Source organism: Tepidanaerobacter sp. EBM-49 (genome assembly GCF_001896645.1).
Taxonomy (GTDB): Bacteria; Bacillota; Thermosediminibacteria; order Thermosediminibacterales; family Tepidanaerobacteraceae; genus Tepidanaerobacter; species Tepidanaerobacter syntrophicus.
This window is the reverse complement of record NZ_MPPE01000003.1, coordinates 1-57,065: the sequence shown is the minus strand read 5'-3', so window position 1 is coordinate 57,065 and position 57,065 is coordinate 1. Positions and strand designations below refer to the sequence as shown.

The following is a 57,065-nucleotide window of genomic DNA, read 5'->3' as shown; positions in this document are numbered from 1 at the left end:
TCATCGCCGGAAAACTGCTGGTAGAGCCAGTCGGCTACGGCATTAATAGAAGCAGCAGCGGTGCGGAGCACTTCGATGGTTTGTGCCATTTCTGCCATCTTTGACATTTTCTTTTCCTCCTTCCTCGGATTGGCTTGCGGCAAGTACCCGGAGGTTCCTTGCCAGTCTGGCGGATACGTGACTGATGGAATTCAGGAGCTTGATCTCTTCGTTTACGTTGCCGCCGGTGTCTGCGTAACTGCGGTACATCATGTTCACCTCGCTTTCTGAAGGCTGTGTTCTCTTGCCTTCACCTTCCACTGGAGATGAACTGACGATTTGAGCGGAGGATTTTATAAAAAATTTCCGACCACCATCCGAAAGAGGGACAGTGGCCGGAAAGGGTGTGGTTCGTGGTCTTGATATTACTTTTCGCCGGTAATCCTGCGCAGGTCGGTGCGATACTTCTTCATCTGATCCGCGAAGGTCTTCTGTGGGCGACCGAGTTCTCTTGCAATAGCACGGTCTGAAATGCCCTCCGGGTGATCCTTCCAAAGTTGGATGATGGTATCGGCTTCCGGGTCAAGCTCACGCAGTCTGGTAAAGAGCTGCTCCAGCAGCATGCGGTCGGCGATGACTTCTTCCATCGGCTTACTGCGGTCAGGAATATAGTCACCGAGGGTGCCGTTGCCATCAGGGAGTGGCTGATCCAGAGAAGTAATGTCACCTGCTGCGTGGTATTCGCAGCCGATACAGTCACCGTCGCACTTCCAGATGAAGCGGTAGGGACACATGCACCTGCCGTGATCCTGTTCCTTGTGGCGAATACGGTCGGCTTCCTTATAGAAAGAGTCGTGCTGTTCCTTGGTGACCGGTACTTTCTCGCCAGTGCTGCGAACGTAGATAAAATAGGTCTTCTGATTGTCATTGTTTTGCATAATGAAAGCCCTCCTTCGGCTTTTGCCGAAATGGAGAGCTCCAGACATGCAAAACCAGACCACAGGCGTGAGAGCATACCGAAGGATTACTCCATTTCGGCTGCACCTCACTTCCGGTGATCGGTACAGTATTTGATTGTCATCGGTAGTCACGTGGAACCGGAAACACCCTGCGCAGATGGCTCCCACGTGCTAAAGCAAGTATGCCATTTTTAGGGATCGGAACCTCAGACACAGGCATGTCCGTTTTTGCGGTGCTGATAGGCAGAAACGAGAAGGCCAAGATGAGCTTTATATTGAAAAACGGGCAAAAAAGCCCGGACATAGTTGTGTCCGGCAGGGAATTTTAAGAACGCACAAATAAAAAATAATATCAACAAATAACAGCAAACTCTTGAAAAATTCACATTTATGGTGTATACTAAAATAGTTGAGCTGTATTCAGATTCAAATCACGAGGTGAGAGCATGGAAGAAATCATGAATGACAAATGGATAAGCATAGATGAAGCTGCGGAATATTTAGGAATCAAAACAGTTACTCTTCGCAGCTGGATCAGAAATGGTAAAGAAGGTTTGCCTGCTCAAAAAATCGGAAAACAGTGGAAGTTTAAAATTTCCGAACTCGATGAATGGGTTAAGAGCGGTAAAAGCGCTGACTGATTCAAGGGGAAAATCGAAGAAAATCATTAGACAAGGAGCAGACAAAGATGGCTGTCAAGAAAACGCAATTATATGCATCGCTGTGGGCGAGCTGTGACAAACTTCGCGGAGGCATGGATTCCTCAGAGTATAAGGACTATATCCTGACTCTTTTGTTCATGAAGTATGTCACCGATAAATTTAAGAATAAAGGAGCCTATGAAGACATTAAGGTCTTTGATAAGGCACATGATAAAGATCCCGATCCGGAGAAACGGACGGGCTGTTCCTTTGATGACTTTATTGCTCTGAAGGGAAAGAAAAACATCGGCGAAGGTATGGATAAAATCATAGCACGCCTTGCTGACGAGAATACTGACCTGAAGGGTGTTATTGATATTGCTCATTTTAATGATGAGAAGAAGCTGGGAAGCGGTAAGGAAATGGTCGATAAGTTGACCGATCTCATATCCATCTTCCAGCGCCCGGAACTCGACTTCTCCCGGAATAAGGCTGAAGGTGATGACATCATCGGAGACGCCTACGAATATTTGATGCGAAAATTCGCTACAGAAAGCGGAAAGAGCAAGGGACAATTCTATACACCTGCAGAGGTTTCCAGAATCCTCGCCAATGTCGTGGGAATCAGCCGTTGCACGGACACCAGCGCCACGGTATGCGATCCGGCATGTGGAAGTGGCAGCCTATTAATTCGAGCCATTGATGCAGCTCCTATCCCGATCATGGGGTATGGGCAAGAAAAGGAAAGCACGACAGCTGGTCTGGCGAAGATGAATGCCGTCCTGCATCGTAAGGCCGAGATTACCATAAAGAGCGGTAACACATTCTCAAATCCGCAGTATCTTGATAAATCCGATAATTCCATACTTGAACGTTTCGATTACATAGTGGCAAATCCGCCCTTCTCTATGAAGAATTGGCGCGACGGTATTGCCGGTAAAGAATATGGTCGCTTCGAGGGCTATGGGGACACGCCACCGGAAAAGAACGGCGACTATGCTTGGCTCATGCATATCCTTAAGGCATTGAAGTCAAATGGCAAGGCTGCGGTTATTCTCCCTCATGGTGTTCTGTTCCGTGGAAATGCCGAAGCGACTATTAGAGAAGCAATTATAAAGAAGCACTGGATCAAGGGTATTATCAGCCTTCCGGCAAACTTGTTTTACGGCACCGGCATAGCCGCCTGCGTGCTCGTGATTGATAAAGAAGGAGCTGCAAACCGACAAGGCATCTTTATGATTGATGCCAGCCGTGGGTACGTTAAGGACGGAAATAAAAACCGTCTGCGTGAACGTGATATTTACAGAATCATCACAACATTCAATGAGCAGATAACAACCGATCCCAAGTATGCTCGTTTCGTACCAAACGATGAAATTGAAAAGAAGAACGGGTATAACCTGAACATCACTCGCTATATTGACTCCACAGATCCGGAGGATATTCAGGATATCTATGCGCATATTCATGGTGGCATTCCAGCGGTTGATATTGACAGTCTGTCTAAGTATTGGGATGTGTTCCCTTCGCTGAAGGCTGAGTTGCTGAAGGCGATTAGCGATAAGTATTACAGCCTGAATGTGGAGCATGAGAATATCCGTCAGACGATATATAAAAACGCCGAGTTCTCAGAATACGGTGAAAAACTTGATGAGGCTTTTGCAGCTTGGAAGGCCAAGGAATATCCTACACTATCTTCCCTTGATGAAGATGTATCCGCGAGAGAGTTAATCATTAGTCTTGCGGAGGATATCCTTGCTGAATTCGAACACCTGACGCTGATTGATAAATACGACGTGTATCAAGTGATGTTGGCCTACTGGAATGAGGTCATGAACGATGATGTGTCGCTTATCATAAGCGAACCGGATGGCTATGCCAATGCCAGAGCGACGGATAATATCGAAGAGGAAATTACACAGGGTAAGAATAAAGGCGAGATGAAGGTTACCGGCTGGGAAGGCCGACTGATTCCAAAGGCCATCGTGATAGACACCTTTTTCCGTGAGGAGAAGAATGCCATAGAGGAAGCCGAGAACGTTGTCGCAGAAACAGAATCCTTGCTTTCTGATCTGGTTGAGAGCGCCGATGAAGAATCTGCTCTTGCCGATGTAGCTGAAAACGGAAAGGTCAAGGCGAAGGATTTAGAAGCCAAGATTGAGGAACTCACTCAGCATGTAGAGACGGAGGAAACCATAGAGCTGGAGCTCCTGATGGATCAACTTCCTATGCAGAAGAAGCGCCTTCAGGCATATCTGGTGGGACACCCGCTTTGCGAAAGCGCTGTAACAGAAAAAGGAACTGTTACAAAGTCTTCTATCATGCTGCGCCTATTTATTATTCGTACAGTAGAGAGCGTACCGGAAAGCCTGCAGGATGATGTAAATCAACTCAGACAGGCTTTAGACCTTTGTGGCAAAGTGTCTGACTACAACAAGATTGTAAAGGATCTGAACAAGGCGCTTGATGAGAAGTGCAGGGCAAGGTATGACAGCCTGACAGATGAGGAGATACTGGATCTGTTGGTGAACAAGAAGTGGTTTGATAGCATCTTTGCAGGGATTGCTGATTTGTACGCTGCTATTTCCCACCATCTGACAAATAGGATCATTGAGCTGGCAGAGCGCTACGAGAGCACACTTCCGCAACTTGAGTCTGACACAACGGAGTATGAGGCAAAGGTAAAGTCTCATCTGGAAAGGATGGGATTCAAATGGTAAATGATGAACTGAATATGGTGGTACCAGAAGATTGGAACATCAAGCACTTAGATGATTTTGGATATATTGTTAGTGGAGGGACACCTTCGACATCTGTGCCGTCATATTGGAATGGAATGATCCCTTGGTGTACGCCTACTGATATTACAGGAACTGAGGGCATCATTATTTCAAAGACTGAAAAATGTATAACTGAGGATGGATTAAAGAATAGTTCAGCTGATGTATTACCATCAGGGTCTTTGTTGCTGTGCACACGAGCAACGATTGGTGATTCTAAAATTAATAGCATCCCTATGGCGACAAATCAAGGCTTCAAAAATGTAGTACCTTTTAAGGATACATGTATCAAGTATCTCTATTATTTGCTGCAAACAAAGAAAAGAGAAATGCTTGAAAAAGCTACAGCATCTACATTTGCGGAAATCTCCAAATCTGCTCTTTGCGAAATACCTCTACAAGCACCGGAGAAACAAGAACAGGAACAGATTGCACAAGTACTGTTTGACATCGATGCACTTATCACCGACCTGCAGAAACTCATCCAGAAAAAGAAGAATATCCGTCAGGGCACGATGCAGATGCTGGTTACGGGCAAGAAACGGCTGGATGGGTTTTCGGGAGAATGGGTAAAAATCAATCTGGCTAAAAATTCAAGGCTTAAAGCTCGTATAGGCTGGCAGGGTTTAACGACAGCTGAGTATTTAGATGAGGGCTATTCCTATTTGATTACTGGAACAGATTTTAAGGATGGTCGAATCGAATGGAATGGTTGTCATTATGTGGATTATGACAGGTATGCGCAAGATCCAAATATTCAGGTCTCCAATGGTGATCTTCTTTTGACAAAGGATGGCACTATTGGAAAGGTAGCATTTGTAACCGACTTGAAGCGACCGGCGACTTTGAATAGTGGCGTTTTCCTTGTGAAGCCTATAACTGATGCGTATACTGCACACTTTATGTTTTATGTGCTGGAATCCTCAGTGTTTAAGGATTTCCTCCAGCAGTTATCAGCCGGATCAACGATTAACCACTTGTATCAAAAGGATCTTGTGAAGTTCGATTTGTTTGTTCCTCCAACGAAGGAAGAACAAGAAGCTATTGCTGGCATTCTCTTCGATATGGATTGCGACATTCATAAGCTCGAAGAAAAACTGTCGAAATATCAGAAGGTAAAGCAAGGTATGATGGAAGAATTACTGACCGGCAAGGTCAGATTAGTATAAGGAGGTGCCTGTCAGATGAGTATTGGCGATGCCGAAATTAAAACTCAGGAAAGGGTGATTCGGTTCTTCAAAGATCCGGAAATCTTGGGCTATCAGTATATCGGTAACCTGTCGGATTATCAGAATAAGAACATCAAGGAAGATCGTCTGCGCCAGTATCTTCGACTGAAGGGCTATGCAGATAAACTGATTGATGCTGCCGTTATGCAGCTTCAGCAGGAAGCAGGTAATCTTTCACGTGGAGTCTATGATGCCAATAAGACTGTGTATTCGCGGTTGAAGTATGGCATCCCGGTCAGCGAGAGCCCGGAAAAGCCTCCGGTTACGGTGGAGTTGATCGATGAGGCCAATCCGCTGAATAATGACTTTGCAATCGCCGAGGAAGTAACAGTTGTCGAGCAGCAGGAAAAGAGGCCCGATCTCGTTATCTACCTGAACGGTATCGCCGTGGCTGTCATTGAATTGAAGCGAAGCAGCATCTCTGTGTCTGAGGGCATCCGGCAGAATCTCACAAACCAGAAGGACTCTTTCATTCGAGGTTTCTTTACTACCATGCAGTTCTGCATGGCCGGGAATGAGTCGGAAGGCCTGCGCTACGGTACACTCCTGACCGGCGAGAAGTTCTACATGGAGTGGAAAGACGACGGCTTCAAGGAGCACGAGGACGAGCGTGATCCGGTTGATGTCCGTATCAGCGAAACCTGTGCAGGGATTGAGAACAAGCTCCTGCAGCAGATATATGCCATGTTCGACAAGGAGCGCTTCATCGACCTTATCATGAACTTTGTTGTTTTTGATAAAGGCATCAAAAAAGTGTGCCGGTACAATCAGTATTTTGGCATCAAGCGCACTCAGCAGAGGCTTAATAATCTGAGGACGGAGCTTCACAATCCGAACAGAGATCCGGATAAACCGATGGGCGGTATTCTTTGGCATACGCAGGGTTCCGGCAAAACGCTGACAATGGTATGGCTTGCCAAGTGGATTCTGACACATTGGGCGGAACTTAATGCCCGTGTCCTTATTGTGACAGACAGAGATGAGCTTGATGAGCAGATAGAAAAAACATTCACTGGCGTGGATGAGAATATTGCTCGTACCAAGAGCGGTAAGGATTTGCTGAATCGCCTGAATGTATATGATGATTCGTTGATCTGCTCTCTGGTGCATAAGTTTGGCCGTCGTGGCGGAGAAGCGACAGAAAATGACTACGATAAGTATATTGAAGAGCTGAAAGCCTCCCTCCCTGCTGATTTCGAGGCAAAGGGAAATCTTGTGGTATTTGTTGACGAATGCCACAGAACACAGTCCGGTAAGCTCCATACGGCGATGAAGACAATCATGCCGAATGCTGTATTTATCGGCTTTACGGGTACTCCGTTGCTGAAAAAGGATAAAAAGATCAGCATTGAAGTGTTCGGTACATATATCCATGCCTATAAATACAATGAGGGCGTGGCCGACGGTGTCGTGCTGGATTTACGTTATGAATACCGTGATGTTCCGCAGGATTTGTCGTCACAGGATCGAGTTGACCAGTGGTTTGATGTAAAGACCAGAGGCCTCTCTTCTCGCGCTAAGGCAAAGCTCAAAGAGAAGTGGGGCACGATGCAGAAGGTATATAGCTCCCGCTCTCGTCTTGAAAAGGTGGCGTGGGACATCATTCAGGACTTTAATATGAAGCCGCGTCTGATGGATGGAAACGGTAATGCGATTCTTGTAGCTGATGGTATTCCTACGGCTTGTAAGTATTACGAAATCTTCCAACAGATGGGCTTTAAGAAGTGCGCCATCATATCTTCCTATACACCGAACAAGAGCGAACTGCGCACTGATACCGTCAGCGATGAGGATGATACTGAAACCTTCCTCAAATACGAGACATATTTGAAGATGCTGGGGCTTGATCCTTCTGACCTTCCGAATGCGGGCTCGGTTCAGGCCAAGGTGGAGGAATTTGAAAAGGAAGCAAAGCGGAAGTTTGTAGAGGAGCCTGCAAACATGAAGCTCCTTATTGTCGTGGACAAGCTGCTCACTGGATTTGATGCGCCTCCTTGTACCTACCTTTACATCGACAAGAGGATGCAGGATCACGGCCTGTTTCAGGCAATTTGCCGCGTCAACCGTCTTGATGATGATAGTAAGGATTTCGGCTATATCGTGGATTACAAGCAGCTGTTTGGACAGCTCCAGACCGCAATGAAGGACTATACTTCCGGCGCTTTTGAAGGATATGAGCCGGAGGATGTAAAAGGACTTGTTAAGGATCGCCATGATGCTACGGTATCCTATTTTGAGGAAGTGTATGATGCAGTCGAAGAACTCTGCGAAGGCGTCGAGGAACCTCGTGGGGAGATCCAGTACATCCATTATTTCTGTGGTGTTTCTGGTCAGTCGGAGGAGAGCGACGAGATTTACGCACGCCTAAGAGAAAAACTCTATCGTTTGGTGAGCAGTCTTGTCAGAGCTTTCGCGGAAGCAAAACCATATCTGGTTGATGACATCTCATCTGGCAAACTGAATGAATATGACAAGAAGGTCACTTTCTACATTGAGTTGAAGAAAACCATCGGTACGGCCAGTGGTGACTTCCTCGATTTGAAGGCCTATGAGCCTGATATGAGAAAGATGATTGATAACTATATAACGGCAGCGGATGCTGAGAAGATTGGCGATTTTGATGATCTTACCCTATTGGATTTCGTAGCAAAACAGGGTGAAACGCTTACCGGTGAAGGTGATAGCGGCCACAAAGAAGGTGCAGCAGAGGCCATCGAGAATAACATCCGTAAGAAGGTTATCGAAAAGGTTACCGTCAATCCGCGCTATTACGCAAAGATGTCAGAAATCCTTGATAAGCTCATCGAAGAGCGTAAGCAGGGAGTTCTTGACTACGCTGAGATGCTTGAGAAATATATAAAGCTGGCCAAGGATGTTGATTGTCCGGAGGATAACGATAAATATCCGGAAAGCATCCGTAAGAGTAAGGCGCTCATGGCCATTTATGACAACACCGGCGAGGACGAGAAACTTGCTCTTCGAATTCACAAGGCCGTGAAAAAGCAAGCACTGTCTGGTTTCAGGGATAATCAGGTGGTTGTCAGGAGAATAAAAAAGGCTCTCTTTGAGATTCTGGGTGATGACTCCGAGGTGGAACGCATCTATAAGATCATCGAGAAGCAGGAGGAGTATTAATGCGCATTGTCATTTCCGGAATTCGGATTGATGTGCAAAAAAAGAATATAAAGAATATGCACCTTCAGGTGAAGCCGCCGGATGGACATGTGGTAATTTCTGCGCCTTTATCCGTGGACGATAAAGCTATAGAGGCTTATGCCAGAACTCAGCTGGGCTTTATCAAGAGGGCTATTGCGCAGTTTCAGGATCAGCCAAGGGCATCGAAGCGGCAGTATGTTTCTGGTGAGACGATGTATATCTGGGGAAAGCAGTACTTCCTTGTCTTTAAGCCGGACAATCAGAAGAACAGCTTCGAGATTCAGAACCAGAATATTATTCTTTCCATGAGTGCCAAAAGCACGGTAAAGCAGCGGGATGCTTATGTCAAAGAGGAATATCGAAAGATTCTGAAAGAAGAGATAGAAAAACGCCTGCCCAAGTGGGAAGCACAGACAGGCCTTAAGTGCGATTCTTGGCAAACAAAATATATGGTCACAAAATGGGGTGCCTGCAGCACGGATAAAAAGAAGCTATGGTTTAATCTGCAGCTTGCTCAGAAACCCTATGCCTGCCTTGATTATATTATTTTGCACGAGCTTACACATTTAATCACAAGAAAGCATGATGCTACATTCATCGCACACATGGATAGGTACATGCCTAATTGGCGTGAAATTCGTAAAGAGCTCAACGACAGCAGACTGGACTACTATGAAGCGCAGGATGAAAGCCCACTACAGAAACTGATCGACCAATCTCGTTATGATGACATCCGGGATGCGGCCATAGCTTATATTCAAGAGGAGCATTCTGGTGACGCGAAAAGACTGTCGGTCATTGATATGGAAATCGAGAATGTTATCCATATTGAGCAGCTTGAGGATGGTGTGATTGCTTTCGATGTAATTGCATCATGCGATGTCGAAATGCCGTCCGCATCTCGCAAGGGTTATTTTAATGAGCGCTGGCTGAAGATTCATTGTCAGGTTACTCTTGGCATCGATATGAGTGGGTTCCGAATCATGTCTGTTGGTAATTGCGAGCCGCAAGAGGAATCTGATAATGACCGCCTGTCCGGAGAGCTTGTACCTATTATTTCCCGCGAACAGTTTGAAGACGAGGCGGAGAAGTTCCTAACAAGGTATTGTCCTGAAGCGTTGGAAAAACCTATGAGGGTTCCAATCGAGACAATAGCCAGCGATATGAAACTACAGGTTATCGAAGATACCCCTCTGTCAGATGATCTTACTTACTTTGGGACTATCATATTTGATAACGGAAATGTTCTCGATAAGCACCGGAAGATTACAATTCGCAATGCCAAACGAGGAACCGTATATCTTGATCCGCGTGTTTCCTATGAGAGGTCTGTAGGAACAAAGCGCACTACACTGGCACATGAGTGTTTTCATTGGCATCGTCATCAGCCATACCACGTGCTGATGAAAATGATAGGTGCCGATGATAATCTGGGAAAAGCAATTCAATGTCAAATAGCCGCTAATTCCATGGATTCAGATAAATGGAAGGCTGTAGACTGGATGGAGTGGCAAGCCAAGGGCGTCGCTCCGAGAATCTTGATGCCTGCGAAATCGACGCGCTTGAAGGCAGATCAGCTTCTTGCAGTTTATGGCGGGGCTGATGATGCGAGCATTGCAGCCTACGAGAATGTCATTGATGAACTTGCGGAGCTGTTCGATGTGTCGAGACAGGCCGCCAAGGTTCGCCTGATGGATCTGGGATATTCCAAAGCCGAGGGCGCATATCCATTTGTGGATGGTCAGTATGTTCGCGGATATTCATTTGAAGCAGGTGCCTTGGATAAGAATCAGACGTTCACTATTCCATATGCCGATTTGTTTAAGGCGTACTGCTTTGATCGTGAGTTTAAGAAGCTGATTGACAGCGGACAGTTTATTTTTGCAGATCGTCATCTCGTTCTCAATAACGAGAAATACATAGCGAGAGATCAGTCTGGGAGTGCTACGCTGTCAGAATATGCTCTCTCGCACATGGATGAGTGCTGCGTCGTCTTCTCGAAGGGATATAGCTATCAATCGAAATATCAAGGGGCAAGGTATTACACGCAGTTTATGCGGAATGCCGCACCGGTTGAAAATCAGGTTGAATATTCCTTTGAACTTAATGCGCACAACAAGACACTTCTTGAGCAAATCAAGAACGCAAAGCGCCGTTCAGAGGCCATGCGTAGATATCCCGGTTCTTTTGCTGAGACGCTGGTTGCGCTTCAGAAGGAAAGGAAGCTCTCAAATAAGCAGTTGGCTGACCGCTCACTTGTGGGAGAAAAAACCATTCAGCGTTTGAGAAACGATGAAGAGTATCCGACTTCAGTTCAGACAGTTCTTGCATTATGCGTAGGTCTGAAGCTGCCTTTGCCAGAGGCTGAGATGTTTCTCGGTAAAACAGACTTTAAATTAAATTCAATGAAGGGTGAAGGATACGTTTATCAATGCGTATTAGGAGCCTGTGCTGAGAATTCAATTTATGAAATAAATGAAATGCTCAAAGAAAACGGAATTACTCCTCTGGGGAGCGATCCCGATCTTCAGTGAGTCAAGGAGGAGGACTAACCATGGCAGTGCCAAAATACGATGAATTAATGAAGCCTTTACTGGCAGCAGTAAAAGACGGTGAGGTCTATAAAATTAAGGACGTTACTGCCGTGTTAGCTCAACAGCTAAATTTATCAGCAGAAGACCTCGCAGAAATGCTTCCGAGCGGTAGGCAAACCGTGTTTAAAAACAGGGTCGGATGGGCGAAGACTTATCTGAAAAAAGCTGGACTCCTTGATAGTCCTGCCCGCGCCACTATCGTCATTACGGAAGCTGGAAAGAAAGTAGTTGCAGAAAATCCAGAGAAAATAGACTCCAAATATCTGGAACAGTTTCCCTCGTTTGTAGATTTTGCATCCGCCTCTGATCCTGTAAATGGAGATGATTCGGTGTCTACGATTTCAAAGCCGACGGATCTTACGCCCGATGACCAACTTGAAGACGCATATAAGCAGATTAATGCAAGCCTTGCATCTGATTTGTTGAGTGAGGTTCTGAAAATCTCGCCATACACCTTTGAAAAGCTCGTTGTTGATCTTCTTTCAAAGATGGGTTATGGAACTGTGGCTTACGGAAGTCATGCAACAGTCGCTTCCGGTGATGATGGAATTGATGGAGTCATCATGGAGGACAAGCTCGGATTCTCTTTGATTTATATGCAGGCTAAGGAATGGGCACCAGATAGAGTTGTTGGCCAGCCGGACATTCAGAGCTTTGTTGGTGCGATTGCCGGGAAGCACGGCGATGGACTTTTCGTTACGACAGCTAAGTTCTCACAGAAGGCTAAGGATTACGCAAATACTCATCACATTATTCTGATTGATGGTGAGAGACTTGCTAATCTGATGATTGAGTATAACTTCTGTGTGTCAACACGGAAAACGTTTGAAATTAAGGCAATCGATACGGATGCTTTGGCTGAATATCAGGATGAATAATTTGCTTGCGAAAAAGCAGGAAGTTGGAGGGAATACATTATGGCAAATGAGCTGCAGCCATTGTCGCTGCTCTTTCAAAATAGATTATTCCGGATACCGGACTATCAGCGTGGCTATGCGTGGTTGCAGCAACAGTTGGTGGATTTTTGGGATGACCTTGTAAATCTTCAGGCTGACCGTTATCACTATACAGGTCTCCTGTCCCTTAAGCCTCTAAAAAGCAAGGAGACCGTCAGCTGGGGCGAGGACTTGTGGCTGGTCGAGAACGGATATAAGCCTTGTCATATCGTTGATGGCCAGCAGCGCATCACCACGTTTGTCATTCTCTTGAACGAGATCGTGGGATTTGTGCGTGGCTTAGATGAGAACAAGGGTAAGTCTGATAAAGAAATCACGCTGGGGTATGAAACGGTCGAAGAGATTGTCTCAAAATACATCTGCCGAAAAAGACCGCCAAACGGAGTAGTAACAACATACCTTTTTGGCTATGAGGTCGACAATCCCAGCGCAGAATACATGAAATATAAGGTGTTCGATGAGCCGTATTCCGGCGCAGTGAATGAGACATACTATACGAAGAATCTAAAGTTTGCAAAGAACTTTTTTGCAGAGAACATTAGGAAACTATATGATGAGTCCGGAGAAGGCGGCCTTGAGGCAGTAAATACGCTGTATAAAAAACTCACACAGCGCCTGATGTTTAATCTCCATGAAATCGACGATGATTACGATGTGTTTGTAGCTTTCGAGACCATGAACAATCGTGGTAAGAAGCTGACGAATCTTGAATTGTTGAAAAACAGACTGATCTATTTGACCACGCTTTATGATGATGAGGTATTTGACGAGAAGGACAAGTCTGCCCTCCGTAAGAAGATAAATGACGCTTGGAAGGAAGTCTACTATCAGCTTGGTAGGAATAAGAGTGTTCCGCTTTCTGATGATGATTTTTTGCGTGCGCATTGGATTATCTACTTCAGGTATTCCCGTAAACGTGGCGATGACTACATTAAATTCCTGCTAAGCAAGTTCTCGTCAAAGGGCATATTTGAAAAGGCACCAGTTCTGGTTGAGACAGAGGCCGAGTCGGTTATCAGCGATGATGTTACTGATGCAGACGACACGGAAGTTACTGAAACAGAAGAACAGGAAATCATAGAGGTATCCAAACTCCAGCCAAAAGAAATCGAGGACTATGTCAACAGCCTCAAAGATATGGCGAAGTACTGGTATGACACCTATTTCCCATTTGAAAGTGCTAATCTTACTCCTGAAGAGCAAAAACGAGTCGATAGGCTTAACCGTATCGGCATCGGACATTTCAGGCCGCTGGTTACTGCGGTCATCAGTCGGCGGGATATTTCTGCGAACAGCAGAGTTAAAATCTTTGAAGCAGTTGAGCGCTTTATCTTTGTTGCATTTCGCTTGGGTAATTTTAATGCATCCTATGGCAGCAGTGATTATTATCGAGCTGCACGTCAGGTGTATGTGAAAGAAACGGATGTTGATGAGCTCTGTAAAGAAATATATGACAGGACAACGAACGATATCGATTTTGCCACGCAGAACTTTGTCACCAGAATTGAGAAATATTTTTCTACAGGGAATGGCTACTACGACTGGAACAGTCTGCGATACTTCTTTTATGAATATGAGGCTAAGCTGGCAGAGAAAAATAATATAGATCGTTTCTGCACGTGGTCAATGTTTACAAAGTCCGAGAAGGATAAAGTGTCTATCGAGCATATTCTCCCTCAGACACCGACGAAGTATTACTGGCGTAATATGTACCGGCAGTTTAAGGATTCGGAAATGAAGATGCTTTCTGGAGCACTTGGGAACCTTCTGCCGTTGTCTCAGAGCGTAAACTCGGCTTTGCAGAATGACAGTTTTGAGGATAAGAAGCATTCCAAAACCACAGGACGTCGCGGATACGAGAATGGATCTCACTCAGAGATAGAGGTATCCAAGCTGCAGGATTGGACTGCATTTGAGATATACAGCAGAACTGAAAAGCTTCTCGTTTTCATGCAGGAACGCTGGAACCTGCAATTCGACGAAGAACAGTTGGAAAAGCTGATCGGCATTTCGTTCGTCAAAGATGGACGAGAAATCCCGGAGGAGTTGGAGGAAGTATCGGCAAACGTACCGGAATCCGAGGAAAGTGCAGAAGGCTCCGGAGATGATCAAAAACTGCAATTCTGGACAGCATTCGTAAACTATGCTAATGAGCACGGCAGATCAAGCAATATAGCAAAACAGAAAGCTGCTGGCCGAACATATTACGATGTGCACATAGGCGCGAACGGCTATCACTTATTCTTTTCCATTCCCTATGGTAAACGAATCAAGATGGGCATCTACACCTATAATGTGGATACCTATAACCGTCTGAAAGAATTGAAAGATCAGATTGAGACCGAATTTGGTGAGAACCTAAATTGGGAATACTCAAAATCGACAGGTACAACACGTTCCATCGTTATTGAGGAGAAGGCTGATGTATTCAATCCAGCAGAGCAGCAGAAAATATTTGATTGGATCATCGACCATTTTGACCGGATCACGACAGCATTATCTATGGCCGGAGAACGTCTCAATATAAGCGGTGATTCCTCTGAAACGAGGTTTGAGATTAGAAAACGCTACTGGACGTATGCCTTAGCCAAAATCCATGAGGCACATGGTAATCCCGGCTCTTTCAGCAATGTGAATCCGAGTACGGACAACTGGATAAACGGATTCTTTGGCATTGGAGGTTTCTACCTCTGCTGTGTTGCGAATTTTGACTCTGCTCGTTCAGAGGTCGTATTTGCCAGAGCGGAGAGATCAGAGAATAAAGCTGCGTTTGATGCTCTTTACCAGCATAAAAGCGAGATTGAATCGAAGCTGGGAACGGAGCTTCAGTGGAACCGTGGAGATGATATCAAATCCTCGAAGGTATTTATTCAGCTTGATAACGTGAGCATTGAAAACGAGGATGACTGGCCGCAGATGGCAAAGTTCCATGCAGAATGGTCAAAGAAGTTCTACGATTTGATTGTGCCGTATATAACGGTAGATTGGCAATAGTCCACTCAGGACGAGGTGCACTGATGGCAAATTTAAATTCTGAGAATCCGCACGTCGGACGCAAGTTCCAAGAATTTGTGCAAACGATTCTCAAAGAAAAATATAATACATATTTTGAGCAAGAAGCAGCAATCCCCATCGGCAGACCGCCAAAGGAGCACAAGTTTGATCTTGCCAATGCTGACAGGTCTATCGTGGCTGAATGCAAATGTTATACGTGGACTGATTCCGGGAATGTTCCGAGCGCAAAGTTGATGGGCTTGGACGAGGCTGTATTTTACTTTGGCTTTCTGCCTTCTGGGACAAAGAAGCTGCTTTGTATGAAAAAAGCAGTGTTTCGTGGCAAGCAGGAAACACTGGCTGAGTATTATGTTCGAGCACATGGGCATTTGCTTGAAGATGTCTCTGTAATAGAAATTTCTGATGATGGAACAATCAAGATTGTCAGAGATGGATCATCGATCCCAGCAGAGGCATATTAGGGCTACGACGATGAAATCCCATGCACTTGTGGAGCCGTCAAAGGTTGAGGCGATTTAATGCTTGATAATATGAATGGAGAAAATGCATGGTTTTTAATACATTTATAAAATGTCAGGTTTGCGGAAGTATTACCAGAGTCCGATTACAGGTTGGATGGCAAGAAGAACATCCTATTGTTGTGGCTTGCGGTAAATGTGGTACTTCCTTATCTGGCAGCGTTAAGATAGGACAAAACCGACCGGGGCTAAAGTTTTCTTTTGACAATGCGGATGAAATCCCGGATGCTGAAGCTGATTACATGGTTGAATGCTCTGGTGAATTCCCGACCGTGAAACAAGGCAAAGCAGCGGAGTTGGAAGAAGTCGTCATTACTCCGTTTATCCGCTATATGAATCGTATGAAGACGGATGATTCATATGAGCAGTTCGGAAAAGCGGTATCACAGCTTAATGCAACAGAAAAGAAATGGAAGAGCTATAAAAGAATCATTGACCTCTTCAGAAATAATAGTGAATACCTTGTTCAGGAGATACAAAAGGAATTCTCCGGACAATACTTTCAGTGCAGAGATGAGTCTGAGGTATTGAGAGCTATTCATATGATTGAGGTTCATGGGTTTTATTCTGCACTCAAAAAAGACATCTTGGATAATCTCTCTTTTAGTGCAGGAATTATGAAACTGGACTCTGTTCAGCTGAAGAGCTTAGTAGACTTCTTAAATTCACATGATGGTTATCATCTTGAGGAGCTACAGGATTTGATATATAAGGTCTATGATGATTTTATAAAAATATACCAGCGCCTCATTCCTGCTCTCGCTTTACAGTATTGCAAAGATGATTCTTTTGATTTCGAAGTTGAAGGCTCGACAACAAGTAGCTTTGATAGTGTAAAACAGTTCTATTTGGATGTTTATGAAGCCCTTGGTAATTTGCTTGTTATCCCGGTCGCTCTTAATAACATAAAATACAGGGCTGACGCGAATTCAATGAATCCTTTGGAAAAGAATGTATCTTCTTTAGAGGATTATATAAAGCTCACAAAGGCATCAAGGTATCATTTTTGCTTGAACACAGAAGTCTATACCGATTTCTTGGATGTTGTAGTAAATGCAAAACTGAGAAATGCGATTGGACACAATGATGTTGAATATGACGCGGTGAGTCAGGTTATTACTTACATTCCAAATCCAAAAGACAGAACCGTAAAGAAAACGGAATACCTTCTCGAATTTGAAAATGAAGCGATGCACATGTTTCAGGCCTTATTGGGTGTTTCAGAATACCTGTATCGACTAAGAGAGCTTTCTCTTATGTATGATGGCAAAATACCACTTATGGTTCAGGAAAGAGCAAACTGGCCAAAGAAGATAGGACGTAATGATCCATGTCCATGCGGAAGCGGAAAAAAGTACAAATTCTGTCACGGGAAGAATTAATGTTGAGGCGATGGGATTTCAGACTTGTTCCCTCAGAGCGAAGTCTTGAAGCGGTCGGCGAATCTGTGCGTTTGCATATTATAAGTAGGAGCAAGGTCTTTGACCTGTTTCCGAGAACGTACAAGGGCAAAAATAGGTGTGTTTCGAGACGAAAACACGCTTTGATAAATTCCCGCGAACGACCGCTAAAATCTGACATCAATCTGGAGCAATCGAGCCATATCGTTATTACTGATTGCAAAAGTAATAAGCTAAATAGCTTTACTTATTATTTAAATAAAGAGGTTCCTGTGATCGATCAACTTATACAACAGTTGCAGAGGGCTGCTGAAAGTTGCGTAAATTTGCTTGGCATTGGTATAGGTCTTTCGGCTGAAATCAAACATGAAGAGCAAATTGTTAAAAGCTGTGCATTTTATGATTGGCATAATGTGAATTTAAAGGAAATTATCGAACGCCAGTTCATGGTATTTACATATATCGATCACAGAGCTAATGGCATAGCCGTCCGCGAAAACCTTATGGGACATGGTAAGCACTTAAACAATATTTTATGTTTACATGAATCTGCAATAGATAAAGCTGTTCTTATCCTTTCGGGTAAAATCTGTCGTGGTGAATTAAATTGCAATGGGACTATAGATCCCAAATTTTTACTAAAGAATCTAAGCACTATCAAACAGTTTGTAGACGTATCTCATATCTTAATTGGATATTGTACAGAAGCGCTTGAAATAGAAACAAGGCAACTGGTGCGATTACTAAGAAATCAGATAATCTGCTATCCAGAAGCAGAAAACTGTATTGAACTAGGCATGGCTACAGTTGCTGAAATTGAATGGTTTGAATCTATCTATTTCATGCTCTGATGTAAATATTAAAACAATATTGTAAGGGGGATTATTATGACAACGGCATTACTTATTATTATCTTTATTGCTATAAGCGCATTAATGTATACAAAAAAATTGTCAGCCCTTTATGCGCTTCCTTTAATGGCATTTTTAATGGCTTTAGTTTCGGGCATTCCTTTTGTTGATGGTGTTGAAGGTGAACCTGGTATTCTAACTCTTATGTTTGTCGAAGGCCCTGTACGCTTAGCATCTGCTATAATGACACTAATTTTTGGTGCAATCCTTGCACAATATGTTAGAAATACTGGTATTGCTGAAGCTGTTATACGAAAAGTATCTGAGTTAGCCGGAGACCGACCACTAGTATTAGGTATATCATTTTTTGTAGTGCTTAGTTTACTTTTTACAACTCTAGGTGGGCTCGGATCAGTTATCATGATTGGAAGTATTGTATTACCCATTATGACTTCAGTAGGAATAATGCCACTTGATGCTGGTTGTATACTTCTTTTTTCCCTCAGCACAGGAGGAATCTTTAATCTTGCAAATTGGGGTTTATATATCGATGCTATGGGGCTTACTGTTGAACAAATTCGCAGCTTTGCATTCCCTTTAGGGGCAATTTTCTTTGTACTCGGCATCTTATTCGTTTATATTAATGTTCAGCACGGAGGTAAACTATTTAGTAAAAAGAAAATAGCATGGCCAACTCCAGAAATTTCGCAAAATACTGATTCTGCTCCAAATAATGTTAATGTCCTTGCTATGTTAACTCCTATAGTTCCTCTTATTATGGTAATTGGTCTTCATGTGGATATTATAACTGGGTTCGTAACTGCTATCATTTACTGTATGATTACTACTGCTAACAAAGACACATTTAACCAACTTACAAAATCTATAACAGATGGAATTTCAACTTCTGCAGGTGCTATTTTTCTCATTATTGGAATCGGTATGTTGCTTAAAGTAGTTATGGATCCGCGAGTTACCCAGCACATTGGTCCTCAGCTGGCAAGAATTTTACCAACAACAGGTATTGGATATGTAATTTTCTTTGCAATTTTAGCGCCATTAGCACTTTATCGCGGGCCACTGAATGTTTGGGGACTTGGTTTGGGTATAGGTGCTACTATGATGGCGACCGGGAAAATACCTGCTATGGCTTTAATGGCTGCCCTTATGTCTACTGGACAGCTTCAAGGCATATGTGATCCTACAAACACCCATAATGTTTGGACTGCAACTGCAACTGGAACCGATGTAAATGACATTCTCAGAAAAACCTTGCCCTATGCCTGGGTCGGTGCAATAATGGGGTTAATTATAGCAGGCATTTTGTATTTCTGAGACAAAAACCAGACAAAGCTTAGTGCTGAGACAGCCTCTTAGTCGAAGCAGATTAAAGGCAGCTCAATTAAAAATGGGTTGCCTTATCACATATATTGGAGGATCATAGAAAGATGAGTAAGCAATTCATACGCATTGGCATAGATGTTGGTGGCACTTTTACACATGCAGTAGCTATTCAAGCCCCCGAAAATCTTGTTGTAGCGCACGCTGTTACTCCTACAACACATACATCAGAAAATTCTATATCAGATGGGATTATTAAGGTATTTAAAGATGTCATGGAGAAAACCGGAGCAAAACCAGAGGATGTCTCTTTTGTAGCCCATAGCACTACTCAGGCAACCAATGCATTGCTAGAAGGAGATGTTGCCAAGGTTGGTATTGTAGGCATGGGAAAAGGATTAGAAGCGTTCAAGGCAAAAACCGACACACACATAAAAGATATCGTGCTTAGTCCCGGAAAAATACTTCATACAAGTCATGTCTTTATCAATTCGAGTGAAAAAAATTTTAATTTATCTAAGATCGAACAAGCAATTGAAACATTAATAGAAGAAGGTTGCGAGGTTATTGTAGCTAGTGAAGCTTTTAGTGTAGACGATCCTAGTAATGAGCAGCTTGTCCTCGAGATAGCTTATAAAAAAGGTTTGCCTGCAACAGCTAGCCATGAAATTTCTCAACTATACGGACTTAAGGTACGCACTCGCACAGCAGTTATAAATGCCAGTATCCTGCCAAAGATGACATCTACAGCAGAGCTAACTGATAAAAGCATTAAGGAAAGCGGCATAACTGCCCCTCTGATGATTATGAGAAGCGATGGAGGGGTTATGGATCTTGAACAAATGAAAAAGCGACCAATTCTTACGATGCTGTCAGGACCTGCAGCAGGCATTGCAGCAGCTATTATGTATACCAAGATTTCTGATGGAGTATTCCTTGAAGTTGGAGGAACAAGCACTGACATAGCAGCCATCAAAAACGGCAAAGCCATGATCAAAAGCGCTAATATAGGTGGACATTTAACTTATTTAAAAACTCTTGATTCTAGAACTGTCGGTATAGGCGGAGGTTCTATGGTACGCATTCGAGATAGGGTAGTTACTGAAGTTGGACCTCGAAGTGCGCATATCGCTGGTTTGAGCTACCTTGCTTTTTGTGATGAGAAAGAGATTGCACAGGTAACTCCTGCATTTATTAGACCAATGGAGTCTGATCCTGACGATTATCTTGTTGCAGTTAATCCACAAGGTAAACGATTTGCTGTAACACTTACTGATGCATCTATTGTGGCAGGTATGACAAAACCTGGTGATTATGCTTATGGCAATGAAGCAGCTGTGCGCAATGCTTTTGATCAATTAGGTAAAAGTCTAGGGATAAATGGCCAAGAATTAGCCTGTAGTATTTTGAATAAGGCTATATCTAAAGTGCGTCCAATAGTAGAAGATCTTTTAGATGAATATAAATTGGATAAAGAACTTGTATCTTTGGTCGGCGGTGGAGGAGGAGCAACAACAGTTGTACCGTGGCTTAGCAAAAATATGGAGATGAAGTATCTTATTGCTGAGAATGCTGAAATAATTTCTGCCATTGGCGTGGCATTAGCTATGTTACGTGATAGCGTGGAACGCACAGTCGTCAATCCTACCGAGCATGATGTTATTTCAATACGTAAAGAAGCGATTGGACGCTTGGAATCTATGGGAGCGGCTCCGGAAACAATTGAGGTGCAAATAGAAATAGATAATTCAAAAAATATACTCAGAGCTACAGCAACTGGTGCCTTTCATATGGATACAAGCGCTACGAATTTAAAACCACTTAGCAAAAGCGAAATTGCCCAGAAAGCAGCCGAATCATTTAAAACAGATGCAAATGAGATTAAACTCATAGCAGCAACTGATGGCTTGCTAGTTTATCAGCATTGTGAAACAGTAAAAGGCTTGTTTGGCATTTTCACCCGACAACGCTGCCATTATCGCGTCATAGACAACTTTGGCATCATTAAACTGCAGTGTTCAGGAGCTGCACTCCAAACAGTTATGCATAAAGCTGATCATGAAATCCCAGCTTTTATCGAGAAAAACTCAATATATAATGACGCAGGCATGATTATTCCCGAAGTCTTCGTTCTATATAAAAGTCGCATTGCCGACTTTTCAACTATCCTTGATTTTGAAAAAATTAAGGAGCTTATTAAAATTGAATTGCAAGGCTTAAAACAAGATGAACCGGTAGTAGTTATTGTTCAACCCAGGAAATGAGAGGTGTATTATGAATAACAGATTTGTTAAACTTTTACAAGATCCCAAGATGACTCTTATTATGAGTTTACCATCTAACGACCCAGTTCTTGCTAGGGCAGCATGGCAAAATGGCGCAGATGTTTTAAAAGTGCATATTAATGTGGAACATCGCGCTAGCAAAACGACTTTTTATAATTTTGAAAGAGAAAAAGACCAACTAAATATAATTCTTGCAGAAGCCAAAGGACCGTGTGGCATAGTATTAGGTGGCGATGTGCAGTCTGCTAGGAATGATTTTAAGCATGTAGTTCAAGCTGGATTTGAATTTGTTTCGCTCTACGCTCATCATACGCCTATAATCGTGTTACAAAGTGAGTCGTTATCTAAAATGATTGCTATTGATTATAGCTACACATTGGATGATATAAAAGCCTTTAATAGCATTGGTATTGATGTGCTGGAAGCCTCTATTGTAGAACCTCAAGCTTATGGACAACCTTTAACTGCAAAAGATTTATTGCGCTATCATAATATCTGTTGCGGCACTGATATTCCGGTAGTAGTGCCAACTCAAAAGGCTATTTTGCCTGAAGAAGTCTCAGCTCTTTGTCAATGCGGTGTTGCAGGCGTAATGCTAGGTGCTGTAGTTACTGGCAAAACAGCCGATAGCATTGCCCGTTCTGTGGCTGAATTTCGCAATCAAATTGATAAATGATAGGTGATTATGTAATGAAGATTTGTTTATTGCCATTAGACTCGCGACCTTGCAATTATCGGTTTCCTCAGCAGCTTGCAAATTTGAGAGGGGTTAATCTGATCGAGCCCCCCATAGACATAATGGACTTTTTTAAAACACCTTCCAATAGTAGGGCAATCGCTGACTGGTTAAAAATAAATTGTAGCGATGCAGATGTTTTGGTTGTTTCAATAGATCAGCTTGTGTATGGTGGATTAATTGCCTCGCGCACTAACACAAAATCTCTTTCTGAAGCTCAGTCACAGTTAATGCTATTAAAAGATATTAAAAAAGCTAATCCTCAATTGCGAATTTTTGCTTTTAACGTTTTGATGCGTATTTCAATAAGCGCAGTTGACAAACAAAGTCAGATTTGGTGGCAAAAGATCACGGAGTATTCTCAATTAAAATATCGATCAATAATAGGTGAACAAGAGGAAAAAGAGAGAGCAAATGCCCAATTAGCTCATTTGACAAAAGAAATTCCATCATCAATCCTGAATGAATTTTTAGAGGTAAGACGTCGCAACCATACGATTAATATGGAATGCATCTCTTTGGTAAGTCAAGGAATTTTAGAGCAATTAGTTATTTTGCAAGAAGATTGTTCGGAAGATGCGATACAGGTTTTTGAACAAGACATTATCAAGAAGACGATTAATGAATATGGTTTACAAAATAGAGTATTTATCCATAATGGCACAGATGAAGCGGGTATGGAGCTTACTGTCCAAGCTATTGCACCTCAGAGGCAGACGACTTGTGACATACAGTGGCTATCAGAGAATCGTTATTTTACTGCCCGGTATGAAGATCGCCCATTTATAGAGAATCTTGCAAGTCATATGAGTATGATAAATATAATATATGATCCTCATGCCAAAAATTGCTTATTCATATTACCCCCGGCAGACCAGCAAGGCGATTATTGTCCGGAAAAATTGCCAATGGTTGATTATACTCCTACCCAACGAACACTTATGATCAACAAAATTTTAGAGCAGATAGAGAAGGGCAAATGCTGTTATTTGTTAGATCTTGTATATGCCAATGGCGGAGATTTAGCTTTTTTAGAGGCTCTCGCTGCTAAGACACCTCTTACTAGATTATATGGTTATGCTGCCTGGAATACTGCCAGTAATTCACTAGGTACCATACTTGCGCAGATAATAGCTGCAGATGGTCAAAATACGCCAGCAAATAAACGCTTTACCACCGAACGCTTACTAGATGATCTTATTTATCAAGCGTTTATACGTCAAGAGCTGCAAGAAGAACTACAGCTAGCTGGCCAAGATATTTGGAACATTACAGATCTTCCCAGGGCAAACAAAATGTTAAATTACCAATTTGATAAGAACAGGCAATTCATAAGAAGATTTTTGCCAATTGAAACTAGAGATTTTAAAAAAAGGTTGCCCTGGCCAAGAACCTTTGAAGCAGATATAGAAGTATATAAAAATGATGATATTTAAAGAAGAACGGAGAGGTTTTATCTATGAAAAAAAATTATGACGTGATCGTAGCAGGAGCAGGGACAAGTGGCATTGCTGCGGCGCTTTCTGCAGCTCGCAATGGCATGAGTGTTCTGCTCATAGATAAAAATGCTTATCCCGGCGGGACGAACACTGCAGCTATGGTTGGTCCCATTATGACCTTCCATTCAGGCTCAAAACAAATCATTAAAGGTATTCCTCAAGAGATTATAGATCGCTTGGCTCAAAAAGATGCAACATTGGGGCACATTCCAGATCCTATTGGGATGGTTTCAACTATTACTCCTATAGATCCAGAAATACTTAAGCTGGTATACTTTGAAATGCTAGATAATGAAAAGAGTATCACTACACTTCTGCATAGTTATATTTACTCAGTGGAATGTGAAGATAATTGCGTAAAAAGTGTTACCGTAGTAAACAAAAATGGGATAGCTACTTATAAAGCAAAGGTTTTTATTGATGCCACAGGGGACGGGGATTTAGCCGCCATGTGTAAAGCAGATTTCTGGTTTGGTCGCACCAGTGACAATCTAACTCAACCCATGACACTTATTTTTACTCTTGCTAAGGTAGATTTGGAAAAAGTAATAGATTATGTTTATCAAAATCCCGAGCAATTCATTTTAAATAAGAATTGCAATCTTCATGATTACGTAGCTGTCTCGGGGTTCTTCGACTTAGTTGTTAAGGCTAAAAATAATGGTGATTTATCAATACCTCGAGATAGAGTGCTATTCTTTCAGAGCGTACATCCAGGTGAAGTATTAGTAAATATGACACGAGTTACTAAACTTTCTGCTATTAATGTTAAAGATCTCACCTTTGCAGAATCTCTTTTACACGAGCAAATAAAAGAACTACTAAAGTTTTTCAGAAAATATGTACCTGGCTTTGAGCACTGCTATATAAGAAATATTGCTCCTATGATAGGCATAAGAGAAAGTCGTCGCATAAAAGGATTGGAAACCCTAACTGCCGATGATGTTATTCACAATTCATGTAGTGAAAGAAGTGTGGCAGCTTGCGCTTTTCCAATTGATATTCATGATCCAGCTGGCAACAAACTTAATTGGATAAGAAAAGAAAAAGAATGTTGCTATGATATCCCATATGGTGTTATGGTACCAAACGAAATCAAGAATTTGCTTGTTACCGGTAGATGCATTTCTGCAACCCATGAAGCATTGGCTTCAGCTAGAATTTCTGCAACTGCCATGGCGCTAGGTGAGGCTGCAGGATTAGCTGCTTCCCTTAGCATTAAGCAAAACGTTGATTTTGCTGACGTGAAAGTATCTGAACTTCAGAGCGCTCTTGTAAATCAAGGTGCAATACCGGGTAAGCGTTGGTTGTGAGCATAGTGTGGAATAAAGAAACGGTGAATGTGAAAATATTAGATTTTTGCCTTTGGTTGTCTGCGCCTATGTATGCTCGAATAGAATCTAGAAAATTGGAGCAGCTGTATAATGAAAGTGTAAAATACGGACAAACTTTGGCAAGTAAATATCCATTGAAAAATGAAAATATACAAAGTGAGCTTATAAATTACGGTGTTTCCGAAATACAAACTTTTCAAACATTAAGTCTGAAAAACGTCAGCGAAAAAGCATACTATGATATTGATACCAAACAAATAGTTTGGGATAATCAATTTGCCATAACTCTTTTTCAAAAAGATGATCAAGCAGAAGAACTGTTAGGGTCTGTGCAGAAGGTAGAGCAAGCTCTTCTCATTCATGAATTTTTCCATTTTATTGAGGAGAATTTCGAGATGCCCACTGATGAATTTGTATTTCCGAATTGCCATACTAATATCGCATCAATTTTTAGAGAAATTGCAGCATTCGCCTTTACCAACGTTGAGTTAGATAATTATATTTGCCAGTTTATTGATGTCTTATCGCTAAAAATTAATAAGCCTACGCAGTACAATGAGCTGTGCAGGCAATATCTTATAAGAGAGAAGGAAACTCATATATGAAAAAGGTAAATAAAATGGCAGTATTCTTGTCTATTATTTGCCTTGCAACATTTACGCCGACATTTACGGTTTTTGCAGCATCAAATAATTTTACGAATGCATCTATCCCTGAGGTCGTAGCAGATGAAAATTCTCCAAACTTAGAGCTTAAACACAAAATATATATAGAAAATTTTGCAGATGGAGTTGTGAGCGTAGTAAATAGTCAGGGGGAACATACCATAATCGGTAAAGTGTATCGCCCTGCAACATTAGCTAAAGAATCATCTGATGGTTTTTGGGCAGCACACTATGATAAAGCATCTGATGGGACTTTTTCATGTGTAACCGCAATTGGCGTTAATGCCCTACATTTAAAAGTTGGTCCTCGAGCAAGCTACGATGTTTTAAATCCTACTGCATGGAAACCAAAACAAATTAGTGTGGGCATAAATGAAGATTACATATACGCTGGCGGTTCTTATAGCAATTCAATGATTTATACATCGGTGCCTGGTGGAGTAAATATTTTTGGAGGCTCTACTGCGCCTTATGTAGGTAATCCAGTTAAATATCTAAACAGCAGCGGCACATGGGAGTCGCTAGACAATTATTATAATGGTGATTATAGCAAAGCAGTGCCCAAACGTTTACTGATTGAAGTGTATCAACCCATAACAGCTAATGGGACACTTGATTATATTGAGTTCGAAAACTGGGCTGCTGGTGATACGGTAGCAGGTGTTACTAAAATCAATAATGGTCGTGTCATGGCAAAGTACTCTAATGACACAATTAAACACATTGCGGATATTATTCAACGCGTGCAAGGAACAGGTCGCTTTGGAGGTAGTGAGTATGCTGAGGTAGGTCGTTTGCGCGCGGCACACCCAGGAGTTATCTGTTTTTCTACAAGTCCAAAAATTGGATTCACCAACAATGCAAATCTACGCGGTGGTTTTCAGTTTGTGCCTGCAAATCATGCTAAGTATTTAAATTATAATCTTTCTCAGGATTCTTTCATCGGTCGTGACCAATGGGGCATTATTGCACATATTGGCGCTGACCCATCGCAACTATATGATCCTAATTACATCATTAATGGTCAGATAACTTATGACCCGGTGTGGGAGGGCGTGGCACCTCTTTTTGCAGAATATCTTGCTCCGCGCCACATTCCAGGTAGCGTATCTACTTCTACCTATTTTGTAGTATCAAATGATTTTGGCAATACATGGAATGACTGTCCTAGCATTCAAGGAGTAACAAATGCAGACAATTCACCAGTAGCATCATGGACTAACATTAGATTATATGTAAAATATCCGAATTAACATGCAAATTTTAATCTCAATATTAAGATTACTTAAGTCTGCCTCAGTTAATAAATGCGAATTTTTAATTGGTTTAACTAAATGCGGCAGGAGCTTTTATATTTACTGAAAATTTCAGGGTACAATTCCTTATTGCAAATATATAGTAGAGCCAAGTCACAGAATAGATAATGAGATAAGGACTATTCTCCAGCAGAAGACGGTTTAGCACCTACAAACACATGAAAAAATTATTTAAGAGATAAAATATACACCATAATAAAATGGCAATAAAGATAATAGATTGTAAGCACAAATGTTTAATTTCTTTAGAACTTGATACTATCCAAGAATCTTCTGCCTCCTTGACTTTCTCGCCTTAATATGATATAAATTTTATTAATTCGTGCAATTGAGCGAGAAAGACTATGAAGGGAAGAGTAAGCAAGCAGAATAGGCCTAAAGAGAGCCGGAAAAGGTGAAAGCCGGTGCCGAAGACCTTGCTGAAGATGGCCCCGGAGTTTGGTCGTCGATATGTAGACGACTGCGGTGAAGGACCGTTATAATCCTTCAGGTATCGGAATAGTGGCTGAAAGCCCGTCTATTTACTTTATTCCCGTACTTGGCAAAGGCCTTTAATCAGGCGAATTTGGGTGGTACCGCGAGAATGCCTCGCCCCTTACTTTGGGGCGGGGCTTTAGTGTTATTTTCACAACGAATTTTGTTAGGAGGACAAAACAAATATGAATGAAAAAGTTTTTTATGTTACAACCCCGATCTATTATGTTAATGCCGAGCCTCACATAGGCCATGCTTACACAACTGTCATAGCTGATTTTTTAAATAGGTGGCACCGCCTTGCAGGGTATGATTCTTATTTTCTGACAGGAACTGATGAACACGGTGAAAAGATAGCTCAAGCGGCAAAAGCGGCGGGAGAGGAGCCCCAAGTTTTTGTAGATAGAGTGAGCAATCGTTTTAAAGAGGCTTGGAAAAAGCTGTGTATCGAGTATGATGATTTTATAAGGACCACTGAGCCCAGACACAAAAAGGTAGTCCAATACATTCTCCAGAAAGTATATGATTCGGGAGACATTTACTACGGAGAATACGAAGGACTTTATTGTGTAGGCTGTGAGCGCTTTCTCACCGAAAAAGAACTGGTTGACGGGCTATGTCCCGATCATGGCATGGCTCCTGAAAAACGCCGTGAAGGTAATTACTTTTTTAAAATGGAAAAGTATCGTCCGTGGCTCAGAGACTACATAAAGTCCCATCCGGATTTTATACGTCCTGAGGGTTACCGCAATGAAATTCTTTCGATTCTTTCAGAACCTATAGGAGATTTGTCCATTTCAAGGCCCAGTAAACGCGTATCCTGGGGAATACCAATGCCATGGGACGACAGCCATGTAACATATGTGTGGTTTGATGCCCTCATAAACTATGTTTCAGCTTTAGGTTACCCTGACGGAGAAAAATACAAGCGCTACTGGGAACATGCCTCACATCTTGTGGGGAAAGACATTATTAAACCCCATGCCATATTTTGGCCTACTATGCTTGAAGCAGCAGGTATTCCTATTTACAAAAATCTGAACGTAGGCGGTTTTCTCATGGGACCTGACGGCAGGAAAATGTCCAAAACTTTGGGTAATGTGGTAGACCCCTTTGAACTTGCCGACAAGTATGGAGCAGACGTTGTAAGGTATTATCTTTTAAGTGATATACCTTATGGGCAGGATGCCCCGGTGGGGGAAGCAAACCTTATTTCAAGGTATAATACTGATCTTGCCAATGACTTAGGCAATTTACTGTCTCGGACCGTTACCATGGTTGAAAAGTTTTGCGGCAGAACAATTCCTGCTCCAGGACCTAGAGAAAGTCTTGACGAAGAATTGATAAACATGGCAGAAAACTTGCCTGAAACAGAAGAAAATCTTGTAAACAGCATGCAGCTTAATGCAGCTATTAAAGAAATCTGGAAACTTGTAGGAAGAGCAAATAAATATATAGATGAAACTTCACCTTGGAGCCTTGCTAAGGATCCTGCAAAAAAAGAAAGACTTGATACAGTGCTTTACAATCTGTTAGAAATTTTAAGGATAACGGCTGTGCATATATCGCCAATTATGCCCAATATTTCTAAAAAGATTCTTGACCAACTGGGAATAACAGATGAAACTCTTTCCACATGGGAAAGTGTGAAAAAATGGGGAGGACTTCCTTCCGGTCTAAAAGTTTCGCGAAAGGAAATCATATTCCCGAGAATTGAAAATAATAAGGGGAAAGGTGAAGCACCAAAGGAAGACCAAAAGATGGCACAAGAAATATCACGGAAAGTAGAAAAGGAAGAAGGCGCCAATGTTATCTCTATTGAAGATTTTACTAAAATAGATCTTCGAATTGCAGAAGTTTTAGAGGCTGAAAAAGTAGAAGGCGCCGACAAACTATTAAAGCTGCAAATTAAAATAGGAAATGAAAAGCGCCAAATAGTGGCAGGCATTGCCCAACATTATACTCCGGAAGAATTGATAGGCAAGAAGATAGTAGTTGTTGCAAATTTAAAGCCTGCAAAACTCCGCGGCATAGAATCCTGCGGCATGCTTCTTGCTGCGTCTGACAGCAAAGGCCTTACGCTTGTTACTGTAGACAGAGACATAGATTCAGGGGCAAAAGTAAAATAATGTTCGGCAATATATAAAAACTTAGAGCCCGTCTGAGTTTATCCACAATTTTATGCACTTATCCACAGATTCTGTGGATAACTTGTGGAAATTGGTCTAATAACTTGTGGAAAACTCTTTTACAAGCACGAAAATCCTAAATTTATCTTGTTTTAGAGGGTAGGGACTATCCAAATTAACGCTTGTGAAGACGGTAGGTTTCAAGTTCAATGAAGCAGGAAATTCTGGCGGTAACGCTGGAAGCCTGCTGTTTCGTTGACGAGATGTTCACAAAGAGCGCAAATTGCGATATACTTAAAATTATTAAGCAGTATTTACTTTATCGGTATAGGCAATTTTGGTCTAAAGGAAGGAGAGGTAATATTGAAAGAGATAATGACAGGCAACGAAGCTATTGCCCGCGGAGCCTATGAAGCAGGATGCCGTGTAGCAGCAGCTTACCCCGGCACTCCCAGCACTGAAATACTAGAAAATATAGCTAATTACAAAGAAATATATTCTCAATGGTCTGTAAATGAAAAGGTAGCAGTGGAAGTCGCCGGCGGAGCGGCTATTTCAGGTTCAAGAGCTTTAGCAGCCATGAAACACGTGGGTTTAAATGTTGCCTCAGATCCGCTTTTTACTCTGTCTTATACAGGAGTAAACGGAGGTTTGGTAATTGTTACTGCAGATGATCCGGGACTTCACAGTTCCCAGAACGAGCAAGACAACCGCTACTATGCCTTACATGCGAAAGTGCCAATGCTGGAGCCTTCAGACAGTCAGGAATGCCTGGACTATACCAAACTTGCATTTGAGTTAAGTGAAGAATACGACACACCTGTCCTGCTAAGGACAACTACAAGGGTGTGCCACAGCAAATCCCTCGTTACACCTGGAGTTCGTAATGATCCGGGAGTTAAAGAATATAAAAAAGATGCAAAGAAAAACTGCATGATTCCGGCTTTTGGCAAACTAAAGCATTATGTGGTTGAAGAAAGACTTGCAAAACTTCGTGAGTACAGCGACAGATCTCCCTTAAATCGAATAGAATGGGGAAATCGCAAGATAGGCATTATCACAAGCGGCATTTCCTATCAGCATGCCCGGGAAGTTATGGGTGATGACGCCTCCTATTTAAAGATTGGCTTTAGTTATCCCCTTCCCGCAAAGCTCATCAAGGAATTTGCAGATGGTGTAGATACTCTCTATGTTATTGAGGAAAACGATCCATACCTTGAAACATTTGTTAAGTCTTTAGGCATTAAATGTATAGGTAAAGAAGTTTTTCCAATATGTGATGAGCTTAATCCGGAAATCATTGAAAAAGCACTAAAACCCGAAAAAACCAGAAGCACATACACTTTGGACGTATCAATACCTGCACGGCCGCCGGTGCTTTGTGCCGGATGTCCTCACAGAGGAATATTTTATGCTCTAAAAAAATTCAAGGATATAGTTGTAACAAGCGACATAGGCTGCTACAGCTTATGTGCTATGCCTCCCCTTGATTCGGCCCATACCATGATCTGCATGGGAGCCGGTTTTTCTGCCGGAATAGGGTTTGACAAAGCTTTTAAACAGGCGGGAAAAAATACGAAAGTTTTTGGATGCCTTGGGGATTCCACCTTTTTCCATTCAGGGATTACAGGCCTTGTAGATGCTGTTTACAACAAAAGCAATATTGCCATGATAGTACTTGACAATAGAACTACGGCTATGACCGGACACCAGCCGAATCCCGGTACAGGCGTGACTTTAAGCGGTGAAAAAGTTCCTCCCGTGGATGTGGTGCAGATTGCAAAAGCCGTGGGAGTTAAGGATGAAAATATAAAGGTCATAGATCCTTACAATCTTGCCGAAACTCAAGAAGTGCTTCAAAAAGCCTATGATGCTAATGAACCCTTCGTAATTGTTTCAAAGAGGCCCTGCGCTCTGCTGAAGGAAGTTCAAAGGGAAAGAGCGAACTTAAAATGTAAGGTAGTTCCGGAAAAATGCACAAAATGCAAGATGTGTCTGAGGATAGGATGTCCTGCTATATCTTTTAAAAACGGAATAATATCTATAGATCAGAGTTCCTGCAACGGATGCACCCTTTGCAAACAGGTATGCAGGTTTGATGCCATTGAAAGGGTGGGTGAAGAATAATGACAAAAAGTTTTCTACTGGCCGGTGTAGGCGGACAAGGCACTATACTTACTTCTAAGATACTTACCGAAGGATTAACACAACTGGGATTTGATATAAAAATGTCAGAAATCCATGGAATGGCTCAGCGCGGTGGAACCGTCACCACCCACATAAAATTTGGCGAAAAGGTTTATTCGCCCATTATCACTTCGGCGGAAGCTGATGTAATACTTGCCTTTGAAAAACTGGAAGCAGCAAGACATTTAAGTTACTTAAAACCCGGCGGAACTTTAATAGTCAACGATTATGAAATCTATCCCATGTCGGTTTTAACAGGGCAGGTAGAGTATCCTGAAAATATCTTGGATATTCTCAAATCAACGGTTCCGAATACTGTTGTCGTAAATGCGTATGATATTGCAAAAGATGCAGGCAGCGTAAGAGCGCAAAATATTGTTTTGCTTGGAGCAGCAGTAAAAATACTGGGTATAACAGATTTAGATTGGGAGCAAATTATAAAGAGCTACCTTCCTGAAAAATTTCATGAAATGAATATCAAGGCATTTAATGCAGGAATGCAGGAATGCAGGAAGCATAAAAGGGGCTGAAAAATGTTTGTAGATATACATGCCCATTTAGACGATGAGGCTTTTGATACTGATAGACAGGAAATGATTAAAAAAATAGAAGAAGCCGGCATTATTGTCGTAAATGCCGGCTCTGATATGGCATCTAGCCGATTTTCCGTAAAGCTTGCGGAAGAATTTGATTTTATATATGCCTGTGTTGGCATTCACCCCCACGAGGCCAAAAAAGTCGAAAAAGATTATCTTACAGAGCTGGAGGAACTTGCAAAATCTCCTAAAGTAATCGCCATAGGCGAGATAGGTCTTGATTATTACTATGGCAGCAGTGAAAAGGACGCACAGCAGAAGGTTTTCAGGGAACAGATAGAGCTTGCAAAGAGTCTGAACCTTCCGGTAGTAGTACATGATCGAGATGCCCACAAGGATACGGCTGATATATTAAAAAATATAAAGCCTGAGCGCGGTCTGATGCACTGTTACTCCGGCAGTCTTGAAATGGCTCAAGAGTTTATCGAAATGAATTTTTATTTTTCTTTCGGTGGAGTGATAACCTTTAAAAATGCAAAAAGGCCAAAAGAGGTTGCGGCAAAACTACCATCTGACAGGATTTTACTTGAAACTGACTGTCCTTATATGTCTCCTGAACCTTATCGCGGAAAACGCAACGATCCTACGCGCATCCCCATCATCGCCGCCCAAATGGCTGCTCTTAGAGGAGTAATGTTGGAAGAGATAGAAAGGATTACTTATTCTAATTTCAATAGATTATTTATTACACGTTAATTTTTTTTGAATTCGGCTAAAGCACTGTTTATTGTTATTTTACAAGGATTGTGTTAAAATAAGGTTTGTTATAATATTACTTTTTGTAAGGCTTAATGTTACTGGATGGTGTAAAATGATAACATATGAATTAGGAAATGCATTATATTTGAATATTACTAACAGATGCACGAATAACTGCAAGTTCTGTATAAGGCAGTATAGTCCGGGAGTAGGGGACTACAACCTGATATTGGACAAAGAGCCCACGACTAAGGAAATTATCGAAGCCATAGGAGACCCTACAGGATATAAGGAAGTGGTGTTTTGCGGATACGGGGAACCTCTCTTGCGGCTGCAGGTAGTGGTGGATGTAGCAAAATACATTAAAAAGACTTATCCCGCTACCCCTGTAAGAATTAACACAAACGGCCAGGCAAATTTAATTTATAAAGAAGATGTAACTCCATATTTTAAAGGAATTATCGATGCTGTTTCAGTTAGTTTGAATGCGGAAAATGCAGAAAAATATAACGAAATATGCCGGCCTGAATACGGAGAGGATGCCTTTTATTCAGTGCTTGAATTTATCCGAAAGTGCAAGAGCCATGTTCCGTATGTTATAGCTACGGTAGTAGATATACCTGAAATAGATATTGATAAATGCCGCAAACTTGCCGAAGAATTAGGTGTTGAATTTAAAATAAGGCGCTTTGAGAAAAAGATAGGTTGACCTATCTTTTTTGCTAGACGTGCAAAAGTTTTCTAGGAGGAAATAAGCATAGATACAAAAAATATAATGAAAAAATACAATATAAAAGCCGACAAACGGCTGGGGCAGCATTTTTTAAAAGACGAAGAGCCGCTTTTCTCTATGCTCAAAGCAGCCCAACTTACGCCTGAGGATAATGTTTTAGAAATAGGACCGGGTTTGGGCGTGCTGACACTTGAACTTTGCCGCATTGTAAAAAAGGTTGTAGCCGTTGAAAAAGACAGGCGCTTTGTGCCTATATTAAATGACCTGACGCAAGATTTCAAAAATGTTTGTATATTAGAGGAAGATGTGCTAAAATTGGATTGGAAAAAAATAAGAGAAAGCATTTTTGAAGGCGATTTTAAAGTAGTAGCAAATCTTCCCTATTATATTACGGCACCCATAATTATGAAGATTGTAGAAAACCGACAGTTTATACCTCTTGCAGTAATAATGGTTCAAAAAGAAGTTGCTCATCGCCTGGCGGCATCTTGTGGCAGTAAGGACTATGGTATTCTTTCGATTGCGGTCAATGTATATGCCGATGTGGACATAATATGTGAAATAGGCCGCGGCTCGTTTGTACCGCCGCCGAAAGTAGACTCAGCCATAGTAAGGATAACCCTCAACAAAAAACCTCGCATATCTACTGATGAAGAGTTTTTCTTTAAAGTGGTTGAAGCAGCTTTTGGAGAAAGACGAAAAACCATAAGAAATTCTCTAAAAAGCAGGCTAAACCTTCTAGAATTAGACCAGAGTCACATAGACAAGGCTCTTGACACAGCCGGTATTAATCCTATGCGCCGGGGAGAGACTCTCTCCATTGAGGAGTTTGACAAATTAGCTGGAGCCCTTAAAAGAGCCCTTAATATGTCAAAAAATAATTAAATACTTTTACTATTTTTTGCGATTATGAGGATGTGACGATAGCTATGAATTTTATTAATCCTACAAAAGGCAAAATGTCTATAAGCAGGATGGTCCAAGATATTGTGGCTTTTATGGAAGAAGATCCCTCTGCAGAGTATAAGCTGATAGTAGGTACTGACTCGCAGTCCGGGGAAAATACTTGTTTTGTTACCGCCGTTATAATCCACCGCGTCGGAAGAGGTGCACGCTATTATTACTACAGAAAGTATATCCCTCACGTAAGAAATTTACGCCATAAAATATTTACAGAAACTTCGATGTCTCTTGATACGGTAACCCGATTAAAAGAAGAAATGATAAAAACCCGGTACAAAGACATGGATATGGAAATTCATGTAGACATAGGACAAAACGGTGATACGAAAGAGCTGATCCGAGAAGTGGTAGGATGGGTAATGGGTATGGGAAACGGCTACAAAGTTAAAATAAAACCGGATGCTTGCGGTGCCAGCAAAGTTGCGGACAGATACACAAAATAAATTTGGTATTGACAAACAAAGCCTGCTCTGGTAAAATATTTACTTATTTGACTTTTGCCTGTATAAATGTTATAATACATTCAGTATTGTGTTATAGCGAGGTGAGGCTATGGCTTCGGCAGATACATTGAGAAAAATCCGCAAGGATATAGAATCTCATGTAGGCGAAAGAGTAAGACTCCGGGCCAACCGTGGCCGTAAAAAGACCTTTGAAAAAGAAGGCGTACTCGAGCAGGTTTACCCAAATATATTCATAGTGAAAGTTATTGAGTCGCCCGAATTTGTAAGAAGGATTTCTTACAGTTATTCGGATATTTTGACCGATACAGTGGAGCTTACTATTTTAGACGATGAGGAACCTAACTTAAAATGCAACTCTCTTTAATCCCAGGCATGGGATTATTTTTTTATCAATTCATAGCTTATCACATACATTTATCCACAAATACTGTGGATTGTATGTGGATAACCTGTTAACAATGTGGATAAACTTGAAAATTTTAGTGTTTCAAGCAAGTTTTATTTATGTTATTATAATTATATCATCTTACTTTGGCAGGGTTTTAGGATTTTGTGCAAAATATATCATAATTGTGATGCTCTTTATCGGAGGTAGAAAAGTTTTGGATAAGTTGGATGTAGACGCAAAAGGCAAGATTAATCTTACGCTGGACGTGCTTTTCAAACGACCTGACGGTTATCATGAAGTTGAGATGATTATGCATACTATTTCATTAAAGGATACTGTTTCGTTAGAATTAATTTCTACTCCCGGAATAAAGCTAATTACAGATTATCCTAAGATTTTACAAAACGAAGATAATCTGGCATATAAGGCTGCAAAGCTTATGATGGAAAAATACAGTCTTGATGCAGGAATCCTAATTAAAATACACAAAAGCATTCCTATAGCGGCAGGCCTTGCGGGAGGCAGCACTGATGCGGCAGCGGTTATTTTGGGAATGAACGAGCTTTTTGATTTAAAAAGGCCAAAGGAAGAACTTGCACTACTTGGCAAAGAAATAGGGGCAGACGTTCCTTTTTGTGTAATGGGTAAAGCAGCTGTTGCAAGAGGAATAGGAGAAAAGCTTACAATGATAAAACCGCTTTCTGATGTGGATATACTCATTGTAAAACCGAAGTGCGGAGTTTCTACAAGAGAGGTATACAATCGACTGAATATAAAAAACATAAAAAGTCATCCGAATACCGATGCAATGTTAGAACATATTGAAAAGAGAAAAATTGACAAGGTGGCCTCAGGGCTTTGCAATGTGCTGGAAGAAGTTACTTTAAAGCTTCATCCTGTCCTTTGCGATATAAAAGAGTCTATGCTTCAAAACGGAGCGCTGGGAAGTCTGATGTCAGGCAGTGGCCCTAGTGTTTTTGGGATTTTCGAAAGTGCAAAAGATGCAGAAAAAGCAGCTGAAAAATTTTTAAGAAAAGGCAACGAGGTTTTTGTAGCTAAAATGGAATAAAGGAGGGAAGGAAATTGAGCGAGAGATTTCCTACAATAAAATTAGACAATTACAAGCCCTTGAGAGATTTGGTTTTTGAGGCTATGAGAGAAGCAATTTTAAGCGGCAGGTTAAAACCCGGCGAAAGACTGATGGAAGTTCAATTAGCTGAGGAGATGGGGGTATCAAGAACTCCGGTTCGAGAAGCTATACGTAAATTAGAGCTTGAAGGACTTGTGGTTATGGTTCCTCGCAAAGGAGCCTATGTATCGGGGTTTACCTTAAAAGATGCTGCAGAAGTCTTTGAAATACGCAGCAGTTTGGAAGGACTTGCGGCAGCCCTTGCAGCTGAACGCATTACAGATGATGAAATTGCGCTTTTAGACGAAGTTTTGAAGGAAATTTCTGAGGCTGTTGAAAAGGGCGATATTAATGAGCTGGTCAAAAAAGACGGTGAATTTCATCAGATTTTGTTTAGTGCTTCAAGAAATGACAGATTGACTCAGATGATAAACAATTTAAAGGAACAGATAGATAGATTCAGAGTTCAGTCTTTTACAAATCCCACTAGATTACAAAGCGTCTTGACAGAACACAAAAAAATCCTGGATGCGATAAAGCGTGGTAACGCTGAGGATGCGGAAAAACTTGCAAAAGAACACATTTATAAAGTAGAATACAATGTGATGGACATACTCAGAAAGCAGATGGACTTCGAGGAGGAACCATTATGAAAGCCCTTATTTTAGCAGGTTCACAGGAAGATAGTCCTTTAACTAAGTTTTGCCGCAACAAAGCGCTTCTTAAAATTTGCGGCAAAGAAATGATAAAATACATCATCGATGCGATGAGAGAATTGGACTTTATTGATACTATAGCAGTTGTTGGTCCTAAAGATGAACTAGTATCTCTTGAGGGTTTTGCAGACATCATTATAGACAGCGGCTCGTCTATGACTGAAAATGTCCTAAAAGGAGCTGAAGTTTTCCCTGATAGTGAATTGATTCTAATAGCGACATCAGATATTCCAATGATAACTTCAGAGGCAATACGGGATTTTGTAGAAAAAGCGCAAAAAGTAGATGCTGATTTTTATTATCCCATAGTTAGAAAAGAAATAAATGATAAAAAGTACCCCGGTGTAAAGCGCACCTACGTCAAAATAAAAGATGGCACTTTTACCGGGGGTAATATTGTTTTAGTTAAGGTAGATACAGTAAAAAGATGCATTAAGCAGGCTGAAGAATTCATGATATATAGGAAAAAACCTTTAAAGCTTGCACAAATCTTAGGCCCTGTTATAATAATCAAATTTTTAATGGGCACAATCACTATAAGTGAATTGGAAAAACGAGTGGGAAAGTTATTTGGTATAAAGGCTAAGGGCATCATCAGCGATTATCCGGAGATAGGGACAGATGTAGATAAAGAAAGCGATGTTGAGATTGCCGAAAAAGTGCTGTGCGGAGGGATTGCAAATGAGGCGCAGTGATAGAATTGCTATAATTTCCAAAATGCTTACAGAAAACCCCAATAAGGTTATTTCTCTTAATTATTTTTCCCAGCTTCTCGATGCGGCAAAGTCTTCCATCAGCGAAGACTTAGACATAATTAAGGATACCTTCGCTGTGATGGGTGAAGGTGAAATTGCTACAATTTCCGGAGCATCAGGTGGGGTCAGATACCGCCCTAAAAAGACAAAGGATGCAATTATAAAGTTTTTGCATGAACTTTGCAAGACTCTGCAGGATGAGAAAAGAATAATTCCCGGCGGCTATCTTTATATGACAGATGTAATATTTTCTCCTGAATATTCCCGCATAATCGGCGAAATTTTTTCACAGCTTTTCATCGAGTATAATCCTACACATGTCCTAACAGTTGAAACTAAAGGCATACCTATTGCATTGATGACCGCTCGAGCGCTGAATGTGCCAATGGTATCAGCTAGGAGAGACAGCCGTGTGACCGAAGGGCCGTCTGTCAGCATCAGCTACGTATCGGGTTCAAGCCAAAGGATACACAATATGTCCCTTGCAAAGCGAGCGCTGCCTGAAAGCGCAAAGGTTTTAATTGTGGATGATTTTATGAAGGGCGGAGGAACCGCACGAGGCATGATGGAACTTGCGGCTGAGTTTAAAGCTGAAGTTATAGGCACTGCCATGGTAATCACAACAGCTGTGCCTGATAAAAAACTGATAAATGATTTTGTATCGCTCTTGATTCTCGAGGGTATCGACATAAACGAGAACAAGGTTTACATAAAAGTGAACGATAAATTATTATAAATCTTTTTTATTTTAATTATTATTTTTCATACAGAAGGATTTTTAACTTTTGTATAGAAATTTTATCACAAAGGTATTAAAATAAGTTAGTATGTATTTGTTTTTTAATTAAAGTTCGACAACACTAAAACTTCCCAGGAGGTATCGCCAATGAATATTACTGATGTGCGTATACGTAAAGTACCAGAAGGAGGAAAGATGAAAGCTGTTGCATCAATTACTTTCGACAATGAATTTGCGGTTCATGATATCCGAATCATAGAAGGCGAAAACGGACTATTTATAGCTATGCCAAGTCGACGGACTCCTGATGGAAAATTCAAGGACATTGCCCATCCTATTAATTCTGAAGCCAGAGCAAAAATTCAAGAAACAATTCTAAAACACTATTACGAAAGTGCTTCTGAGTAGATTGCAAATTTTGAGGAGGTTATATTATGAAAGAATTTACAGCCGTCATTCTTGCTGCCGGTGAGGGCGTCCGCATGAAATCGAACATACCAAAAGTTATGCATAAGGTTTGCGGTAAGCCTATGCTGACCCATGTTATCAACGCAGCTAAAGGAGCAGGAGCAAACAAGGTAATTATTGTGGTCGGCAAAGATGCAGATAAGATAAAAGAAGCATACATAAATGAAGATGTTGAATTTGTTATTCAAGAAAAGCAAATGGGCACTGGCCATGCGCTGATGCAGGCTGAAAATGCTGTAAAAAATAGCTCTCATATTGTCGTGCTATGCGGGGATATGCCTCTAGTGACTGCAGAAAGCATAAAAGGCATGGTAGATTTTCACGAAAAAGAAATGGCCGATGCTACTGTTATGACGGCTAAAGTTTCAGACCCTACAGGTTATGGCAGAATTATACGGGAAGGTAAAAAAGTTTTGGATATTCGCGAACATAAAGACGCAACACCTGAAGAACTTAAAATAAACGAAGTAAATGCCGCCTTTTACTGCTTTAACACAGTAGATATTTTTGCTTCTCTTGCAAAAATACAAAACGACAATTCTCAGAAAGAATATTATTTAACAGATGCTATAAAAATTTTAAATCAGGAAGACAAAAAAGTTGTTGCATTTGAGCTTTCAGATCCGGAGGAACTTAATGGAATAAACGACCGCAAGCAGCTTGCAAAAGTCCAAAGCATCATGCAAAAAAGAATTATCGATAAGCTTATGGAAGATGGAGTAACCTTTATTAATCCTGATACATGTATGGTAGACTGTGATGTCAAAATAGGCAAAGATACTACAATATATCCCGGCGCAATGCTGGAAGGAAGCACTACTATAGGGGAAAATTGCTCTATTATAGGTCCTTGTAGAATAATAGATACAACCATAGGCAATGACTGTGAGATAGTTATGACGCAAATTAACAAATGCGTTATCGAAGATGGCGTAAAAATTGGCCCTTACACGAACTTAAGACCAGATTGCAGACTTTCACAAAAGGTTAAAGTAGGAGATTTTGTAGAGCTTAAGAACGCAAAAGTTGGCGAAGGAACTAAGATACCCCACCTGTCATATGTAGGAGATGCGGTACTAGGCAAGCACATAAATATTGGGTGCGGGACGGTATTCGTAAATTATGATGGATACAAAAAACACCAAACAGTAGTGGAAGATAATGTGTTCATAGGTTGCAATTCAAACCTTATAGCCCCGGTTACTCTAAAAGCAGGCTCTTTTATAGCTGCCGGTTCTACCATTACAGACGACGTGCCTGAAAATGCTTTGGGGATAGCTAGAGCAAGACAGGTAAATAAAACCGGTTGGGTGATAAAACGAAAACAAAAATTTGAGGGAGGAATTAGTGGCAATGGAAACCAGGCTTGAGGTTTTTACCGGCAATGCTAATCCGGGCCTTGCAGGAGAAATTGTAAAATACCTGGGTATACCTATAGGAGATTCTTGGGTGGGAACTTTCAGCGACGGAGAAATTCAGGTAAGGATAAAGGAGAGCGTGCGCGGCGCAGATGTATTTGTAGTCCAGCCGCTTTCATACCCTGTAAATGACAGCATAATGGAAATGCTCATAATGATAGATGCTCTCATGAGGGCATCTGCAGGCAGAATAACTGCCGTAATTCCATATTACGGTTATGCGCGCCAGGATCGCAAAGCCCGCTCCAGGGACCCTATTACAGCTAAACTGGTTGCTGATTTAATTACAGCGGCCGGAGCAAACAGAGTGCTTACGATGGATTTACATGCAGGACAAATCCAGGGATTTTTTGATTTCCCGGTAGATCATTTAAAAGCTATGCCGATATTAGCGGATTATTTTAAAAGCAAAGATTTGTCAGATGTGGTAGTTGTATCGCCTGACGTGGGCGGAGTGACCCGTGCCAGGGAGCTGGCAGATCGCTTGGTTACCCCTCTTGCCATAATTGATAAACGTCGGCCGGAACCTAATGTGGCCGAAGTTATGAACATTATAGGAAAAGTTGCAGGGAAAACCGTAATTATAGTGGATGATATGATTGATACAGCAGGAACATTAACACTAGGAGCCCAAGCCCTAATTGATAGAGGAGCCAAGGCTGTATATGCCTGCTGTACCCATCCTGTGCTTTCCGGCCCTGCCATAGAAAGGCTTAAGGCAGCTCCAATTACCGAAATTGTTGTTACAAATACAATACCACTGCGCGACAGCCAAAAATTAGATAAAATAAAGGTGCTTTCAGTTGCTCCGGTTTTTGCTGAGGCAATACTTAGAATCCATGAAAATAAGCCTTTAAGCACCCTGTTCGATGATTAAACAGGAACTTGCCTTAGATGCAAATGGTTAGTATAATATATAAGATGCTGTAAGGATAAAAGCTTAATGTTTTTTACTTTAAAAACTCAAAACAGATAGATAATGATAAAATAGAAGAAGGCGTGGAGGGATTACTATTATGGAACGTCCAGTTTTAACAGCGACAGTTCGCGAAGCCAAAAAAAGCGAAAATAATAAATTAAAAAGAGAAGGCAAAGTTCCGGCAGTTGTTTACGGCAAAGGATATGGCCCAGTAAATATCAGCGTGGATGAAAAAGAGCTTTTTAAGATTCTAAAAGAAAAAGGAGAAAGCTCCCTTATAAATCTTGAGCTAAATGGCGAAAGATTTCCTGTGCTAATAAAAGAAGTGCAGAGACATGTATTGAAAGATACCTTTGAGCATGTAGATTTCTTTAAAGTGTCAATGGATGAACAAGTTGAATACAATCTTCCTGTTATCCTTAAAGGCACGGCAAAGGGATTAAAATTAGGCGGAGTCTTGCAGCATCAAAAACACGAAATTACAGTAAAATCACTGCCTGATGATATGATCGAAAGCCTTGAAGTTGATATTTCTGATCTTGATATTGGAGATACTTTGACAGTAGGAGATTTGAAAGTCGACAGCAAGATTACTATTTTAGACGATCCGGATGAAGTTATAGCTTCAGTGCTTGCGCCTAAGCTTGAAGAAGCTGCTGAGGCTGCTGAAACTACTGAAGAGGCCAAGGAACCGGAGCTTGTCAGAGAAAGTAAAGAAGAAGAGGAAGAATAAGGGCGCATTGCCCTTATTTTTTTCTGTGCGGGAGGATTGTAAGTTGTTTTTAATAGCAGGTCTGGGCAATCCCGGTAAAGAATATGAAGATACGCGCCATAATGTAGGATTTATGGTGCTGGATAAAATATCTGAAAAATTAAATACATCAATTAATAAAGTTAAATTCAAGGGTTTAATTGGAGATGCTATGTATAAGGGCGAAAAGATTCTGCTTTTAAAGCCCCTTACATTCATGAACCTGTCAGGTGAAAGTGTAGCAGATGCTGCAAGATTCTATAAAATACCTCTCGAAAACATTATAATAATTTATGATGATATGGACCTTCCTACAGGCCGCATAAGAATAAGACCTGAAGGAAGCAGCGGAGGCCATCGGGGGATGGACTCAGTAATATATCAGCTGGCATCCGACAAAATCTGCCGAATTCGCGTAGGAATAGGCAGACCTGATGGCAGGAAAGATCCGATAAACTATGTTTTAGGCAAGTTTCAAAAAGAAGAGGCGGAGGATATTAAGGCGGCAATAGAAGCAGCAGCAGATGCCGCTCTTTGTATAATATCAGAAGGCGTGCAGAAAGCTATGAGCATTTACAATGGCTTTGATGCAGCACAGGACAGGCAAAAAGGCAAAGGAAGTGACTTATTTGACAAATAAAGAAAAGATATATGAACTGGTAAAAAAAGACACAACCCTTGCGAATAACCAAAAAACTCCTGATACCATCGGTGTTACAGCTGAAGAAATTTCCAATGCCTTGGGATTAAAGCGCAACTATGTAAGCTCCCTGCTTAATGAACTAAATCGAGAGCAAAAATTAATAAAGGTAAATACTCGACCGGTGCACTTTATAGATAAAAACATTTTTGAGGAGCGAACAGGAAAAAATGCTGCCGAAAATCTAATTTATGGAAGCTTTGAGGAGCTTTTTGAAGAAAACTCACAGACAAAAGAAAAAGATCTCTGCAACGTGCATTTAACCGGACAAAACCCTTTTTCAAAATTTATAGGGTTTGACGGCAGCATAAAATATCAGATTGAGCAGTGCAAGGCTGCAGTAAAATATCCTCCAAACGGTATACCGATACTAATAAACGGTCAGACTGGCACAGGAAAGAGCTTTTTAGCTCAGCTTATGTTTGAATATGCCCTGCAAAACGAAATTATACAACCGGAAGCGCCATTTTTAATTTTTAACTGTGCAGAATATGCAAATAACCCTGAGCTGCTTTCGGCAAACCTATTTGGATATGCAAAAGGGGCGTTTACAGGGGCGGAAAAAGATTTTAAAGGAATAATAGAACAGGCAGACGGCGGCTACTTATTTTTAGATGAAATTCACAGGCTGCCGCCTGAAGGCCAGGAAAAGTTGTTTCTGTTTATGGACAAAGGCATATTTCGACGCATGGGAGAAAGCAGCGGATGGAGAAAGGCTAGTGTCAGATTTATCTTTGCAACCACCGAAAAACCCGAAACATTTTTACTTGATACTTTTTCAAGGAGAATCCCTATAGTAATTACTATACCGTCTCTTAAAGAAAGGCCGATTGCAGAAAAAGTACAGCTCATATATATCTTTTTTAAACAGGAAGCGCTGTCTATTAAAAAAAATCTACGCATTAGCAAGCAAGCCTTGAGAGTTTTGGTAAATTCTGATTTTAAAGGCAATGTGGGGCAGCTTAAAAACGATATAAAACTTGCCTGTGCCAGAGCTTATAACGATTATTCCAATAAAAACCAAGCAAGAGATTGTATCGATATTAATCTTATGATGCTTCCCGAGCATTTATCCCACAACTATATAACAGATGAGAACATCTCGGAGAGCACAATTTCTGAAATGTTAACAGATGATCTTATTATTAAGGCTTCGCAGGATGATTCGCCGGATGTCTTCTCCCTAATCAATAAAAAACAAGCCGAGACATATAAAATATTCTTTAATGATATTATCCAGCTTTCAAAAGCTCTCCAAGTTGAAAGCAATCGTGATGCTGTTTTGGATAAGATTGCAGTTGTAATAGATGACTTTTTTGATTATCTGATATTAGGAAGCATGAAGCCATATGCCGCAAATGATACGAGGAATATAAGGTTTGATACGATTTTGGCAGCTGTCCACAATGCTTTCGGAATAATAAAAAATAAATACAATCTTAGATATTATGACAATGTAGGATACAAAATCGCGGGTTTTATAAATCAATCTATTGAATATCGCTATTTAATAGATATCAACGGATATGATGTTAAATCTAATAAATATCTTGAAAATATTAAGCGCCTTTTTCCGGAAGAATGCGGAGCATCTGAAAAGATTTCAGACTTTTTAAGGACAGCGCTTGATATATCTTTGACGCCTTTTGAAATTTATATAATAACACTTTACCTGCTCAGCATGAAGAAATCAGAAGTTCCCAAAAGACCCAAGGCCGTGGTGATAGCTCATGGATTTTCAACGGCAAGCAGCATAGCTAACGTAGCCAATCACCTGTTGGGAGAAAATATTTTTGAATCTTTCGATATGCCTATTGATGTTAGAACCGAAGAAATCGTAAAGAAATTGAAACAATATATGCAAGAAGTCAATACATCTTACGGCATAATTATTCTAGTGGATATGGGCTCACTTGAAGAAATATATGAAGGCCTTGAAAGCATTTCTGATGGAGTTATAGGCATAATAAATAATATCACCACTCAACTGGCTTTAGATGCAGGCAGTCAAATCTTACAAGGTTTAAGCGTTGAGGAAACGATAAGTAAGGTAACCGGCAATCACCGCCTAAACTACAAGCTCATAAAACCTACAGCCAAAAAGAAAAAAGCCATAGTTACCACCTGCATTACCGGAATAGGCACTGCCATGAGAATTAAAGACCTTATGGTAAAAAGCCTTGGAGAGTATTCTAACCTGCTTGAAGTAATTCCCGTAGACTATCTGGAATTAAAGAACAAAGGGACAAAAGCAGGCACATTAAACAGCTTTGATGTGATTGCAATTATAGGAACAAAGAATCCCGACGTAGACTTTGCGCCTTATTATTCACTAGAAGATATTATATCGGGCAAACGAGAGGAAGAGTTTGGAAAATTGTTTAAAAACATTATTCCGGAAGACGGGATAATGCAGCTAAACCAATCTATAATTAAGTATTTTTCTCTGGAAAACGTATTAAAACATATAACTATCTTAAATCCAGACAAGATACTTGACCATGTAGAAGCCGCAATTGAAATCCTCCAGTATGAATTAAAAGTTAAGTTTACCAATGATATAAAAATATGTTTATACGTTCACGTAAGCTGTTTAATAGAAAGACTTGTTACAAAAACGCAGATTGGCGGTCTCGATCCGGAACTCTTGTTTAATTTCGAAAAACAAAACAAAGATTTTATCGAAAATGTAAAGAAAAGTTTTAAAGATATAGAAAAGCTTTATAATGTAGATATTCCACTATCAGAAGTGTACTTTATCTATTTAATGCTGGAAGGCAAGTTGTGACAACAATAGTGTAACTAGTTTATGAAGCAGTGTAAGCATAGTTTCATCATAGGTTGTATTAGTGTAACTAAATTTTAATTAAATATTTAAACTCGCTATCTAGTTTCTAGATAAGTTAAGGGATAGCGAGTTTTTTATTTTAGCTTATACTAGTTGGCATAGATCTTGCAAAACAATATTATAGTAAGAAAAATATTATTAAATTGGTTAATGGCAAGAACATATAGACCGTTAATAATGAAATGGAGGATCTTATTATGGCCGTTAAGGAAACAATGATGGATTATATCAAAGAAACTTCTATAATTGGCAAGGCAAATACTGAAGCGGCAGAGGAAATTGTAGCTCCTTTGGTAAATGAATTTTTAAAAAGAGAGTACAAAAATATAGTAATAATTGCATCAGGTTCTTCTAACAATGCTGCTACTACCGCAAGATTATATATGGAAAAAAGTTTAAACATGGATGTGAAAGTAGTTACACCCTTTACGTTTGAACATTATGATCACCGTTTAACAGAGGATACCTTTGTATTTGGAATAACCCAAAGCGGACGCAGCACAAATACAATTTCAGCATTAGAAAAAGTAAAAAAGTTAGGCAGAGAAGCTATAGCGCTAACCGGTTTTCCTGAAAGCGAGGTTAAAAATCACTGCGATGTTGTGATAGACTTTAAAGTCGGGATAGAAACTGTGGGCTATGTAACAAAGGGATACGTAATGACAGTCCTATATCTTACGCTTTTTGCCCTTATGGCATCTAAAAAACTTAATTTAAAAACGGAAAATGAAGTCGCAAAAGACATAAAGCAAATCCTTGACGCTTTTTCGATTCATCCCGAGGCCGTTCAAAAGTCAATTGAATTCTATAATAAACATAAAGAAATTTTTACCAGAATGAAACGCTTACAAATATGCGGCTACGGGCCAAATTTTGGCACTGCCGTGGAAGGAGCTCTAAAGATAAGCGAAACTTTTGGGATACCTGCCAGCCCTTATGAAATAGAGGAGTTTATGCATGGAGGATATTTAGAGCTTACACCTGAGCATGTGGTTGTATTAATCAATTCCGGCGGTGCAGGGAGCCAAAGGACTTTGGAAGTTTATAATGCACTTCACATAATCACTCAAAATGTATTTATGATAGGGTCTTTCGACCTACCTGAGGAAGATAAGATTTTACGCATAAAACACAATATAGATGAATGGTTCAACACTTTATTTTTAGTTGTCCCATTTCAGGTGCTTGCCCATATGATATGCACAGATCTTGATATTTGGGGTAAAGCTGAAGAAATTATTAAATTTGAGAATGCAATAAAGAGCAAAACCGAAAAGCCTGACTACCTTCAATAAAAACTGAATGTGCATGTTAGATTCGCTAAGCAATTAAGCAAAAAGTGTAAAGAAATTTAGAAAATTGTTCTTTATGCGAAAGTTAATAGTTGAAACTTCTAAAAAAATCAGATATTGTAACTTATAAGCGATGCTGTATGGTAGTGGTATTTAAAATCAATAAATAAAAGAGGTGAAAGAACGCGGTGATAGGCGTAATACTAACAGGGCATGGCAATTTTGCGACAGGAATGGAAAGTGCGGCTCAATTAATTGTGGGGAAGAAAGAGAATCTTGTGGCTGTTGATTTTAAACCGGGAAGTTCTGATACTGATCTTAAATCTGAGCTTGAAAAAGCATTTGACAAATTGGCGTCCTGCTCCCATATTGTTGTTCTAACTGACTTGATGGGAGGCACGCCATTTAAGACATCAGCCATGCTGAGCGTAGAACACAAAAACTCCACAGTCACATATGGGGCAAACCTGCCTATGGTTTTAGAACTTTGTATGTCGATGGCGGATCCCATAAATGATATTGAGGATTTTATAGATAAAACTATACAGATTGGCAAAGAGCAAATCAACAAGTTTGTTTTTGATAAAATTCAAGGATCTAATAATGAGGATGAGGGAATTTAATCTATTTTAGCTTAGTAAGTTTAAAGAATCGGCGGTTAAGTTATAGAGATTCTTAATGAAAGAAGGCCGGGAGGAAAAATAATTGAAAAAACTTATTAAATCTACGCGAATTTATACGGAAAGGGGATGTATTGACGGAGGATTTGTTATTGAAAATGGTAAATTTAAGAAGGTATTCTTAAAACCTGACTTGCCGCATACTTTCGATGGAGAAACAATTGACTATGGAAATCAAAGAATAATTCCAGGCATAATTGAAATGCACATTCATGGCTATATGGGCTGGAACGCTATGTCGCCCGATGTGAAAGAAATCAAAAAACTAAGCAAATCCCTTACAACTTGTGGTATTACAGGCTTTACTCCTTCCAACCATTATTCCTCAACTGTCTTTGACAACAATGCGGCCATAGCTCAAACAATGAACGAAAAACAAGAAGGGGCAAGAATTTTTGGAATTCATATGGAAGGCCCCTTCATCAGCAAAGAGCGCTTGGGCTCTGTGATGCCTTCAGAAACAGCAAATCCAGATTTAAACTTAATGAAAAAATACTATGAAACTGCCGAAGGAAAAATTACTACAGTGACGCTGGCGCCAGAGCTTGAGGGCATTTTTGAAATAATCGATTTCTTAGTTGAAAGGGGAATAAATGTCTGCTTAGGCCATACCAATGCTACCTATAGTGAAGCTATAACGGCAATTGATCGAGGAGCAATTATAACTCAAAAAACTGGCAATTGTATGAAGCCCATGCACCATCGTGAAATGAGTGTTTTAGGAGCAGCGCTTTTAGACGAGCGCGTTTACAATGAAATAAATTCGGATGGGGCGCACACGAGCATTGAGTTTTTAAAGCTGTGCTACAGATTAAAAGGGAAAAATAAGTTATGTATTATTGCAGACAATGGTGTTATGTCAGGGATGAAAAAAGGACGATATAATTTGCCGGACAGAGGGATATATGAAGTAGGATGCGACGGTTTGCTGCATATCAGCGACGGTACAATAGACGGCAGTGCGCTGCCTATGATTCACGGAATACGCGTTTGGGTTGAGAAAGTGGGCATTCCTATGGAAGAAGCAGTTCAAATGGCCGCGCTAAATCCTGCTCGCGTGCTAAAACTCGATCACAAAAAAGGCTCAATACAAGAACTTAAGGATGCTGATTTTGCTGTAATAACCGATGATTATGAGGTAGTTGCTACTTACGTAGAAGGAGAGCTTGAATATAATTTAAGTCAAAAAGGCTCATATGAGAACAAAGATATTTACGAATATCTGATAGAAAGTTATTAAAACCAAGAAGCAATCATTTTGTTTACAAGGAAGGAATATTTATGACAACACCTAATATAGTTTTTACAAGAATTGACAACAGACTAGTGCATGGACAAGTGGGCAATGTTTGGGTCAGACTGACTAAGGCAAACCTTATAATCGTGGTGGATGATGAAGTAGCAAAAGATCCTTTGCAACAGCAATTAATGAAGATGACCGCTGATTCTTACGGCGTTGGTATTAGGTTTTTTACTGTTCAGCAAACTATCGATACCATTTTTAAAGCATCTCCAAAACAGCACATATTTATCGTAGCCAAAACCCCTGCAGTTATTAGAAAACTAGTTGAAGCTTGCGTTCCGATAAAGCAGGTAAATGTTGGAAATATGCACTTTAGCGAAGGCAAAAAACCTTTAACACCATACGTATATGTGGATGATAAAGATCTAGAAGACATCAATTATCTAAAAAATAAAGGGATAGAAGTTTTTGCTCAAACTATACCAGATGACAAAAAAGTAATTCTTTGATAACAAATTTTTATTCTGCCTCAACCTTTATGTAAAACAGAGCAGAATAAAAAATAAAATTTAACAATATAAGGAGGGTTCTAGATGGAAGTTACTTTAGCTCAAGGTATTTGGATCGCAATAATGGCCTTTATCTGCGGCATAGACTTTTCTCTTGAAGCATTCTTCTGGTTTAGGCCGATTATTGCAGCGTTTTTTACCGGTATAATTCTTGGAGATGTACAATTAGGCTTGGCCGCAGGTGCAATTACAGAATTAGCCTATGTTGGATTACTAACAATAGGCGGTACTGTACCGCCAAACCCGCTAATGGCAGGAATCATGACAGTTATCATTGCGTACACCACCGGCAGCAGCCCTGAAGCTGCGCTTGCACTGTCACTGCCTTTTGCGCTTTTGATGCAGTGGATAAATATTTTTTACCATTCCGCATTTTCAGTTTTTCTGGTGCCTGTGCTGGACAGAAAAGCGGCTGAAGCTGATACAAATGGGTTTACTAGAGCTGTAATACTAGGAGCAATAATTGTTGGTCTGACGTACGCTGTGGTTACTTTCGTATCTGCATATGTAGCGCAAGAACCTATTGCTCGATTTGTTACCTCGTTTCCAACTTGGTTTGTTCACGGCTTTGAAATCTGCGGCCAGCTGCTACCAGGCGTAGGTCTTGCTTTGCTGCTTAGGACAATGTTGACCGGAGATAACGCGCCTTTCTTGTTTATCGGATTTTTGATGGCAACTTACTTAGAATTAGGAAATGTTTTGCCTGTTGCTATTGCTGGCACGGTAGCCGCTGTTTTGGTATATAAATCTGAAAAGAAGTCTGCACAACTTAGAACTGAAGGAGGTGGCCCAGATGAAGGAATCTAGTAAAAAATTAACACGAAAAGATATTGACAGAATGAGCCTGCGTTCTATAATCCTACAAGCTGGTTTCAACTTTGAAAGAATGCAGGCCGGTGGATTTACGGCCTCGATGTTGCCGGCTATCAAGAAAATTTATGGAGACAAAAAAGAAGAAGTATCTGAATTTATGACCTATAATATGGAATTTATGAATACAGAGCCTCATATGGCCACGTTTTTAATGGGACTTATATTGTCGCTTGAGGAGTCCGGAGAAGACAGGAGTTTAATTAAAAACCTAAGAAACGGATTATTTGGTCCTCTGGCAGGAATAGGCGATGCAATATTCTGGTTTACACTGCTCCCGATTTCAGCGGCGATTTGCAGCTCCATCAACCAGCAAGGTTCGATCTTGGGCCCGATTTTATACTTAGCAATATGGTTTTTGGCAGCGATTTCCAGGATATGGTTTGGACGTTTAGGATATTCTCTAGGTGTTAATGCGATACCAATGATTCAAGAAAATGCCAATATCTTAACTAAAGTTGCAGGTATTTTAGGAGTCACGGTTGTAGGCGGCTTAATCCCATCCTATGTAGATTTTAGTTTTAGGCCGGAACTTAAAATTGCCGGGACAGTTGGAGTGCAAGACATATTTAATTCTATTTTGCCAAATCTATTGCCATTGGGTTTTGTCTTTTTACTTTACTATCTTATAAAAGAAAAACGTATGAAGACAATAAATTTGATTTTGTATATAATAATTTTCTCTCTTATAATGTCGTTGTTAAACCTAATGTAAGGTGATCGTGCTTTAAATAAGAGGAGGCTTGTAAACCTCCTCTTATTAACTAAATAGACTTTATCCGAGAAAGGAAGGCAATAAATTATGCTGTTAGGTTTTGATGAAGAATTTTTAAAAGAAAGAAATGCATATATTACAGCAAGCGCAATTGCGAGTCAGCCTAAGGCATGGAAGGAACTATTCGGGTATTTAATAAAAAACAAGGAAGACTTTAAAAAGTTTCTAGACCCAGTATTTCAGACTAAAAATGTGAAGATTATATTGACAGGAGCCGGCAGTTCAGCGTTTGTCGGCGATTGCAGCGCAGGATATTTGCGCAGAGCTTTAGGTCTAGACGTAGAATCCATTGATTCTACGGACATTGCAGCGGCTCCGGAAAACTATTTTTTAAAAGATAGGCCTACTCTTTTAATATCCTATTCAAAATCAGGCAACAGTCCGGAAAGCTTAGCTGTAATACAAGAAGCTCAACAACTTATAAACAATATATATTTTCTCAATGTTACTTGCAATAAAGAAGGTCAGTTAGCAAAGATGAAAATTGGTCAAGAAAGGAGCATGTCGCTGGTGCTGCCAGAAGAGGCCAATGATTCAGCTTATGCTGCGACAGTCAGTTTTACCACTATGCTCCTTGCAAATCTGCTGCTCCCCTATCTGGTTGATAAAAAATGTGGCGCAGACGATATATTGCAAATTCTGGTAAATGAATCTAAAAGAATACTCAATGAAGACTGCGATAAGATAAAAAATATCGCGGAAGAATCCTATGATAGACTGCACTTTTTAGGAAGCGGTAGTTTAAAAGGCTGCGCAAGAGAGGCTGCCCTTAAGTCGTTAGAATTAACCCAAGGGACAGTTAATGCGACATATAGCAGCTTTTTAGGCTTAAGGCATGGACAAAAATTTGTAATAAATGATAAAACGATTCTGGGATGCTTTGTATCAAATAATGCTTATACTCAAAAATATGATTTAGATCTCATAGATGAGATAAGCCACAATAAAATGTACAAAGGGAAAATTCTACTTTTTGAGCCAAAAGCTTTGAGGACCGAAGAGGCCGATTATGTGGTTTCGCTGGAAAACAAAGATATTAATAATCTAGACGAGGCTTTTTTAACCTTGCTTTATGCTTTATATGCTCAAATGCTAGGACTTTTTAAATCAATCAAACTAGGAATAAAATCCGACAACTTAGATCCTGCATTTTCTATCGAGGAGCAGGCTTATGGTGTCGTGGGAAAGTTTAAGATATACAACTTGTGAAAGCAATAAAATTAGTTTAAGAGGTGGCTTGCTTTAGACATGACTATAGAAATTTCTTCTTCATTAATGTGCGCGGATTTATTGAATTTGGAAAGCGAAATTTTAAAACTGGAAAAAGCCGGAACTGATATGTTCCACATGGATATAATGGATGGACATTTCGTAAATAATCTGGCACTGAGCATTGACCTTTTGAAGGCTATCCGAAGTGTATCTACTACTCCCTTAGAAGCACACCTGATGGTTGAAAATCCTTTAAATTATATTGAAAAGGCAAAAAAGGCCGGTGCCGATATAATAAGCGTTCATCTGGAATCTACACCGCATATCCATAAAGCCCTCAAAGAAATAAGAGAGTGCAATATGAAAGCAGGAATAGCAATTAACCCCGGGACGTCCCACCTTCTTATAGAGCCTTTATTAGAAGAAACAGACTTTATTTTGACAATGGCAGTAAATCCCGGGTTTGCAGGGCAAGAGTTTATAAAATCTACAGTTAATAAGGTATATAAAATAAATGAAATGTTAAAAGAAAATCATTTAACAAATATTAAGATAGAGGTTGACGGAAATATAAACTCTGAAACAATACCGCCGCTTTACAACGCAGGAGCAAGAATATTTGTAGGCGGTACATCTGGAATATTTTTTGGCGACAGAAATTACGAACGCAATATAGAAAACCTAAAAAACTCAATAAAATAGCAGCTTTCAAGTGATAATATTTTTTAGGCTTTCTATGTAAAATTTATTTTAAAAACTTAATGTGCCAGTTAGGCTTTTTCAGGAACAATTCCTAAAATAACCAGAACTACTTCTTTATTACAGCACAGACATTTTATTCATCATGCCCCCCCAAGTTCTAAGTTGCTTACTCAAACCAATGGACGCTAATCCACTCTGGGTAATAATTTCCATAGTAACCGGGCCCGCCTCTTAAGCCCCGCAAAATCTCCACCGCCTCTTCCGGCGCATTTATCGGCTGTAAGTAAAGCGACCCTTGATCGTAGCGCTCCAATCGCAGAAAGATAATTTCTTCTCCAGAGGGCGATGGGTTGGGAAAATAGTCGGCTGTATCGGCGGGTCCTGCTGTAACAGGCACGGCATTGCCATCATTGTCCAGCTTATAAATCCGCTGGCCGGGAGCCAAAGTCCCCGGCAAAATTTCCGATTGGTATAGGGTCTCGGCTTCGGGACCGCGGCAAAAGAGTAGTTCATTAGTTTTATTCGAAAGCCATATGGGTTGGGTATCCGCATAGCCCTTTTGACTGTAATCAGTAATCTTGCCGCTGATAAGATCAACTATTTCCAAGCGCTTGTTGAGCATGGCATCCCGGCCTCCGCCGGCAATATAGGCCAGTTTTGTGTTATCCGGGGAAAATGCCAGCCATTGGAGATAATTTAGACCGCCGCTCAAGTTAAAGGATTGGCCGGTTTTAACATTTAGCACGCCCGTTTCAACGCCATCGGCTGTGAGGGAGGCGGAATTCACTCCAAGATGATAGGCAAGGTAGCGACCGTCCGGTGACCATTTTAGACTAATAAAGGCCCAGCTATAAATGCCCTCAAGATCCACGGGTGCTTCATCTTTTAGAGTATAAAGCACAGTCTGCTCACCGGTAAGGTTTGCTTGCACCAGCGTAGGCGGTTGCTCTACGGTGCGCGGGAAAGAAATGGTTATGCTTTCCCCGCTCGGATGCCAAGCCAAAGATGGAATTGCAATGAAGTCTTCTTCCAGCAAGGTATTGACTTTGATTCCTTCCGCTGCAATATCGGCATATCTAACAATGCTCGCCGGAATGTAGCCATCAGCGCTGTCTTTCATGACAGTATAGGCTATCTTGTTATCCTTGGGAGACCATAGCGGGTCACCGTAAATAGGCTCCGTATCCACCTGACTTGCAGTCTTTCCATCAGCCCGAACCACCCATAAATAAGGGGGTGCACTTTCGCTGCTTGCATATTTATAGGCAAGCCATTCACCGTTGGCTGACCAGCCTATTAATTCCGCATAGCCTGACTCTGTAAGCTGCTTTGGCAGAACATTTCGTTTCCGCCCGTCAAGCAGCCACAAATTGCCTTTATCGGTATATGCTACTACAGCATTAAACGTCTCATCACTTATCCGTTCCGGTGGAGTGTGGCGCTCGCCTGTAATAATCTGAACCTGATAAGCGCTATTATCCCAGACTACAGTGACTCCTAGATTTTCCGCTACGAAGCGAAGCGGCACATAGAACGTGTCATTGATCAATCGAGGAGATACCGGGACGGAAACTGGCTCTCCATTTTTGCGCACTTCTCCCGTAGAAGGCCGAAAGAAAATCGTGCGTCCGTTTTTTTGAATCCAGGTTGTTCCCTCGGTCTCATTCCACTGAAAGCTGGCATTAAGATATGCAGCGAGCTCTTCTAATGATATTAAAATCGATTCATTGTCCCAACAAAGGGGCGATGCCGGTGACATAAGTTGACCGTCCACCATAAGCGTCGGTATCTTGACATCAGCTGTTACAGGCAGTGCTGCCGACATCAATACCATAAGCCCTGCCAGCAAAGCGGCAAAGCTGCGCAGTCCAGTTGTTTTCATAATAAATACACCTTCCCTTCTTCCTTATAATTATAACTTATTTACACAGAAATACACCTAGTATATTTAGACTCAATTCATGATTAAAAGTTCCGATTAGCGCAGAGAGCAAATGAATTGTCCTTCCTTCGAGGTTATTTTAATAGAAAGAACACAAAAATAACACAAAAGAACCGTCCGAGACCACTGAAAAACTAGCCTTTTTTATCCTGGTTTCATCAAAAAATATCAAAAACCAAGATTTGCTTTGGAAAATATAGGTTTTTTAAAAAACAAAATAAAAAAAGAGGATACTATTGCTGCTATCCTCTTTATATTTACCGCTATTGCGGCTAGTTTCGATTGTATGGACACGCTTAACAGACCGTATCCCCTTGCTCGATACAGCCCGTGAAATCGTTTAAGTTCGGCATTTTTGCCTTCGATAGAAGCTCTCTTTTTGTATTTTTCCTTAAACTCCTCGGTTTTTTGGTACTGCGATATTTCATAAAACTCCGGTGTATTTAAACCTACATTGAGAATTTTACGCGAACTTCTTTTGCAGCATTTATCGTGTATGGGGCATGCCTTGCACTGATTTATTTCAAAATAGTATTTGTAGGTTTCTTTTTTGTCTTTTTTAGATTTAAAATGCCTCCTTTTTTCTGTTATGTTGCCTTGGCTGCACTGCCACTGGTCGGAGTCTTTGTTATATGTAAATTCACTTTCATCGATTCTATAGACTGATTCGCTTACAGGTATATAGGCTTTTGCATTTATTTCTTTTATATCATCCAGTATGGGTTTTCTAAAATACGCTTTATCTGCATAAACTTCATCAATCCTTATGCCGGCTTTTTTTGTTTGTTCAAGCATTTCTTTTGTCTGGTTTCCGTCGGTATATGCTCCGTTCGCTGTTCTTACGCAAGTGATGATGCGTTCATCAGTTGTCATGGCAAACTCGGTTTTATAGCCGAAATAATTATGGTTTTTACTTTTATAGCCGACTCTTGCATCTTCGTCTATTAGCGAACGCACTCCTTTTTGATTTATAAACTTAGGGTCGTCTAATATTTCCTTAGCTTTGTTTATTGCTTCCTTGGTCTTTTGTTCATTTGCGGATATATTTTCGTTTACTTTATCTATTACAGTCTCTAAGTATTCTTTCATTTCGGCCTTAGCCTCTTTATGATCTTCAATTTCCTTGTAGGCCGGCGCTTCGGGTATATCTTCTAAGGTTTTTCCCGTTTCCTCTGTATATGTTTTAATGATCTTTTTTCCTAAATGTTTCATTAACCGTTCAGGGGTTTTCTTAATGGTATTTGCTTGTATATGGGTAGTATCTATGCTTACGCTGCCTCCTTCTATGATTCCCTTTTCTACACATTGTCTTACGATTTCTGTTATGATTTCGTCTAAGGTTGATTCCTCCAAGCGCTGGGTCCTGAATTTTGAAAGCAGGCTTTTATCCGGAAGGGCATCTTCAGGATTGAGGCCTAAAAAATACAGGTAGGCAAGGTTTAAGCTTGCT

At 40.7% G+C, this 57,065-nt stretch carries 47 protein-coding genes, 1 pseudogene and 1 other annotated feature; of the genes and pseudogenes, 44 read left to right on the top strand and 4 right to left on the bottom strand.

The window, feature by feature from the left end; translation table 11 throughout:
- A pseudogene (locus BUE08_RS10915) lies at positions 1-107 on the bottom strand (DNA ligase); the annotation flags it as partial.
- Positions 108-404: 297 nt separating this feature from the next.
- Positions 405-917 (bottom strand): sigma-70 family RNA polymerase sigma factor, encoded by a 513-nt coding sequence (locus BUE08_RS00300; RefSeq protein ID WP_270189979.1) that lies wholly within the window; start codon positions 915-917, stop codon positions 405-407.
- A gap of 203 nt (positions 918-1,120) precedes the next feature.
- On the opposite strand from BUE08_RS00300, the gene BUE08_RS00295 reads away from it, so the two are divergent.
- The 44 genes from BUE08_RS00295 to rpe all read left to right on the top strand — a co-directional run bounded on the left by BUE08_RS00295 (position 1,121) and on the right by rpe (position 53,673).
- Positions 1,121-1,267, top strand: coding sequence for a hypothetical protein (locus BUE08_RS00295; protein ID WP_286680076.1), 147 nt, complete (start codon positions 1,121-1,123; stop codon positions 1,265-1,267).
- Between the two features lie 117 nt (positions 1,268-1,384).
- The gene (locus tag BUE08_RS00290) at positions 1,385-1,579 is read left to right on the top strand and encodes a helix-turn-helix domain-containing protein (RefSeq protein WP_031475217.1); all 195 of its coding nucleotides are present in this window, start codon (positions 1,385-1,387) and stop codon (positions 1,577-1,579) included.
- A 47-nt stretch (positions 1,580-1,626) separates the two neighbouring features.
- Positions 1,627-4,299, top strand: a complete 2,673-nt coding sequence (locus tag BUE08_RS00285; protein WP_270189980.1) for a type I restriction-modification system subunit M — start codon at positions 1,627-1,629, stop codon at positions 4,297-4,299.
- Positions 4,293-5,528 (top strand): restriction endonuclease subunit S, encoded by a 1,236-nt coding sequence (locus BUE08_RS00280; protein ID WP_270189981.1) that lies wholly within the window; start codon positions 4,293-4,295, stop codon positions 5,526-5,528. The genes BUE08_RS00285 and BUE08_RS00280 overlap by 7 nt, the downstream gene beginning before the upstream one ends.
- Positions 5,529-5,543: 15 nt before the next feature.
- Positions 5,544-8,723: a type I restriction endonuclease subunit R gene (locus BUE08_RS00275; RefSeq protein WP_286680075.1), complete on the top strand. Its 3,180-nt coding sequence runs from the start codon at positions 5,544-5,546 to the stop codon at positions 8,721-8,723.
- On the top strand, positions 8,723-11,278 hold the full coding sequence (locus tag BUE08_RS00270; protein ID WP_286680074.1) for a YgjP-like metallopeptidase domain-containing protein: 2,556 nt from the start codon (positions 8,723-8,725) through the stop codon (positions 11,276-11,278). The genes BUE08_RS00275 and BUE08_RS00270 overlap by 1 nt, the downstream gene beginning before the upstream one ends.
- A 20-nt stretch (positions 11,279-11,298) precedes the next feature.
- A complete protein-coding gene (locus BUE08_RS00265) occupies positions 11,299-12,216 on the top strand; it encodes a restriction endonuclease (RefSeq protein ID WP_031475212.1) in 918 nt (305 codons plus the stop codon).
- A gap of 39 nt (positions 12,217-12,255) precedes the next feature.
- Positions 12,256-15,288, top strand: coding sequence for a DUF4268 domain-containing protein (locus tag BUE08_RS00260; protein WP_286680073.1), 3,033 nt, complete (start codon positions 12,256-12,258; stop codon positions 15,286-15,288).
- A gap of 23 nt (positions 15,289-15,311) precedes the next feature.
- The gene (locus BUE08_RS00255) at positions 15,312-15,770 is read left to right on the top strand and encodes a hypothetical protein (RefSeq protein ID WP_015519168.1); all 459 of its coding nucleotides are present in this window, start codon (positions 15,312-15,314) and stop codon (positions 15,768-15,770) included.
- Positions 15,771-15,856: 86 nt separating this feature from the next.
- A complete protein-coding gene (locus BUE08_RS00250) occupies positions 15,857-17,209 on the top strand; it encodes an SEC-C metal-binding domain-containing protein (RefSeq protein WP_031476611.1) in 1,353 nt (450 codons plus the stop codon).
- Positions 17,209-18,078, top strand: a complete 870-nt coding sequence (locus tag BUE08_RS00245) for an ROK family protein (RefSeq protein ID WP_286680072.1) — start codon at positions 17,209-17,211, stop codon at positions 18,076-18,078. Before BUE08_RS00250 ends, BUE08_RS00245 begins: the two co-directional genes overlap by 1 nt.
- 36 nt (positions 18,079-18,114) lie before the next feature.
- A complete protein-coding gene (locus BUE08_RS00240) occupies positions 18,115-19,413 on the top strand; it encodes a transporter permease (protein ID WP_213996327.1) in 1,299 nt (432 codons plus the stop codon).
- A 113-nt stretch (positions 19,414-19,526) separates the two neighbouring features.
- Positions 19,527-21,683 (top strand): hydantoinase/oxoprolinase family protein, encoded by a 2,157-nt coding sequence (locus BUE08_RS00235; protein ID WP_213996326.1) that lies wholly within the window; start codon positions 19,527-19,529, stop codon positions 21,681-21,683.
- Between the two features lie 10 nt (positions 21,684-21,693).
- Positions 21,694-22,380, top strand: a complete 687-nt coding sequence (locus BUE08_RS00230; protein ID WP_213996325.1) for a hypothetical protein — start codon at positions 21,694-21,696, stop codon at positions 22,378-22,380.
- A gap of 14 nt (positions 22,381-22,394) precedes the next feature.
- Positions 22,395-23,876, top strand: a complete 1,482-nt coding sequence (locus BUE08_RS00225) for a DUF4127 family protein (RefSeq protein WP_274964147.1) — start codon at positions 22,395-22,397, stop codon at positions 23,874-23,876.
- 23 nt (positions 23,877-23,899) lie between these two features.
- The gene (locus BUE08_RS00220) at positions 23,900-25,252 is read left to right on the top strand and encodes an FAD-dependent oxidoreductase (RefSeq protein ID WP_213996323.1); all 1,353 of its coding nucleotides are present in this window, start codon (positions 23,900-23,902) and stop codon (positions 25,250-25,252) included.
- On the top strand, positions 25,249-25,878 hold the full coding sequence (locus tag BUE08_RS00215) for a hypothetical protein (protein WP_213996321.1): 630 nt from the start codon (positions 25,249-25,251) through the stop codon (positions 25,876-25,878). Before BUE08_RS00220 ends, BUE08_RS00215 begins: the two co-directional genes overlap by 4 nt.
- Positions 25,875-27,191, top strand: coding sequence for a hypothetical protein (locus tag BUE08_RS00210; RefSeq protein ID WP_213996320.1), 1,317 nt, complete (start codon positions 25,875-25,877; stop codon positions 27,189-27,191). Before BUE08_RS00215 ends, BUE08_RS00210 begins: the two co-directional genes overlap by 4 nt.
- 398 nt (positions 27,192-27,589) lie before the next feature.
- Positions 27,590-27,853: a binding site (T-box leader), on the top strand.
- A gap of 60 nt (positions 27,854-27,913) precedes the next feature.
- The gene (metG, locus tag BUE08_RS00205) at positions 27,914-29,857 is read left to right on the top strand and encodes a methionine--tRNA ligase (protein WP_213996318.1); all 1,944 of its coding nucleotides are present in this window, start codon (positions 27,914-27,916) and stop codon (positions 29,855-29,857) included.
- 363 nt (positions 29,858-30,220) lie between these two features.
- Positions 30,221-31,984 (top strand): indolepyruvate ferredoxin oxidoreductase subunit alpha, encoded by a 1,764-nt coding sequence (gene iorA, locus BUE08_RS00200; protein ID WP_059031979.1) that lies wholly within the window; start codon positions 30,221-30,223, stop codon positions 31,982-31,984.
- Positions 31,984-32,574 (top strand): indolepyruvate oxidoreductase subunit beta, encoded by a 591-nt coding sequence (locus tag BUE08_RS00195; protein ID WP_286680071.1) that lies wholly within the window; start codon positions 31,984-31,986, stop codon positions 32,572-32,574. Before iorA ends, BUE08_RS00195 begins: the two co-directional genes overlap by 1 nt.
- Positions 32,575-32,577: 3 nt before the next feature.
- Positions 32,578-33,336 carry a TatD family hydrolase gene (locus BUE08_RS00190; protein WP_273039715.1) on the top strand — a complete coding sequence of 253 codons (759 nt, stop codon included), beginning with the start codon at positions 32,578-32,580 and terminating at the stop codon, positions 33,334-33,336.
- Positions 33,337-33,451: 115 nt separating this feature from the next.
- Positions 33,452-34,048 carry a TatD family nuclease-associated radical SAM protein gene (locus BUE08_RS00185; protein WP_059031973.1) on the top strand — a complete coding sequence of 199 codons (597 nt, stop codon included), beginning with the start codon at positions 33,452-33,454 and terminating at the stop codon, positions 34,046-34,048.
- Positions 34,049-34,114: 66 nt separating this feature from the next.
- Positions 34,115-34,957, top strand: a complete 843-nt coding sequence (gene rsmA, locus BUE08_RS00180; protein WP_286680070.1) for a 16S rRNA (adenine(1518)-N(6)/adenine(1519)-N(6))-dimethyltransferase RsmA — start codon at positions 34,115-34,117, stop codon at positions 34,955-34,957.
- A 44-nt stretch (positions 34,958-35,001) separates the two neighbouring features.
- Positions 35,002-35,478 (top strand): ribonuclease H-like YkuK family protein, encoded by a 477-nt coding sequence (locus BUE08_RS00175; protein ID WP_059031969.1) that lies wholly within the window; start codon positions 35,002-35,004, stop codon positions 35,476-35,478.
- A gap of 109 nt (positions 35,479-35,587) precedes the next feature.
- On the top strand, positions 35,588-35,863 hold the full coding sequence (locus BUE08_RS00170) for a Veg family protein (RefSeq protein WP_059031967.1): 276 nt from the start codon (positions 35,588-35,590) through the stop codon (positions 35,861-35,863).
- A gap of 238 nt (positions 35,864-36,101) precedes the next feature.
- On the top strand, positions 36,102-36,956 hold the full coding sequence (gene ispE / locus BUE08_RS00165; protein ID WP_213996313.1) for a 4-(cytidine 5'-diphospho)-2-C-methyl-D-erythritol kinase: 855 nt from the start codon (positions 36,102-36,104) through the stop codon (positions 36,954-36,956).
- Between the two features lie 14 nt (positions 36,957-36,970).
- On the top strand, positions 36,971-37,669 hold the full coding sequence (locus BUE08_RS00160) for a GntR family transcriptional regulator (protein WP_286680069.1): 699 nt from the start codon (positions 36,971-36,973) through the stop codon (positions 37,667-37,669).
- The gene (locus tag BUE08_RS00155; RefSeq protein ID WP_286680068.1) at positions 37,666-38,427 is read left to right on the top strand and encodes a nucleotidyltransferase family protein; all 762 of its coding nucleotides are present in this window, start codon (positions 37,666-37,668) and stop codon (positions 38,425-38,427) included. Before BUE08_RS00160 ends, BUE08_RS00155 begins: the two co-directional genes overlap by 4 nt.
- Entirely contained in the window at positions 38,414-39,223 is an 810-nt protein-coding gene (gene purR / locus BUE08_RS00150; RefSeq protein ID WP_059031961.1) for a pur operon repressor, read from the top strand. The genes BUE08_RS00155 and purR overlap by 14 nt, the downstream gene beginning before the upstream one ends.
- Positions 39,224-39,373: 150 nt before the next feature.
- A complete protein-coding gene (spoVG, locus tag BUE08_RS00145) occupies positions 39,374-39,634 on the top strand; it encodes a septation regulator SpoVG (RefSeq protein WP_059031959.1) in 261 nt (86 codons plus the stop codon).
- Between the two features lie 26 nt (positions 39,635-39,660).
- A complete protein-coding gene (gene glmU, locus BUE08_RS00140) occupies positions 39,661-41,064 on the top strand; it encodes a bifunctional UDP-N-acetylglucosamine diphosphorylase/glucosamine-1-phosphate N-acetyltransferase GlmU (RefSeq protein ID WP_059031957.1) in 1,404 nt (467 codons plus the stop codon).
- On the top strand, positions 41,048-41,989 hold the full coding sequence (locus BUE08_RS00135; RefSeq protein WP_059031955.1) for a ribose-phosphate diphosphokinase: 942 nt from the start codon (positions 41,048-41,050) through the stop codon (positions 41,987-41,989). The genes glmU and BUE08_RS00135 overlap by 17 nt, the downstream gene beginning before the upstream one ends.
- A gap of 139 nt (positions 41,990-42,128) precedes the next feature.
- The gene (locus BUE08_RS00130; protein WP_059031953.1) at positions 42,129-42,764 is read left to right on the top strand and encodes a 50S ribosomal protein L25/general stress protein Ctc; all 636 of its coding nucleotides are present in this window, start codon (positions 42,129-42,131) and stop codon (positions 42,762-42,764) included.
- A gap of 43 nt (positions 42,765-42,807) precedes the next feature.
- Positions 42,808-43,422, top strand: a complete 615-nt coding sequence (pth, locus tag BUE08_RS00125; protein ID WP_281796350.1) for an aminoacyl-tRNA hydrolase — start codon at positions 42,808-42,810, stop codon at positions 43,420-43,422.
- Positions 43,412-46,270 (top strand): sigma-54-dependent transcriptional regulator, encoded by a 2,859-nt coding sequence (locus tag BUE08_RS00120; RefSeq protein WP_286680067.1) that lies wholly within the window; start codon positions 43,412-43,414, stop codon positions 46,268-46,270. Before pth ends, BUE08_RS00120 begins: the two co-directional genes overlap by 11 nt.
- Before the next feature lie 257 nt (positions 46,271-46,527).
- A complete protein-coding gene (locus BUE08_RS00115; RefSeq protein ID WP_059031947.1) occupies positions 46,528-47,625 on the top strand; it encodes an SIS domain-containing protein in 1,098 nt (365 codons plus the stop codon).
- 185 nt (positions 47,626-47,810) lie between these two features.
- Positions 47,811-48,245, top strand: a complete 435-nt coding sequence (gene agaF, locus BUE08_RS00110; protein ID WP_286680066.1) for a PTS galactosamine/N-acetylgalactosamine transporter subunit IIA — start codon at positions 47,811-47,813, stop codon at positions 48,243-48,245.
- A gap of 82 nt (positions 48,246-48,327) precedes the next feature.
- Positions 48,328-49,542 (top strand): N-acetylglucosamine-6-phosphate deacetylase, encoded by a 1,215-nt coding sequence (gene nagA, locus BUE08_RS00105; protein WP_286680065.1) that lies wholly within the window; start codon positions 48,328-48,330, stop codon positions 49,540-49,542.
- Positions 49,543-49,583: 41 nt separating this feature from the next.
- Positions 49,584-50,054, top strand: coding sequence for a PTS galactosamine transporter subunit IIB (agaB, locus tag BUE08_RS00100; protein ID WP_281796343.1), 471 nt, complete (start codon positions 49,584-49,586; stop codon positions 50,052-50,054).
- Between the two features lie 84 nt (positions 50,055-50,138).
- Positions 50,139-50,921, top strand: coding sequence for a PTS galactosamine transporter subunit IIC (gene agaC, locus BUE08_RS00095; RefSeq protein WP_059031939.1), 783 nt, complete (start codon positions 50,139-50,141; stop codon positions 50,919-50,921).
- Complete coding sequence (locus tag BUE08_RS00090) at positions 50,908-51,699, top strand: PTS system mannose/fructose/sorbose family transporter subunit IID (RefSeq protein WP_059031937.1); 792 nt, start codon at positions 50,908-50,910, stop codon at positions 51,697-51,699. Before agaC ends, BUE08_RS00090 begins: the two co-directional genes overlap by 14 nt.
- Positions 51,700-51,786: 87 nt before the next feature.
- The gene (locus tag BUE08_RS00085) at positions 51,787-52,968 is read left to right on the top strand and encodes an SIS domain-containing protein (protein WP_286680064.1); all 1,182 of its coding nucleotides are present in this window, start codon (positions 51,787-51,789) and stop codon (positions 52,966-52,968) included.
- A 39-nt stretch (positions 52,969-53,007) separates the two neighbouring features.
- Positions 53,008-53,673, top strand: a complete 666-nt coding sequence (rpe, locus tag BUE08_RS00080; RefSeq protein WP_059031935.1) for a ribulose-phosphate 3-epimerase — start codon at positions 53,008-53,010, stop codon at positions 53,671-53,673.
- A gap of 166 nt (positions 53,674-53,839) precedes the next feature.
- Here rpe and BUE08_RS00075 read toward each other — a convergent pair whose 3' ends face one another.
- Both BUE08_RS00075 and BUE08_RS00070 read right to left on the bottom strand, forming a co-directional pair.
- Positions 53,840-55,450 (bottom strand): stalk domain-containing protein, encoded by a 1,611-nt coding sequence (locus BUE08_RS00075; protein WP_502689417.1) that lies wholly within the window; start codon positions 55,448-55,450, stop codon positions 53,840-53,842.
- A gap of 333 nt (positions 55,451-55,783) precedes the next feature.
- Positions 55,784-57,065, bottom strand: a 1,282-nt coding sequence (locus tag BUE08_RS00070) for an IS1182 family transposase (RefSeq protein WP_502689416.1), incomplete at its 5' end; no start/stop codon positions are given.

Excerpts from the sequence above, each read along its gene's own strand:
- BUE08_RS00300 (WP_270189979.1), bottom strand. The coding sequence starts at position 917 with ATGCAAAACAATGACAATCAGAAGACCTATTTTATCTACGTTCGCAGC.
- BUE08_RS00295 (WP_286680076.1), top strand. The coding sequence starts at position 1,121 with ATGCCATTTTTAGGGATCGGAACCTCAGACACAGGCATGTCCGTTTTT.
- BUE08_RS00290 (WP_031475217.1), top strand. The coding sequence starts at position 1,385 with ATGGAAGAAATCATGAATGACAAATGGATAAGCATAGATGAAGCTGCG.
- BUE08_RS00285 (WP_270189980.1), top strand. The coding sequence starts at position 1,627 with ATGGCTGTCAAGAAAACGCAATTATATGCATCGCTGTGGGCGAGCTGT.
- BUE08_RS00280 (WP_270189981.1), top strand. The coding sequence starts at position 4,293 with ATGGTAAATGATGAACTGAATATGGTGGTACCAGAAGATTGGAACATC.
- BUE08_RS00275 (WP_286680075.1), top strand. The coding sequence starts at position 5,544 with ATGAGTATTGGCGATGCCGAAATTAAAACTCAGGAAAGGGTGATTCGG.
- BUE08_RS00270 (WP_286680074.1), top strand. The coding sequence starts at position 8,723 with ATGCGCATTGTCATTTCCGGAATTCGGATTGATGTGCAAAAAAAGAAT.
- BUE08_RS00265 (WP_031475212.1), top strand. The coding sequence starts at position 11,299 with ATGGCAGTGCCAAAATACGATGAATTAATGAAGCCTTTACTGGCAGCA.
- BUE08_RS00260 (WP_286680073.1), top strand. The coding sequence starts at position 12,256 with ATGGCAAATGAGCTGCAGCCATTGTCGCTGCTCTTTCAAAATAGATTA.
- BUE08_RS00255 (WP_015519168.1), top strand. The coding sequence starts at position 15,312 with ATGGCAAATTTAAATTCTGAGAATCCGCACGTCGGACGCAAGTTCCAA.
- BUE08_RS00250 (WP_031476611.1), top strand. The coding sequence starts at position 15,857 with ATGGTTTTTAATACATTTATAAAATGTCAGGTTTGCGGAAGTATTACC.
- BUE08_RS00245 (WP_286680072.1), top strand. The coding sequence starts at position 17,209 with ATGTTGAGGCGATGGGATTTCAGACTTGTTCCCTCAGAGCGAAGTCTT.
- BUE08_RS00240 (WP_213996327.1), top strand. The coding sequence starts at position 18,115 with ATGACAACGGCATTACTTATTATTATCTTTATTGCTATAAGCGCATTA.
- BUE08_RS00235 (WP_213996326.1), top strand. The coding sequence starts at position 19,527 with ATGAGTAAGCAATTCATACGCATTGGCATAGATGTTGGTGGCACTTTT.
- BUE08_RS00230 (WP_213996325.1), top strand. The coding sequence starts at position 21,694 with ATGAATAACAGATTTGTTAAACTTTTACAAGATCCCAAGATGACTCTT.
- BUE08_RS00225 (WP_274964147.1), top strand. The coding sequence starts at position 22,395 with ATGAAGATTTGTTTATTGCCATTAGACTCGCGACCTTGCAATTATCGG.
- BUE08_RS00220 (WP_213996323.1), top strand. The coding sequence starts at position 23,900 with ATGAAAAAAAATTATGACGTGATCGTAGCAGGAGCAGGGACAAGTGGC.
- BUE08_RS00210 (WP_213996320.1), top strand. The coding sequence starts at position 25,875 with ATGAAAAAGGTAAATAAAATGGCAGTATTCTTGTCTATTATTTGCCTT.
- metG (WP_213996318.1), top strand. The coding sequence starts at position 27,914 with ATGAATGAAAAAGTTTTTTATGTTACAACCCCGATCTATTATGTTAAT.
- BUE08_RS00195 (WP_286680071.1), top strand. The coding sequence starts at position 31,984 with ATGACAAAAAGTTTTCTACTGGCCGGTGTAGGCGGACAAGGCACTATA.
- BUE08_RS00190 (WP_273039715.1), top strand. The coding sequence starts at position 32,578 with ATGTTTGTAGATATACATGCCCATTTAGACGATGAGGCTTTTGATACT.
- BUE08_RS00185 (WP_059031973.1), top strand. The coding sequence starts at position 33,452 with ATGATAACATATGAATTAGGAAATGCATTATATTTGAATATTACTAAC.
- rsmA (WP_286680070.1), top strand. The coding sequence starts at position 34,115 with ATGAAAAAATACAATATAAAAGCCGACAAACGGCTGGGGCAGCATTTT.
- BUE08_RS00175 (WP_059031969.1), top strand. The coding sequence starts at position 35,002 with ATGAATTTTATTAATCCTACAAAAGGCAAAATGTCTATAAGCAGGATG.
- BUE08_RS00170 (WP_059031967.1), top strand. The coding sequence starts at position 35,588 with ATGGCTTCGGCAGATACATTGAGAAAAATCCGCAAGGATATAGAATCT.
- BUE08_RS00155 (WP_286680068.1), top strand. The coding sequence starts at position 37,666 with ATGAAAGCCCTTATTTTAGCAGGTTCACAGGAAGATAGTCCTTTAACT.
- purR (WP_059031961.1), top strand. The coding sequence starts at position 38,414 with ATGAGGCGCAGTGATAGAATTGCTATAATTTCCAAAATGCTTACAGAA.
- spoVG (WP_059031959.1), top strand. The coding sequence starts at position 39,374 with ATGAATATTACTGATGTGCGTATACGTAAAGTACCAGAAGGAGGAAAG.
- glmU (WP_059031957.1), top strand. The coding sequence starts at position 39,661 with ATGAAAGAATTTACAGCCGTCATTCTTGCTGCCGGTGAGGGCGTCCGC.
- BUE08_RS00135 (WP_059031955.1), top strand. The coding sequence starts at position 41,048 with ATGGAAACCAGGCTTGAGGTTTTTACCGGCAATGCTAATCCGGGCCTT.
- BUE08_RS00130 (WP_059031953.1), top strand. The coding sequence starts at position 42,129 with ATGGAACGTCCAGTTTTAACAGCGACAGTTCGCGAAGCCAAAAAAAGC.
- BUE08_RS00115 (WP_059031947.1), top strand. The coding sequence starts at position 46,528 with ATGGCCGTTAAGGAAACAATGATGGATTATATCAAAGAAACTTCTATA.
- agaB (WP_281796343.1), top strand. The coding sequence starts at position 49,584 with ATGACAACACCTAATATAGTTTTTACAAGAATTGACAACAGACTAGTG.
- agaC (WP_059031939.1), top strand. The coding sequence starts at position 50,139 with ATGGAAGTTACTTTAGCTCAAGGTATTTGGATCGCAATAATGGCCTTT.
- BUE08_RS00090 (WP_059031937.1), top strand. The coding sequence starts at position 50,908 with ATGAAGGAATCTAGTAAAAAATTAACACGAAAAGATATTGACAGAATG.
- BUE08_RS00085 (WP_286680064.1), top strand. The coding sequence starts at position 51,787 with ATGCTGTTAGGTTTTGATGAAGAATTTTTAAAAGAAAGAAATGCATAT.
- rpe (WP_059031935.1), top strand. The coding sequence starts at position 53,008 with ATGACTATAGAAATTTCTTCTTCATTAATGTGCGCGGATTTATTGAAT.
- BUE08_RS00075 (WP_502689417.1), bottom strand. The coding sequence starts at position 55,450 with ATGGTGGACGGTCAACTTATGTCACCGGCATCGCCCCTTTGTTGGGAC.